The following is a 56,467-nucleotide window of genomic DNA, read 5'->3' on the forward strand; positions in this document are numbered from 1 at the left end:
ACGAAACGACCCGCTCCCGCACCTGCTCCGACACCGCGATCCCGCGCTTGGACAGGATCCGCAGAATGTCCTCGGCACGCCCCTCGGCACGGCCCTCAGCACGGCCCTCGGAACGCCCCTCAGCACGGCCCTCGGAACGGCCCTCGGCACGACCCTCGGAACGCCCCTCGGAACGCAGCCGTTCAGATGTCTCCGAGCGGAAGAAAGAGAGGTCGACAGCCATCAGATCCCTCCAGATCTGTGCGGCCGGAGCGGAGCCCAGGCCGAGTTCCGTGAGTTCGGCGAAGATCATCGCCGTGTCTTCGTCAACGGTCTGCAGTGCGGCGGCCAAGGCCTTCAGTATGGCACCGGCATTCGGATTCTTACCATGCGTGATGGCCGAGAGCGTGGCGAGGGGAATGTCCCTGGCGGCGGCGTCCACATCGGTGAAGACGGGGACGTTGTGCGGCCCGAGCACCAACGGGCGCAGCGACAGCGTCGGCCATGCCGCGGGACCGATGACCACCGTCTCGGCCGCCCACTCGGCCGTCGACCTGTCCTGGCACGTCACCAGGAGCAGCGGAGGAAGCCGGTACTTCGCGTACAGGTGGGCCATGTAATAGGCCCAGCTGCCGGGTTTGCCCCGGTCCTTCTTGCCCTGCGCCTCCACGGCCAGCAGGTAGCTGTCGCCTTCGGCGGCGTCGATCCGCAGAAGGGTGTCCACCCGTCTTTCGAGCGGCTGGATCTCGGTGAGATCGGTGGGCATGAGGGACACCGCGACAGGTTCCGGAAAGGGGAGTCCCAGCGTGCGGAAGGTCCGTGCGAAGACTCCGGGATCCTCCTGGAAGATCCGGTGCATCGCCTCGTGTGATGAGCTGACCATGCGGCCAGGCTAGGGACGCGACGGAGAACGTACGGCCCCTTCGAGGAGCGCTCACCCGGACGGGTGAGCGCCGGCCTCCGGCCCGGCCCTACCGCGCCCGCTGCACTCTCCGCTCGTCCCACACCGGCTCCGTCGTCTCGCGTACGACACCGTCCGAGCCGAACACGAGGTACCGGTCGAAGGACTTCGCGAACCACCGGTCGTGCGTGACGGCCATCACCGTCCCGTCGTACGCCTCCAGCCCGTCCTGCAGGGCCTCCGCCGACTCCAGGTCCAGGTTGTCCGTCGGCTCGTCCAGCAGCAGCGCCGTCGTGCCGGCCAGCTCCAGGAGCAGGATCTGGAACCGCGCCTGCTGCCCGCCGGACAGCTTCTCGAACGGCTGGTCCCCCTGCCGCTCCAGCTCGTACCGTCGCAGCACGGACATCGCCCCGCCGCGGTCCTTGGCGTGCTCGGTCCACAGGATCTCGACCAGCGTGTGGCCCAGCAGCTCCGGATGGGCGTGCGTCTGCGCGAAGTGACCCGGTACGACGCGCGCCCCGAGCTTCCACTCCCCCGTGTGCGCCACCGGCTCGCCCGCGAGCAGCCGCAGGAAGTGCGACTTCCCGGAGCCGTTCGAGCCGAGGACGGCGACCCGCTCCCCGTAGAAGATCTCCAGGTCGAACGGCTTCATGAGCCCGGTCAGCTCCAGCCCCTTGCAGGTCACCGCCCGTACGCCGGTCCGGCCACCGCGCAGCCGCATCTTGATGTCCTGCTCGCGCGGCGGCTCCGGCGGGGGTCCCGCGTCCTCGAACTTCTTGAAGCGGGTCTGCATGGCCCGGTAGCGCGACGCCATGTCGGGGCTGATCGCCGCCTGCTGCCGCAGCCGGTGGACCAGCGCCTTCAGCCGGGCGTGCTCCTCCTCCCAGCGACGCAGCAGCTCCTCGAACCGCGCGAACCGGTCCTTGCGGGCCTGGTGGTACGTATCGAAACCGGCGCCGTGCACCCACACGTCGCTGCCCGCCGGGCTCGGCTCGACGCTGACGATCTTCTCGGCGGCCCTGGACAGCAGCTCCCGGTCGTGAGAGACGAAGAGGACCGTCTTGCGGGTCTCCTTCAGCTTCTCCTCCAGCCACCGCTTTCCGGGGACGTCGAGATAGTTGTCCGGCTCGTCGAGCAGCAGCACCTCGTCCGGCCCGCGCAGCAGCGCCTCCAGCACCAGCCGCTTCTGCTCACCGCCGGACAGCGTGCGCACCTCGCGCCACTGCGCCTTCTCGTACGGGACACCGAGCGCGGCCATGGCGCACATGTCCCACACCGTCTCGGCCTCGTACCCGCGGGCCTCCGCCCAGTCGCTCAGGGCCTGCGCGTACTTCATCTGCGCGGCCTCGTCGTCGACGGTGAGGATCAGTTCCTCGGCCTTGTCGACGGCCAGGGCCGCCTCCCGGATACGGGGCTGCGCTACGGAGACCAGCAGGTCCCGGACCGTGCGCTCGTCCCGCACGGAGCCCACGAACTGCTGCATCACCCCGAGCCCGCCGCTCACCGACACGGAGCCGCCGTGCGGCTGGAGCTCCCCGGCGAGCAGCCTCAGCAGCGTCGTCTTCCCGGCGCCGTTCGCCCCCACGAGGGCGACCACCGCCCCGTCCGCGACCCGGAACGAAGCATCGCCGAGCAGCACCCGCCCGTCCGGTAGGTAGTACTCCAGATGGCCCGCTTCAAGATGTCCCATGCACAGCATTGTCACGGGCCGCGAAGCCCTGGCCCAACTGGATTATGTTCCGTCTAGGATTCGCCGCATGAGCTTTGGGCAAGGGGGGCCCTCCTGGGGGCCCGGAGGCACACAGACTCCGGACTGGGCAGCGCTGGCCGACGAGTCCGCCGCGCGCAACCGCCGCAAGAAGTGGCTGCTGATCGGCGGAGGCGTGCTCGCCACCGCCGCGGTCGGCGCGATCGTGGCCACCGCGGTCATCTCGACCGACAAGAACAACTCCACCAGCTCCGGCAAGCACGCGAGCGAGCTCCCGGCACCGTCCGACCTGCCGAAGGACACCGCCGAGCCCGAGCCGTCCTTCTCCTCGGTCGCACCGCCGCCCCCGCCCGACCCGAAGGACTACATATCCGACGCCAAGAAGGACAAGGCGCCGATCACCGTCGACGCGTTCTTCCCCGGCAAGAAACTGACGGTGGGTGACCGCGTCTACGTCAAGGGCGCGACGCAGCAGACGAAGAGCTGCGCCGCGACCACCAAGGACGCGCTCGGTTCGATCCTCACCAACAACGGCTGCGACCAGGTCATCCGGGCCACGTACAGCAAGGACGGCGTCGCCGTCACCGTCGGGCTCGCGGTCTTCGGGACGGAAGCCCAGGCCAAGAGGGCGGCCCAGCAGTCCAGCGGCAGCATCGCACCCCTGAGCGGCGCGGGCGTCCCGGCCTTCTGCCCCGCCGGATCGTTCTGCCGCCGTACCGCCAACTCCTACGGCCGCTACGCCTACTTCGCCATCACCGGGTACACCGGCGGCAAGAACGTCACCACGGCCGACAAGAACGCCTACGCCACCGGGGACGACCTGACGAACTTCACGTTCCGTCAGATCCGCCACCGCGGCGAGCTCCAGGCCTCGGCCGCGGCCACCGCACCCGCCGGCTGACGGCCCTCTGCCGCGCCGCTGCGCGGCCCGCCCCTGCTCTCGGCAGCACGAGACCAGCGGCAAAGACCGAACCACCGCCACAGCCCGTCGGCGAGACCAAGGCCCGCACAGGCACGGAACCGGTCATTCCTCGGTGTCATCACGCCACCCCGGAACCCCTGCACAGACAGCCCCCTCTTGCCTCAGGCAACACGACTGATCAACTCAGGCAAGAAGGGTTACTCATGAGGTGCATGCGACGAAGACACATGGCGACCACCATCCTGACGGCCGCTGCTCTCGCTCTCGCAGCCTCACCGGCGATCGCACACCCGGACACTGCGCCCACGTCTGCCACTGCCGATCCGATCACAAGTGAGTTGGCACAGCTCACAGAGAACTACCTGCAACAGCGCGCCGACATGCTCACCACCACCGCATCCCTCACACGCTCCGCTCGAATCGCGACAACTCGGCAGATGTCCGCACAGGTGGATGCCGATCTGACAGCGCTGGCGGAGAAAGGGCGACGATACGAACAAGCCGACGGGGGGTACACGAAGGCGACCGTCGATGTCGAGGTCACGAATGCCTCCGTCAGCGAGTCGGCGGCGACCCTCCAGGTCTCCGAGTACACCCGCCTGCACCTCCCCTTCACCCCCCAGGAAGTGGAGGAAGGAGCACCGGAATACGAAGAGATCGCCCTCCCGCACACCGTGCAGTTCGCGCGAACAGCTGAGGGTACCTGGCTCCTCGCCTCTGACGTAGCCGAGACCGACGGTGGCCCCGCACCAAGCACGCAGGTGGAGCGGGCGGACCCGGCGCCCGCAGACGAAGGTGGTTCTCCGGACGAGGACGAGGGCACCAAGACACCTCCGTCCGAGACGACCACTCTTCCGGACACCGGCGTCACCGTCGTCAAACCGGCAAGCTACAGCTACGGGAAGATCGTCGCGTACGCCGACAAATACTGGAAGAACAACAACAAGGCGTATCGCACCTACAGCAACGACTGCACCAACTTCATTTCCCAGGCGATGCTGGCCGGGGGGTGGGGACCCAAAGGCGGCGCACTGATCCAGCGGACCAGCAACAAGTACTGGTTCTACGGGCCCACTACGTTCACCACCAGCTATACATGGGCGGGCGCGGAGAACTGGTACTGGTTCGCAAAGAAGCACTCGAAGCGCACCAAGATCCTCCCGAATGTATGGAATCTGGCTGCTTCAGACGTTCTACAGGCCGACTGGGACAAGAACGGCAATATCGACCACACCATGATTGTCACCAAGAGGTACCAGGGCACTCCGTACCTGACGTACCACTCCGGTGCCACACACAACAAGAGCCTGGCCAAACTTCTGTCCGACCACAAGAAGACATGGTGGTACGCGCACCGCACCTGACGGCCAGAGACACACCGCTTCCCTGATCGGACGAAGGAGCACAATGAATCGTCGACGAACGGCCGGCGTTCTGACAGCGGCGGTGGCCACGGTCACGCTGGCGGCTTCCGGATGCTCGTCAACCGCGGAGTCCCACACCGCGAGCAAGCCCTCGGCATCACCGGACGGGGCCCGCCAAGCGGTGGAATCGTATGTGCGCGCCCTCAACTCCCGTAGCGTTCCCGCTCTGATGCACGTCGGCAACGTCCCGGACGAGGACTGGTCGCGGCGCGAAGCGGCCCGGATTCTGACTGCCGACGGCGGCAAGGACCTGAAGATCACGGACGTGCGCATCGACTACGACATAGGCCCGACCACCGGATCGGCCGAACTCACCGCGAAGGGCCGGGCCGGCGCCACTCTCCACGACACCTTCACCGTGCTCAGGACAGCCGGTGCCTGGCACTTGGTGATCTTCGATGATCGCCCCCTCCCCCCGGGCAAGGAGTCCTCGTCCGCGGAGCGGCCGTCGTCCTGAGGGACGGACCACCGGACGGGCCCGTCACCGCGTCTCAGCAGCAACCCCCGTCGCCGCCGCCCGTTCCGAGGAGGGTGCGCATGTTGCGCGCTTCCTTGGAGCGTGCGGCCAGCAACTCGTCGACGGGATAGGCCACTTCCTCCAGCGTCAGCCCGTGCGGACGCACCACGTGCACGCCGGGATCCCGAACCTGTGCCGCCAGCACCTGCGCGGGCCACTCGGCCGGACGGCGCCCGTCGCCGACGAACAGCGCCGCACCGATCAGCGCCCGCACCATGTTGTGGCAGAACGCATCGGCCTGCACGGTCGCCGTCATGATCCCGGACGCCTCGTCCCGTACCCAGCTCAGCTTCTGCAGCGTACGGATGGTCGTCGCGCCCTCGCGCTTCTTGCAGTACGCGGCGAAGTCGTGCTCCCCGAGCATCCGGGCCGCCGCCTCGTTCATCGCGTCGATGTCCAACGGCCGGTCGTGCCACAGCACATGACCGCGCAACAGCGGATCCACCCCACCGGGACGGTCGGCGACGCGGTACGCGTAACGACGCCACAGCGCCGAGAACCGGGCATTGAACCCGGCCGGAGCCTGGGCAATCCGCCAGATCCGCACATCGGGCGCCATCCGTCCGGCCATCCGCCGCAGCAGCTTGTCCGCGTGCTCGGCCCACACCTCGTCCGGCAGATCCACATGGGCGACCTGGCCCCGGGCATGCACCCCGGCATCGGTGCGCCCGGCGACGGTCAGGTCGTACGTCCGCGAGGACCGCGTCACGGTCCGCAGCGCGTCCTCGATCTCCCCCTGGACGGTCCGCCTGGAGGTCTGCTTGGCCCAGCCGGAGAAGTCCTTGCCGTCGTACGCCAGGTCCAGCCGCAGCCGCACGGAGCCGGGCTCCACTTCGTCACTCACCGAAGGATCCTTTTCTGCCAGTACATACGGAACGGGCCCGCACCGCCCCGAAGGGTGATGCGGGCCCGTCCAGTGGTCTCAGAACGCTCAGGCGTCCTTGGCTTCCACATCAGCCGCTTCCGCGGCGGGCGCGTCGGCCTCGGCCGGCTTGGCGTCCTCGATGACCTCGGCCGGAGCCTCGTCCTTCTTGAGGGCGTCTTCCTTGACCGCACGCTTCGTCGCGGCCTCGGCCTCACCGGTGGCCTGCTGGGCCACGGTCAGCGCCTCGACCAGCTCGATGACCGCCATCGGGGCGTTGTCGCCACGACGGTTGCCGATCTTGGTGATGCGGGTGTAACCACCGGGGCGGTTCTCGTACCGCGGGGCGATCTCGGTGAAGAGCGTGTGCACGATGCCCTTGTCCGTGATCGACTGCAGCACCAGGCGACGGTTGTGGATGTCGCCCTTCTTCGCCTTGGTGATGAAACGCTCGGCGACCGGACGCAGGCGGCGGGCCTTGGCCTCGGTCGTGGTGATGCGGCCGTGCTCGAACAGCGACTTCGCGAGGTTGTTGAGAAGAAGCTTCTCGTGCGCAGCGCTGCCGCCCAGACGGGCACCCTTGGCGGGCTTCGGCATGGTTTTTCTCCTTGTGTGCTGCACCGGCCGTATCAGGTACCGGTGTCAGTTCCCGCGCGGCGGACGCCACACGGAAGATCAAGAGCCGACCGGGCCACCGATCAAAATCGAGCCCGTCCGGCGATTGAGGACAGAAGGCCCTCACCCCGGTCCGGGGCACCCGGCAAACCCGGGCACCCCAGCCGGAGGCGTGCTAGTACTGCTCGGTCTCCACGAAACCGGCGTCCGCGTCGTCGTCGGCGCCGAAGGCGTCGGCCGCGGCCGTCGGGTCGAATCCGGGCGGGCTGTCCTTGAGCGCCAGGCCCATACCGGCCAGCTTCGCCTTGACCTCGTCGATCGACTTCGCACCGAAGTTGCGGATGTCGAGCAGGTCGGCCTCGGAACGAGCCACGAGCTCACCCACGGAGTGGATGCCCTCACGCTTGAGGCAGTTGTACGAACGGACCGTGAGCTCCAGCTCCTCGATCGGCAGCGCCAGATCGGCGGCGAGCGCGGCGTCCGTCGGGGACGGGCCCATGTCGATGCCCTCGGCGTCGATGTTGAGCTCACGCGCCAGACCGAACAGCTCGACCAGGGTCTTACCGGCCGAAGCCATGGCGTCACGCGGACGCATGGCCTGCTTGGTCTCGACGTCGACGATCAGCTTGTCGAAGTCGGTGCGCTGCTCGACACGGGTCGCCTCGACCTTGTACGTGACCTTGAGCACCGGCGAGTAGATGGAGTCGACCGGGATACGGCCGATCTCCTGGCCCACCTGCTTGTTCTGGACGGCGGAGACGTAGCCGCGACCGCGCTCGACGGTCAGCTCCATCTCCAGCTTGCCCTTGCCGTTCAGCGTGGCCAGGACCAGGTCCGGGTTGTGGACCTCGACACCGGCCGGCGGGGCGATGTCAGCAGCGGTGACCAGGCCGGGACCCTGCTTGCGCAGGTACATCACGACCGGCTCGTCGTGCTCCGAGGAGACGACCAGCTGCTTGATGTTGAGGATGAGGTCGGTGACGTCCTCCTTGACGCCCGGCACGGTGGTGAACTCGTGCAGGACACCGTCGATCCGGATGCTGGTGACGGCGGCACCGGGGATCGAGGAGAGGAGCGTGCGGCGGAGAGAGTTGCCGAGGGTGTAGCCGAAGCCCGGCTCCAGCGGCTCGATCACGAACCGGGAGCGGAACTCGTCAACGACCTCTTCGGTCAGCGACGGACGCTGAGCGATAAGCATGTTGCGTTCCTTCAGTCGTGGGCGCCCACTATTTGACGCCCCCAGATACTGACAAGGGTACGGGCGGCACGACCCGAAAGAGCCGTACCGCCCGGACCCACGAGCTACTACTTGGAGTAGAGCTCGACGATCAGCTGCTCCTGCACCTGGGTGTCGATCACCTGGCGCTCGGGCAGGGAGTGCACGAGGATCCGCATCGTCGACGGCACGGCTTCGAGCCACGCCGGTACGGTGCGCTCGCCGGCCTCGGCCTGGGCCACCTGGAAGGGGGTCAAGGCCTTGGACTTCTGACGAACCTCGATCACGTCGTTCACGGCGACGCGGGCCGACGGAATGTCGGTCTTCGTGCCGTTCACCGCGATGTGTCCGTGACGCACCAGCTGACGGGCGTGGTCGCGGGACTTGGCGAAGCCTGCCCGGTAGACCACGTTGTCGAGGCGGGTCTCAAGGATGCGCAGAAGGTTCTCACCGGTCTTGCCGGTCTTCTGGTTCGCTTCCTTGTAGTAGTTCACGAACTGCCGCTCAAGAACACCGTAGATCCGCGAGCACTTCTGCTTCTCACGAAGCTGAAGAAGGTACTCGCTGTCCTTGGTGCGCCCGCGTCCGTGCTCACCCGGGGGGTAAGGACGGATCTCGATCGGGCACTTCGCGCTCTCGCACTTGCTGCCCTTGAGGAACAGCTTCTGCTTCTCCCGACGGCAACGCTTGCAGTCGGCCCCGGTGTATCGCGCCATTTTCCAGTTGTCTCCGTTGCTTCAGACGGAATCAGACGCGACGGCGCTTGGGCGGCCGGCATCCGTTGTGCGGGGTGGGGGTGACGTCCTGGATCGAGCCCACCTCCAGGCCGGTGGCCTGGAGCGAACGGATCGCGGTCTCGCGGCCGGAGCCCGGACCCTTGACGAAGACGTCAACCTTGCGCATGCCGTGCTCCTGCGCGCGGCGGGCGGCCGACTCGGCGGCCATCTGCGCGGCGAAGGGGGTGGACTTGCGCGAGCCCTTGAAGCCGACGTGGCCGGCAGAGGCCCAGGAGATCACGTTGCCCGAGGGGTCCGTGATCGAGACGATCGTGTTGTTGAACGTGCTCTTGATGTGCGCGTGGCCGTGAGCGACGTTCTTCTTTTCCTTGCGACGCACCTTCTTGGCTGCGCCCTGACGACCCTTGGGGGGCATGTCTTGACTCCAGATGGAGAGGGGAGGTGATCGGTCCTACAGCGAAGACCGCTGGTTGCTGCGGCTGACCGGTGGCCCGGACGACCGCAGTGCGTCCGCTGAGGACTACTTCTTGCCCGGCTTCTTCTTACCGGCGATCGCGCGACGCGGGCCCTTGCGGGTACGAGCGTTCGTGCTGGTGCGCTGGCCGTGGACCGGCAGACCGCGACGGTGGCGGATGCCCTGGTAGCAGCCGATCTCGATCTTGCGGCGGATGTCGCCCTGGATCTCGCGGCGAAGGTCACCCTCGGTGCGGAGGTTGGCGTCCACGTACTCGCGGATCTTGACCAGGTCCTCTTCGGCCAGGTCACGAACGCGGGTGTTCGGGTTCACGCCGGTGGTGGCGAGGATCTCCTTGGACCGGGTGCGCCCGATACCGAAGACGTAGGTGAGGGCAACCTCCACGCGCTTTTCGCGCGGGATGTCAACACCTGAAACGCGTGCCATTCAATGGCTCCAGTTGTCATTTCGGGGGTCTTCCGCAGTGCCGCTCCCGATCGCCGACCACTCACGAGGAGAGGTGGTACGCCCAGGTCCCCGGCCCCCGCCGGAGGTGTCGTCAGCCGAAGCTTGGACGGACTCTGCGTATATACGTATTACATGCGTCGCGCGAAGTACTGCGAGATGCAGGGGGTCGTGCGTCAGCCCTGGCGCTGCTTGTGGCGCAGGTTGTCGCAGATGACCATGACCCGACCGTGACGGCGGATCACCTTGCACTTGTCGCAGATCTTCTTGACGCTCGGCTTGACCTTCATGGGATGTCAGGTTCTCCGGGTCAGTGCCATCACCGCGCCGAGGCGGGGTGCGGGCAAGATCTACTTGTAGCGGTAGACGATCCGGCCACGCGTCAGGTCGTACGGAGACAGCTCCACGACGACCCGGTCATCCGGAAGGATTCGGATGTAGTGCATCCGCATCTTGCCGCTGATGTGCGCGAGGACCTTGTGACCGTTCTGGAGCTCCACCTTGAACATGGCGTTCGGGAGGGACTCGATCACGGTGCCCTCAATTTCGATGGCACCTTGCTTCTTGGCCACGCTTCGCCCTTCGAATCGGCTACCTTGATCGACTTTCGGTATCACATGTGGACACACGGATGCACAAGAGCCGACGCGTCAGTCTACGTCAGCGGACCCCAAAAGACGAATCCGTCAAGTTTGCCCACCGCGGGAGATCCTTAGACCTCCACAAGGGGGTCAAATCAACCCTCGGGCCCGGATCAGCCCATGGGGTCTCCGCTGGTCCTCAAGACCTCGGGGAAGGGTCCGGTGCCGCCTCGATTCCGTACTGGGCCAGCTTCGCCCTGCCGCAGTCGGGGGCGGTCAGGACCAGGGGGCCCTGCTCGGTGAGGGCGATCGAGTGCTCCCAGTGGGAGGACCAGGTGCCGTCCGTGGTGATCACGGTCCAGTCGTCCTGGAGCACCTCGGTCTGCGGCGTGCCGAGGGAGACCATCGGCTCGATGGCCAGGCAGACGCCGGGCACGAGCTTGATTCCCTTGCCCCGCTTCCGGGCGACGTAGTTCAGCAGGTGCGGGTCCATGTGCATCTCGGTGCCGATGCCGTGGCCGCCGTAGTCCTCGATGATCCCGTACTTGCCGGTGGCCGGACGCGGCTGGCGGCGGATGTAGGACTCGATCGCCTTCGAGATGTCGACGAGGCGGTTGTTCACCTTCATCGCGGCGATACCGGCCCACATGGACTCCTCGGTCACCCGGGAGAGCTCGACCAGCTCCGGAGCGTGACCGGTGCCGACGAACGCCGTGTACGCGGCGTCGCCGTGCCAGCCGTCGACGATGGCGCCGGCGTCGATGGAGATGATGTCGCCGTCCTTGAGGACGGTCTTGTCGTCCGGGATGCCGTGGACGACGACCTCGTTGACCGAGGTGCAGATAGTGGCGGGGAACCCGCCGTACCCGAGGAAGTTCGACTTCGCACCGTGATCGGCGATCACCTTGCGGGCCACCCGGTCCAGGTCCAGCGTGGTGGCGCCGGGCACCGCCGCCTCACGGGTGGCCGCGTGAATGGCAGCGACCACCAGCCCCGCCTCACGCATCTTCGCGATCTGCTCGGGGGTCTTGATCTGCACCATTGCGCGGCGCCTCTCTGCATCGAACTGCATCGAACGGTGACGGGTGCGGCGTACACAACGATACGGCGCAAACAGTCGGCCGCGACGCCCAAGGACGCCGCGGCCGACTGTACGAGTACTGCGGATTCTGCCCCTCAGCCCTTCTCGGACTTGAGAGCCTCCATCGCCCGCTCGGTCACCTCGGTGACCTTGCCGAGCGCGGAGATGGTGACCACCAGGTTCTGGGCCCTGTAGTAGTCGATGATCGGCTCGGTCTGCGTGTGGTAGACCTCCAGCCGGGTGCGGACCGTCTCCTCGGAGTCGTCGTCGCGCTGGTACAGCTCGCCGCCGCAGGTGTCGCAGACGCCTTCGGCCTTCGGCTGGTTGTACGTCACGTGGAAGACGTGCGCGCTGTCGTTGCGGCAGATCCGGCGACCCGCGATCCGCTTGACGACCTCGTCCTCGGGGACCTCCAGGTCGAGAACCGCGTCCAGCTTCACGCCCTCGTCCTTGAGCATCGCGTCAAGAGCCTCGGCCTGACCCACATTGCGCGGGAAGCCGTCCAGCAGGAAGCCGTTCACGGCGTCCGGCTGGGACATGCGGTCCTTGGCCATCGCGATGGTGACCTCGTCCGGCACCAGCTGCCCCGCGTCCATGTAGGCGCGGGCCTGCTTGCCAAGGTCGGTGCCCTGGCTGATGTTGGCGCGGAAGAGATCGCCCGTGGAGATGTGCGGAATCGACAGGTTCTTGGCAAGGTACGCAGCCTGCGTTCCCTTGCCGGCACCGGGCGGCCCGACGAGGACGATTCGCATCAGCGGAGGAACCCTTCGTAATTGCGCTGCTGGAGCTGACTCTCGATCTGCTTCACGGTCTCCAGACCCACACCCACGATGATGAGGATGCTCGTCCCGCCGAACGGGAAGTTCTGGTTAGCGCCACCGAAGCCTGCCAACGCCATCGTCGGCACCAGAGCGATCAGACCCAGGTACAGCGAGCCCGGCCAAGTGATCCTGTTGAGCACGTAGCTCAGGTACTCGGCAGTAGGTCGACCAGCCCGGATACCCGGGATGAACCCACCATACTTCTTCATGTTGTCGGCGACTTCCTCGGGGTTGAACGAAATCGCCACATAGAAGAAGGCGAAGAAAACGATCAACAGGAAGTACGCCGTGATGTAGTACGGGTGGTCGCCCTTGACGAAGTTGTCCTTGATCCAGGTCGCCCAGCCCGCGGTGGAGTTGGAGAACTGGACGATCAGGGCCGGGATGTAGAGCAGCGAAGAAGCGAAGATGACGGGAATCACACCCGCCTGATTCACCTTCAGCGGAATGTACGTCGAGGTACCGCCGTACGACCTGCGGCCGATCATGCGCTTCGCGTACTGCACCGGGATACGGCGCTGGGCCTGCTCGACGAAGACGACGAGGCCCACCATCACGAAGCCGATCAGGATGACGGTGCCGAACTCGATCCAGCCGTCGGCCAGCTTGCCGGTGGTCTTGATGGCCCACAGGGCGCCGGGGAAGCTGGCGGCGATCGAGATGAACATCAGGATCGACATGCCGTTGCCGATGCCGCGGTCGGTGATGAGCTCACCGAGCCACATGACGGCGGCGGTGCCCGCGGTCATGGTGATCACCATGACGATGGTGGTGAAGATCGACTGGTTCGGCACGATCTGGTCGGCGACCGGGCAGCCGCTGAAGAGCGCGCCACTGGTGGCGGTGGCCACCAGGCCGGTGCCCTGGAGGATGGCGAGCGCCACGGTCAGATAACGCGTGTACTGCGTGATCTTGGCCTGGCCGGACTGCCCCTCCTTCTTGAGCGCCTCAAGTCGGGGAATGACCACGGTCAGCAGCTGGAGAATGATGCTGGCCGTGATGTACGGCATGATGCCGAGCGCGAAGATCGTGATCTGCAGCAGTGCACCACCGCTGAACATGTTCACCAGGCCGAAGAGGCTGTTGTTGCCCTTGCTGGCCTGATCAACACAGGTCTGGACGTTCTCGTAGCTCACTCCCGGTACGGGGATGTGTGCCCCGAGCCGGTAGAGCACGATGATGCCGAGCGTGAAGAGCAGCTTCTTGCGCAGGTCGGGCGTCTTGAACGCCCGGGCGAACGCGGTGAGCACGGTGCCTCCTGCGACCCCCGCGCAAAGCGTAGAGGTGACGGTCTTGAGGATCGACGAATACGTAACGGTCAAAGGTCCCCGGGCAGGCGCCCAGGGGGTTACCACACAACAACGCACGCCACCTTACCGGCGACCATGCCCACCTAGGAACGACCAACCGGGGATGCCCCATATGAGAGGCATCCCCGGTCGGATGTTCAGGCCATCGAGTTGTCTCAGACGAGCTCGGTGACGGTGCCGCCGGCGGCGGCAATCTTCTCCTTGGCGGAGCCGGAGACGGCGTCAACCGAAACCTGCAGCGCCACGGAGATCTCGCCCTGTCCGAGGACCTTGACGAGGTGGTTGTTGCGCACCGCACCCTTGGCGACCAGGTCGGCCACGGTGACCTCTCCACCCTCGGGGTAGAGCGTCGCGAGCTTGTCCAGGTTCACGACCTGGTACTCGGTGCGGAACGGGTTCTTGAAGCCCTTGAGCTTCGGGAGACGCATGTGGAGGGGCATCTGCCCACCCTCGAAGCGCTCCGGAACCTGGTAACGGGCCTTGGTGCCCTTGGTGCCACGACCGGCGGTCTTACCCTTGGACGCCTCACCACGACCCACACGGGTCTTGGCGGTCTTGGCGCCCGGGGCGGGCCGGAGGTCATGGGCCTTCAGCGGCTTGTTCTCCGCCATGTCAGTCGACCTCCTCAACCGTCACGAGGTGGCGGACGGTGTGCACCATTCCGCGGAACTCGGGGCGGTCCTCCTTGACAACCACGTCGTGCAGGCGCTTGAGCCCGAGCGAACGCAGGGTGTCGCGGTGGTTCTGCTTGCTACCGATGTACGACTTCGTCTGCGTGATCTTGAGGCGAGCCATTACGCACCCGCTCCCGCACGCGCACGAAGCAGAGCCGCGGGGGCGACGTCCTCAAGCGGCAGACCGCGGCGGGCCGCGATCTCCTCGGGACGCTGCAGGCCCTTGAGGGCCGCCACGGTCGCGTGCACGATGTTGATCGCGTTGTCGGAGCCGAGCGACTTCGACAGGATGTCGTGAACGCCGGCGCACTCCAGAACGGCGCGCACCGGGCCACCGGCGATCACACCGGTACCGGGGGAAGCAGGCTTCAGCAGGACGACGCCCGCAGCCTTCTCGCCCTGGATCGGGTGAGGAATGGTGCCCTGGATGCGCGGAACCTTGAAGAAGTTCTTCTTGGCTTCTTCCACGCCCTTGGCGATGGCCGCGGGAACTTCCTTGGCCTTGCCGTAGCCGACACCGACGGTGCCGTCACCATCGCCCACCACGACCAGCGCGGTGAAGCTGAAGCGACGACCACCCTTCACAACCTTGGCGACGCGGTTGATCGCGACGACGCGCTCAACGTACGCGGTCTTCTCGGCGGCAGCCGCACCGCCGTCACGGCCCTTCCGGTCCCGCCGCTCGCCGCCACCGGCACCGCTTCCGCGGCGCTGGGGTCCAGCCATTGGATTTACCTCTCTCTGTTACGTCCGCTGTGCGTAGGAACCGGGGCTTAGAACTTCAGCCCGGCTTCACGGGCGGCGTCAGCCAGAGCGGCAATCCGCCCGGCGTACTGGTTACCACCGCGGTCAAACACGACGGCCTCGACGCCTGCGGCCTTGGCACGCTCAGCGACCAGGGCGCCGACCTGCTTGGCCTGGGTGCTCTTGTCGCCCTCGCCACCACGGATGGAGACGTCCAGGGTCGACGCCGACGCGAGCGTGTGGCCCGCGATGTCGTCGATGACCTGAGCCACCATGTGGCGGTTGGACCGCGTCACGACCAAGCGCGGACGCTCCGGCGAACCGGAGATGTGCTTGCGGACGCGGATGTGGCGACGCTTGAGGGCGGCACGCTTGTAGGCGTCGCCCTTGGCGATCTTCACGCCGTATGCCATGGCTACTTACCAGCCTTTCCGACCTTGCGGCGGATGACCTCGCCGGCGTACTTGACGCCCTTGGCCTTGTACGGGTCAGGCTTCCGCAGCTTGCGGATCTTGGCCGCGGTCTCGCCGACCTTCTGCTTGTCGATGCCCTCGACGGAGAACTTCGTGGGGGACTCCACCTTGAAGGTGATGCCCTCCGGGGCCTCGATCAGGATCGGGTGGCTGTAGCCCAGGGCGAACTCCAGGTTGGAGCCCTTCGCCTGGACGCGGTAACCGACACCGCTGATCTCGAGCGCCTTGGTGTATCCCTGGGTCACACCGGTGATCATGTTCGCCACCAGCGTGCGGGACAGGCCGTGCAGGGCCTTGTTCTGACGCTCGTCGTTCGGGCGGGTGACGCTGAGGAAGCCGTCCTCGCCCTTGGTGACCTCGATCGGCGACGCGACGGTGTGCGAGAGGGTGCCCTTGGGCCCCTTCACCGCGACCGTGCGGCCATCGATGGTGACGTCCACACCGGCGGGAACCTGGATGGGGAGCTTGCCGATTCGCGACATGAGCTATTCCTCCGTTCCCGACTACCAGACGTAGGCGAGGACTTCCCCACCTACGCCCTTCTTGCTGGCCTGCTGGCCGGTCAGGAGACCGTGGGACGTGGAGATGATCGCCACGCCCAGGCCGCCGAGGACCTTCGGCAGGTTGGTGGACTTTGCGTATACACGCAGACCCGGCTTCGAGATGCGCTTGATGCCGGCGATCGAGCGCTCGCGGTTCGGGCCGAACTTCAGCTCGAGGACGAGGTTCTTGCCGACCTCGGCGTCCTCGACCTTCCAGCCGGTGATGAAGCCCTCCTGCTGGAGGATCTCCGCGATGTGCGACTTGATCTTGCTGTGCGGCATCACGACGTCGTCGTGGTACGCCGAGTTCGCGTTACGCAGACGCGTGAGCATGTCTGCGATGGGATCAGTCATGGTCATGAATTGGCCTTCGGCCTCTCTCGCCGGGGTTTCCTGTATGCGCCATCCCTCTCCCCACTCAGTGGCGGGACGGGTGCGGTGCGGGGACCTACGGCGTAGTAAGTCGGTCTTGGGCGGCAGGCGCCCAACCCCACAAGCCTACGGCATGTGAGGGCGGGCTCCTGCCGACCAGATGCTTACCGAGAGCTTCCGTCAATTCCCAACGCCCGGAGGGCGAAGGAGAATTACCAGGAGCTCTTGGTCACGCCCGGCAGCTCGCCACGGTGAGCCATCTCACGAAGGCACACGCGGCACAGGCCGAACTTGCGGTAGACGGAGTGGGGCCGGCCGCAGCGCTGGCAGCGGGTGTACCCGCGGACGCCGAACTTCGGCTTGCGGGCGGCCTTAGCGATCAGAGCCTTCTTCGCCACGGTCAGTTCTCCTTGAACGGGAAGCCGAGGTGACGAAGGAGGGCACGACCCTCGTCGTCATTGGTCGCCGTGGTGACCACGGTGATGTCCATGCCCCGGACCCGGTCGATCTTGTCCTGGTCGATCTCGTGGAACATGACCTGCTCCGTGAGACCGAAGGTGTAGTTGCCACGGCCGTCGAACTGCTTCGGCGACAGGCCACGGAAGTCACGGATACGCGGCAGCGCGAGCGACAGCGTACGGTCCAGGAACTCCCACATCCGGTCACCACGGAGGGTGACGTGGCAGCCGATCGGCTGGCCCTCGCGCAGCTTGAACTGCGCGATGGACTTGCGGGCCTTGGTGACGGCCGGCTTCTGGCCGGTGATCGTGGTGAGGTCGCGCACGGCGCCGTCGATCAGCTTGGAGTCGCGGGCGGCGTCGCCCACACCCATGTTGACCACGATCTTGACCAGGCCGGGAATCTGCATGACGTTCTCGAACGAGAACTCCTCACGCAGCTTGCCGGCGATTTCCTCGCGGTACTTCGTCTTCAGACGCGGAGTGGTGGTGGTAGCCATCAGATGTCCTCACCCGTCCGCTTGGCAACGCGGATCTTGTTGCCTTCGTCGTCGAAGCGGTAACCGACGCGCGTGACGACCTTGTTGCCGTCCTTCTCCACGACGAGCTGAACGTTGCTCACGTGGATGGGGGCCTCGGTCGTGACGATGCCACCGGTCTGCGAACCGCGAGCGGTCTGGCCGGCCTTGGTGTGCTTCTTGACCCGGTTGACACCCTCGACGAGGACGCGGTCCTGAGCGGGGTAGGCCACGATGACCTTGCCCTGCTTGCCCTTGTCCTTACCGGTGATGACCTGAACCAGGTCGCCCTTCTTGATCTTCATGCTTACAGCACCTCCGGCGCGAGCGAGATGATCTTCATGAACTTCTTCTCGCGCAGTTCCCGGCCCACCGGGCCGAAGATGCGGGTGCCGCGGGGGTCACCGTCGTTCTTCAGAATGACGGCGGCGTTCTCGTCGAAGCGGATGTACGAGCCATCCTGACGGCGACGCTCCTTGACGGTGCGAACGATGACGGCCTTGACGACGTCACCCTTCTTCACGTTGCCACCGGGGATCGCGTCCTTGACGGTGGCGACGATGACGTCACCGATGCCCGCGTAGCGGCGACCCGAACCACCGAGAACACGGATGGTGAGGATTTCCTTCGCACCCGTGTTGTCGGCGACGCGAAGTCGCGACTCCTGCTGGATCACGTCTATCTCCTGATCGTCTGCCGGTTCCCGGTGGGGGCCACTCCGTCACCGGAGCGGACCCCACCGAGCCTGGCGGAACCTGCCTGAGGGGAATGCCCCTCAGGAATTACTTGGCCTTCTCGAGGATCTCGACGACGCGCCACCGCTTCGTGGCGGACAGCGGCCGGGTCTCCATCAGGAGGACGCGGTCGCCGACGCCGGCGGCGTTCTGCTCGTCGTGTGCCTTGAGCTTGTTCGTACGGCGGATGACCTTGCCGTACAGCGCGTGCTTGACACGGTCCTCGACAGCGACGACGACGGTCTTGTCCATCTTGTCGCTGACGACCAGACCCTCACGGGTCTTGCGGAAACCGCGGTCGGTGTTCGTCTCAGTCACAGTCTTCTCGCTCATCAGGCGCTCTCCACCGTCTCGATGCCCAGCTCGCGCTCGCGCATCAGGGTGTAGATCCGGGCGATGTCCTTACGGACGGACTTGAGCCGACCGTGGTTCTCGAGCTGCCCGGTCGCCGCCTGGAAGCGGAGGTTGAACAGCTCTTCCTTGGCCTCGCGGAGCTTGTTGAGGAGCTCCTCGCCGCCCAGTTCGCGCAGCTCGGACGCCTTGGTACCGGCCGACATCACGACTCACCTGCCTCGCGCCGAACGATCCGGCACTTCATCGGAAGCTTGTGAGCAGCGCGGGTAAGCGCCTCACGAGCAATCTTCTCGTTCGGGTAGGACAGCTCGAACATCACCCGACCCGGCTTGACGTTCGCGATCCACCACTCGGGAGAACCCTTACCGGAACCCATGCGGGTCTCGGCCGGCTTCTTCGTCAGGGGACGGTCCGGGTAGATGTTGATCCAGACCTTGCCGCCACGCTTGATGTGGCGGGTCATCGCGATACGAGCTGCCTCGATCTGGCGGTTCGTCACGTACGCCGGGGTCAGCGCCTGGATGCCGTACTCGCCGAACGCAACCTGCGTGCCACCCTTGGACATACCGCTGCGCTTCGGGTGGTGCTGCTTGCGGTGCTTGACCCTACGGGGGATCAGCATTTCGGTCAGGCCTCCGTTCCGGTGCTCTCAGCCGGAGCAGCGGCGGCGGGAGCCTCGGCCTTGGGGGCCTCGGCTGCCGGCGCGGACTGCTGCGGCTTGCGACCGCGACCGCCACGCTCACCACCGCGGCCACCACGGCCGGCCGGGCGGTCAGCGCCGCCACGGGCCGGGCGGTTGCCGGCGCGGGCAGCAGCGTTCTCGGCGCGGACCTCGGCGATGTTCTTGACGTCGCCCTTGTAGATCCAGACCTTCACACCGATGCGGCCGAAGGTCGTCTTGGCCTCGAAGAAGCCGTAGTCGACGTTCGCACGGAGCGTGTGCAGGGGCACACGGCCCTCGCGGTAGAACTCCGAGCGGGACATCTCGGCGCCGCCGAGGCGGCCACCGCACTGGATCTTGATGCCCTTGGCGCCGGCCTTCATCGAGCTCTGCATGCTCTTGCGCATGGCACGACGGAAGGAGACGCGGGAGGAGAGCTGCTCGGCGACGGCCTGGGCCACCAGCTGAGCGTCCACCTCGGGGTTCTTGACCTCGAGGATGTTCAGCTGGACCTGCTTGCCGGTCAGCTTCTCCAGCTCGCCACGGATGCGGTCGGCCTCGGCGCCGCGGCGGCCGATGACGATGCCCGGGCGGGCGGTGTGGATGTCAACGCGGACGCGGTCGCGGGTGCGCTCGATCTCGACCTTCGAGATGCCGGCCCGCTCCATGCCCTTCGTCATCATGCGACGAATGGCGACGTCTTCCTTGACGTAGTCCTTGTACAGCTTGTCGGCGTACCAACGGGACTTGAAGTCCGTGGTAATGCCGAGCCGGAACCCATGCGGGTTAACCTTCTGGCCCATTACCGGGTTCCTTCCTTGCTGCTGACGACCACGGTGATGTGGCTGGTCCGCTTACGGATCCGGTAGGCACGGCCCTGAGCACGCGGACGGAACCGCTTCAGGGTCGGGCCCTCGTCCACGAACGCCTCGCTGATGACCAGCGAAGAGGCGTCGGGGTGGTCGTAGTTGTGTGCAGCGTTGGCAATGGCGCTGTCCAGCACCTTGCCAACCGGCACGCTCGCGGCCTGCGGGGCGAAACGCAGGACCGCCTGAGCCTCCGTGGCATCCATGCCACGGATGAGGTCCACCACGCGGCGGGCCTTCATGGGCGTGACGCGGATGTACCGCGCCTGGGCCCTGGCTTCCATGGTTGTCCCTTCGGTGTGAGTCATAGTCGTTTCCACCCCGCGCTTAGCGGCGCTTCGACTTCCGGTCGTCCTTGACGTGGCCGCGGAAGGTGCGAGTCGGCGAGAACTCGCCGAGCTTGTGGCCGACCATCGACTCGGTGACGAACACCGGGACGTGGATCTTGCCGTTGTGCACCGCGATGGTGTGACCCAGCATGGCCGGGATGATCATCGAGCGACGGGACCAGGTCTTGATGACGTTCTTGGTGCCTGCCTCGTTCTGTACGTCCACCTTCTTGATGAGGTGGCCGTCGACGAAGGGCCCCTTCTTGAGACTGCGCGGCATCTAAACCCGCTCCTAGCGCTTCTTGTTCGTCTTGCGGCGGCGGACGATGTACTTGCTCGATGCCTTCTTCGGCGAGCGAGTACGACCCTCCTTCTGACCCCACGGCGAGACCGGGTGACGTCCACCGGAGGTCTTGCCCTCACCACCACCGTGCGGGTGGTCGACCGGGTTCATCGCAACACCGCGGACGGACGGGCGAACGCCCTTCCAGCGCATGCGACCGGCCTTGCCCCAGTTGATGTTCGACTGCTCGGCGTTGCCGACCTCGCCGATCGTGGCGCGGCAGCGGGCGTCGACCAGGCGGATCTCACCCGACGGCATACGAAGGTGGGCCATGGTGCCCTCCTTCGCCAGCAGCTGCACGGAGGCACCCGCGGAACGGGCGAACTTCGCGCCGCCGCCGGGCCGCAGCTCGATGGCGTGGATGGTCGTACCGACCGGGATGTTGCGCAGCGCCAGGTTGTTGCCGGGCTTGATGTCGGCGGCCGGGCCGTTCTCGACACGGTCGCCCTGCGTCAGGCCACGCGGCGCGATGATGTAGCGCTTCTCGCCGTCCGCGTAGTGCAGGAGCGCGATGCGCGCGGTGCGGTTGGGGTCGTACTCGATGTGCGCGACCTTGGCCGGCACGCCGTCCTTGTCGTGACGACGGAAGTCGATCACGCGGTAGGCGCGCTTGTGTCCGCCACCCTGGTGGCGAACGGTGATCCGACCGGCGTTGTTACGGCCGCCCTTGCTGTGCAGGGGGCGGACCAGCGACTTCTCCGGCGTGGACCGCGTGATCTCGACAAAGTCGGCGACGCTGGAGCCACGACGGCCCGGGGTCGTCGGCTTGTACTTGCGGATACCCATTTCTCAGTCCTCGTCCGATTCCGGACGATCCAGACCGCCCTTAGGCGGTCGGACCGCCGAAGATGTCGATACGGTCGCCCTCGGCGAGGGTCACGATGGCGCGCTTGGTGTCAGCACGCTTGCCGAAACCGGTCTTGGTGCGCTTGCGCTTACCCTGCCGGTTGATCGTGTTGACCCCGGTGACCTTGACCGAGAAGACCGCTTCCACGGCCTGCTTGATCTGGGTCTTGTTGGAGCCGGGCGCGACGATGAACGTGTACTTGTTCTCGTCGAGCAGCGCGTAGCTCTTCTCGGAAACGACCGGCTTGACGAGAACGTCGCGCGGGTCCGAGTAGGTCTTGCTGGTAACGGTCGCCTCGCTCATCAGGCGTCGCTCCCTTCGGTCTCAGCGGTCTGGGGGCCAGACACGAAGGACTCGAAGGCGGCCTGAGTGAAGACCACGTCGTCAGAGACGATCACGTCGTACGTGTTCAGCTGGCCCGGCTCCAGGATGTGCACCTGGGGCAGGTTGCGGGCGGACAGCCACGCGGCCTCGTCGGCGCGGTCGACGACCAGGAGCAGGTTCTTGCGCTCCGAGATCTTGCCGAACAGCGTCTTCGCGGCCTTCGTGGAGACTGCACCGTCGACCACGCCGGTGACGACGTGGATACGGGAGTGGCGTGCCCGGTCGGAGAGGGCACCGCGCAGGGCGGCGGCCTTCATCTTCTTCGGGGTCCGCTGCGAGTAGTCACGCGGCTGCGGGCCGTGGACGACGCCACCGCCGGCGAACTGCGGCGCACGGGTCGAACCCTGGCGCGCGCGGCCGGTGCCCTTCTGGCGGTACGGCTTGCGGCCACCACCACGGACTTCGCCGCGGGTCTTGGTCTTGTGCGTGCCCTGACGGGCAGCTGCCAGCTGTGCGACAACGACCTGGTGGATCAGCGGAACGCTGGTCTTCGCGTCGAAGATCTCCGAGGGGAGCTCGACGGTACCGGCCTTGTCGCCTGCCGGCGAAAGGATGTCAATGGTGCTCATTACCTCAAGCCCCCTTGGCCGCGGTACGGACCAGGACGAGGCCGCCGTTCGGACCGGGGACTGCGCCCTTGATGAGGAGCAGACCCTTCTCCGCGTCAACCGCGTGGATGGTCAGGTTCTGGGTGGTGACACGCTCGTTGCCCATGCGACCCGCCATGCGCATGCCCTTGAAGACACGGCCGGGGGTGGCACAGCCACCGATGGAGCCGGGCATGCGGTGCACACGGTGGGCACCGTGGGACGCCTTGCCACCCTTGAAGTTGTGACGCTTCATCACACCGGCGAAGCCCTTGCCCTTGCTCTTGCCCGTGACGTCAACCTTGACGCCGGACTCGAACACCTCGGCAGTGACCTCCTGGCCCAGCGTGTACTCGCCGGCGTCAGGGGTGCGGAGCTCCACCAGGTGGCGGCGCGGGGTCACGTCGGCCTTGGCGAAGTGGCCCTTGAGGGGCTTGTTCACCTTGCGCGGGTCGATCTCGCCGAAGGCGATCTGGACTGCCTCGTAGCCGTCGCTGTCGTTGGTGCGGACCTGGGTGACGACGCAGGGCCCGGCCTTGACGACGGTCACCGGGACGACCCGGTTGTTCTCGTCCCAGACCTGGGTCATGCCGAGCTTCTCGCCCAGGACGCCCTTAATGTTCTTAGCCATCTCGCGCGTCACCTCAGAGCTTGATCTCGATGTCGACGCCCGCCGGCAGGTCGAGACGCATCAGCGAGTCAACCGTCTTCGGCGTGGGGTCGAGGATGTCGATGAGGCGCTTGTGCGTGCGCATCTCGAAGTGCTCGCGCGAGTCCTTGTACTTGTGCGGCGACTTGATGACGCAGTACACGTTCTTCTCAGTGGGCAGCGGCACCGGGCCCGCGACCGACGCACCAGTGCGGGTCACCGTCTCGACGATCTTCTTCGCCGAGGAGTCGATGACCTCGTGGTCGTAGGCCTTGAGCCGGATGCGGATCTTCTGTCCCGCCATGGCTACTAGTAGTCCTGTCTCTCGTAACGCTCTGGAACCCGGGGGTTCTAAAGACTCCGTCTCCGACCCACGCGGTCGGGCGTGTCGCATCCCCTCTACGCAGATCTCCCGAAGGATTTCCCAACCAAGGGGGTGCGGGCCCGAGGACCGCGAGACCGGGGGCGGAACACCCACCGGGTGCCTGGCCGGTGCCCCACTGGCGCTTCCCGGAAGATTCCCGTACGTCCGACCCGCAGGGGGTCGACGAGTACTGTGGGACTCGCTTCCGGTCCTCCCGGCGGGAGGCGCGCAGCATTGACACTCAACCGAGCAACCTGAGCAGTGTGCCATACGGGGCGCGAGCCTGGCCAATCGGGCCGAGGATCTTACCCCGCGCGCTCGCTCGGTCAAACGCGGGCGCGCAGTGGGAGCAGCGCCGGGCGGCGCTCATCGTAATTCGGTCGAGTGCCGTACACCCCCGCCCCTACAGTGACCGGCCGGGCACGCCGTCGTCACCAGGGGCATCGATCATGCGTACGCACTATCCACGTACCCCTCATCTGCCCTGGTCCCCGGGGGCCGCCTCGGACGACGTACGGATCGCGGATCTCTCCGGACTGACGGGCCGCGAGGTCGTCGTCACCGAGAAGCTGGACGGCGAGAACACCACCCTCTACACCGACGGCCTGCACGCCCGCTCCCTCGATTCCGCCCACCACCCCTCACGGGGCTGGGTGAAGGCGCTCCAGGGCCGGATCGGCGCCCGGATCCCCGAAGGTCGGCGGGTGTGCGGGGAGAACATGTTCGCGCGCCACTCGATCCCGTACGGAAACCTGGAGGGCTACTTCTACGGCTTCTCGGTCTGGGACGAGGAGCACTGTCTCGACTGGGACCGGACCGTGGCGTTCCTGCGCGAACTGGGGATTCCGGTGCCACCGGTCCTGTGGCGGGGGGTGTTCGACGCGCGTGCCGAGAAGGCGCTGCGTGCGCTGAGGCCGGACACCGGGCGGCAGGAGGGGTACGTCGTCAGGCCCGTGGACGGGTTCGACGCACCGGAGTTCGGGCGCCGGGTGGCGAAGTGGGTGCGGCCGGGCCATGTACGGACCGATACGCACTGGATGCACGCCTCCGTCGTGGAGAACGGGCTCGGTCCGGCCGCCGCCCTGTGGGCCGTACGCTCCGGGGCGCCCGTCGACGCGGCGGCACTGGCCGCCGCCGTGGGCACGGCGCCGGGGGATTCCGGGGCCGCAGCCGCGATGGGGGACGCCCTCGACGCGTCGGGCCGGACGGGCGACGACCGGCTGACCGGCGTACTGGCCGCGCTGCTGCACCGCGGTCGGCGGGCCGAGCTGGCGCCCGCGCTCGCGCGGACGCTGGGGATGCCGCTCGCCCGCCGCGTCGCGGACCTCGTCGGACTGCACCCCGCGCTGCACCGCCCTTACCCGGACGAGGAGCGCCGGGCCGGACTGGCCCGGATGTCGTTCGCCGCCGATCTGCCGCTGCTGCACGCGCTGGCCGCCACGGTGGCGGACACCGACGAGGCGCGTGAACAGGTGGAGTGGTCGTCGCTGCACGCGCAGGAGGTACGGGAGCCGGACGGGCTGCGCGAGGCGTTCGCGGACCTGGACCCGGCCGCCGCCGACCGCTGCCGGGCGCAGGCCCGCGAGGCGTACGCCGCGGGGCGGGTCGGCACCGCCGAGGAAGCCGTCGCGGCGACCTGGCGGTGGCGGGCCGGGGACTTCCCCCGCCTGGTCCATCTCGTCGGCCCCTCCGGCAGCGGCAAGAGCACCTTCGCCCGCGGGCTGCCCGGCGTCGACACGTATCTCTCGCTCGACGACCTGCGGCTGGCCCGGGGATCACGCGCCGACCAGAAGGCCAACGGAGACGTACTGCGCGAGGGCCTGGACCGGCTGGACACCGCGCTCGCCGCGGGTGGCACGGTCGTCTGGGACGCCACCTCGCTCAACGTGCACCAGCGCTCCCTGGTGCACGCCGTCGCGCGGCGCAGGGACGCGCTGCTGACCCACGCCGTGGCCCTGGTCGACGGGGCGGAACTCCTGCGCCGCAACGAACGCCGCACCCACCCGGTGCCCCCGGCGGTGCTGACCTCGCAGCTGCACCGGTTCGTACCCCCGTATCCCGGCCAGGCGCACCGCACCTGGTACATCGGCGCGAGCGGAACCGTGGAGGACAGGACGTAGATGCGTACCAGCGAGGAGATCTACCACCGGGTCCGCTGGGACGCCCGGTTCGACCCGGCGCGCTTCGTGATGGGCGTGGCGCAGCGCGGGGCCGGGCCGGAACGGGTGCCGCTGCACCGGTTCACGCCCGGCGGGGAGATTCCCTGGCACCGGGTGCTGTTCTTCGAGGCGGACGGCGAGGTGGTGTGGGACCGGCCCTCGGGTGTGGACCGGATCGACGCGACGGACGCCGGGCGGGTACGCGCCCCGCGCTGGCTGCCGTCCCCCTACTTCACCTCCCGCACGCCGCACGCGTTCTCCGCGCCGAAGGACGCCTGGGCGCCCGTGCCCGAGGGCGTCCCGACATCCGCGCCGCCCGCTCTCCTGACGCTGCTGACCTGGAACACCCTCTGGGACCGCTACGACAGCGACCGCATCGACACCGCGCGGCGCCGGCCGCTCCTCCTCGACGCCCTGCATGCGGCGGACGCCGACGTCATCGCCCTCCAGGAGGCCGAGCCCGCCCTGGTCGGTCTGCTGCTGTCCGCGCCCTGGGTCCGCGAGAACTACACCTTCTGGGCCGACCCGGCCGGCCGGGATGCCGCCGACTGCGGTCTGCTGCTGCTCAGCAGACTCCCCGTGCGGGAGGCGGGCCTGCACGTTCTCGGCCAGCACAAGGCGGTCGCCGCCGTGGTCGTGGAGAGCGCGGAGGGACCCGTCACGGTCGCGGTCACCCATCTCAGCAGCGACCACTCGGCGAACGGCGCGGCCCGGCGCGACGCCGAACTGGTCGATCTGGCAACGGGGTTGGCCGCCATCGAGGGCGATGTGACGCTGCTCGGCGACTTCAACGACGGCGGCGACACCCCGCAGGAGCGGCTGGGGATGGCGGACGCCTGGAGCCGGGTGCGCGGCGCCGACGACCGGAGGCCGACCTTCGATCCGTCCGTCAACCCGCTGGCGGCCGTCTCCTCCCTGACGGGGCGGGCTTCCCGGCTCGACCGGGTGCTGGTCCGCCCGGGGCGGCTGCGGCCCGTGTCGGCGGCTCTGCTGGGCGAAGCGGCGGCGCCGGACGGGCTGTACATATCGGACCACTTCGGGGTGCGGGTGGAGCTGACCGGTGCGATGGGCGCCGCTGCGGCCGGGAACGACGCGGCGGAGGCCGATGCGGCGGACCTCGTGCGCAGAGTGGCCGCCGCCCTGCCGGAGGCGCGCGTCCACCTGGTCGGTTCACGGCGGATGGGCTGTGCGCTGCCCGGCGCCGACGTGGACCTGGTCGCGGCGCTGCCCGGGGACGGGGACCTCCCGGGGACACGGGAGCGGCTGAACGCCGCCCTGCCGGACGCCGTCGGCCTGCGCGAGGTGACCGGAGCCCGCGTACCCGGACTGCGCTTCGATCTCGCCGGGCTCCGGGTGGACCTGGTGACGGTCGCGACGGGCGGCCTCTCCCCCGCCGAGGCGGTCGCCCGCCGCGGCGAACTGGGCGAGGCGGCGGCGACGGCGCTCGGTGCGGTGAGCGACGCGGACGCGGTGCTCGCGGCGACGGACCCGCACCGGGACGCGTTCACCCGGCTCGCCCGCGAGGTGAAGGGATGGGCGCGGGCGCGCGGTCTGGACTCCGCCCCGTGCGGCGGACTGCCCGGCCTGGCATGGACCGTGCTGGCGGCCCGTACCGCCCACGAGGCCGGGGATCTGCCGCCGCTCCCCCTGCTCCGGCACTTCTTCGTGACCTGGGCCGCGTGGGACTGGAGCCGGCCGGTCGGCTCCGGTCCCCCGCCGCCGGACGCGTCCCCTCTCACCGTGCTGACCCCGACCGCCCCCGTCCGCTCCTGCACCTCGCAGGTCTCCCCAGCGGGCCGCGATCTCGTCGCCGAGGAGCTCTTTGGCGCCTGGGAGATCCTGGAGTCCGCCGCCGACACCGAGCCCGTACCGCACGCCCTGCTCTGCGCCCCGCCGCCGCTGCGTCTGCGGCATGCCGCCTGGGCGATCGTCTCCGTGCAGCCCGGCCTTGACGAGGGACGGCTCCGGGGCCGGTTCCTGGCCCTGCTCGCCGCCCTCGCGGAAGCGGGCTCCCCGGACGCCCACGCCTGGCCCCGCCCGGTCACCGCCGACGCCTCCCTCGTCCAGTACGCCATCGGCCTGGGCCGCACCCCGCCGGACGGGACCCGGCTCGCGGAGATCGGCGCCCGGCTGCTGCGCGGCATCCCGGGAGCGGGGCTGCGCCGGGCCGAGGGGGCGGCCGCACCGGAACCGCGGTGACGGAAACCGACGGCAGCCGGACTGCGAGAATCCCCGCGTGAACACCAGCACCACCGAGGCCTCCTGGGCCCTGCGCCCCGCCGAGCCCGAGGACATCGAGGTCATGGCCGAGCTGCGGGCCACCGTGATGCGCCCCGACCTGGAGCGGCTCAGGCGCTACGACGAACACCGTGTACGGCAGCGGCTGCGGGACGTGTACGCGCCGGAGCACACCTCCGTCATCCTCATGGACGGCGCGTTCGCGGGCTGTGTCACCCTGCGGCCGGTCGAGGGCGGGCTGTGGCTGGAGAACTTCTATCTCTCCCCCGCCCTCCAGGGACGCGGCATCGGCACCGGCGTGCTGCGCTCGCTGCTCGCGCGGGCCGACGAGGAAGGCATGACCGTACGGCTGGACGTACTGCAGGGCAGCGCCGCCCGCGCGCTCTACGAGCGGCACGGGTTCACCGAGGAGCGGCAGGACCCGATCGACGTGTTCATGGTGCGCACCCCCGCGTACTGATCAGGGGGCGCGGCGCCGCCCGGTTCGGCGCCGCCCGGTTCGGCGCCGCCCGGCCCACATCCGCAGAAACCCAGGCAACCCACCCTCCGGATTCTCCGTCTATCCCCTCGCGGCAGCGGCTGGCCCCCTCCGCCGCCCGCATGGAATCGGCACGCAGCGCAGGGCCGTACAGCCGCCCGCTGCGGGGGAAGTGGACGGAGCACGGTGTGACGGATCGACCTGCGTTGCGCGCATCTCGTACGGGGCTGCCGCGGCGCACCCTGCTGACGGCGGCCGGTGCGATGAGCCTGACCGCCCTCAGCGCCTGCACCGCGCCCGCATCGCCGCGCCGCCGCAACCCGACCCCCGACCCGCTGCCCGGCCTGCCCATCAGCACCTCGCACCCGGCCCTGATGATGCAGGTCCTCGCCCACCCGGACGACGACCTGTACTTCATGAACCCGGACACCCAGCAGGCCCTCGACGCCGGTACACCGCTGGTCTGCGTCTATCTGACCGCGGGCGAGGCCACCGGCGTCAACCATGCCCCGGGCCGGCCGCTGCCCGCGCCCGACAAGGCGGCGTACTCCTCCTCACGTCACCAGGGGCTCCGCCAGGCGTACGCGACGCTGCTCGGCCTCGGCAGGTTCGCAAAGTGGCAGAAGTCCGTCATCGATCTCCACGGCAACCACCGCGCCGAGATCAACCGCCTCGGAAACGGCGGCCGCAAGGTCGAGCTGATCTTCATCAACACCGCCATGCACACCTCGTACGGGCGCCTCGGGCTGCCCAGCCTCTGGCAGGACCGGCGGCTCGTCCTGCCCACCGTCGTCGCCGACGACTCGCCGCTCCAGAAGGTGGGTTCGTACACCTACGACGGGCTCGTCGACGTCCTGGGCGGACTGTTCGACCGCTACCGGCCGAGCATCGTGCACACCATGGACCCGGACCCCGACATCCAGCACAGCAGCGAGCTCGTCCGGCGGCGGGACAGTGAGCAGAAGGGCTACTCCGACCACCCCGACCACACCGCGACGGCGTTGTTCACCTGGACGGCGCTGATCCGGTGGGTGGCCCGGACCACGGCCGCGGGCGGCGGGGTGCCGAGCTTCGCCACCACCGCGTTCCGCGGCTACTACAACCGGCACTGGCCCAAGAACCTGCCGCCGGCCGTGCTGGCCGAGAAGGCATCGCACCTGGTGCCGTACGGGGGCTCGGCCGACTGGCGGTGCGGCAACCCCGCGGGCTGCGGGGACTACAACGTGGGCGGCAACCGACCGCTGACCAACCGGAAGGGCTGGGTACGGTCCACCCGCTACCGCTACCCGGGCCCACGGCCCGTCGTCGCCACCGACCCGGACGGCCGGCTCGTCGCGTATGGGGTGCTGGGGCTGCGGGCGGTGCGCTGGCGCGAGAGCGCGCCGGGCAGCGGGACGTGGGACACCCCGGACGACCTCGGCGGCGGCCCGCTCGCGCCGATCCTGGGCGGCGCGACCCTGCCGGACGGGCGGCAGCTGCTCCTCGGGCTGCGGTTCGCCGCGCTCAGCGGACACGGCGGGGACAACGAACGCGAGATCGTCGTGCTGGAACAGCGCTCCCCCGGCGGCGGCTTCCGTGCCTGGCAGGGGCTGGGGAACCCGGTGCGGGATGACGACGGCGGGCGCCGGATCGGCGTCCCGGTCGCGATCGCCGCCCCCGACGGACGGGTCCATCTCTTCGTGCGGAACGCGGAGAAGGGCCTCAGTACGCGGGTACGGGACACGGCCGGGCGGTGGAGCGGCTGGCGGGACACGGGCGGCGGCGAGATCCAGGACGGGCTGAGTGCCGTGGTGAACGACGCGGGGTGTGTCCATGTGTTCGCGGCGGGCCGTTTCGCGGTGCACCACTGGACGCAGGACGCGCCCGGGGACGAGGTCACCGCGCGCACCCAGATCAGCGGGGTGCCGGTGCCCGGCGACGGCCCGGCCGCGCTGCCCGGGGCGGACGGGACCATCGAGCTGTACTACCGCGCGGCGGCGAAGGCGGCTCTGACGACCGTACGGACCGGGGAGACGGCGGCGGAGACCGGCATCGACGGGTACGGGCGGCTGATCGAGGACCGGGTGGGCTTCGACGGGTACGGGCCGGTCACCGCCGGCGGGTCGTCGCAACGCGCGGTACTGCTCGGCCGCTCCGAGAAGGGCCTGATCCAGGTCCGTACCGCCGGAAGGCTCGTCGTACGACAGCGCGGCCCCGTCGCGCTGGACGGCCCCGCGCTGCACGTCGGAACGGCCGGCCGGCCGACGGTGGTGGCACTGGGGGTCGACGCCCACCCCTGGCTCTGGCGCCCCCTGCCGGCCTGACGACGCACGTGAGCGCATGCCGAAGTGTCGCGGCTGACATCCTCTGATCATGATCAAGGTGCTGATCGCCGAGGACATGACGGTCGTACGGGAGGGACTCGTCGCCGTGCTCGGGCGCGAGCACGGCATCGAGGTCGTGGCCCAGGCCGCCCGCGGGGACGAGGTGTTCGCGGCCGCCCTGGCCACCCGCCCCGACGTTGCGGTGCTGGATGTGTCCATGCCTGGCCAGGACGGCATCGCCACAGCCCGTGAGCTCACTGAACGACTGCCGTCATGCCGCACCCTCATCCTGACCGTGCTCGACCGGCCAGGACACCTCCGGGCAGCCCGGAAAGCGGGCGCGGCCGGTTACCTGCTGAAGTCGGCCTCGGCCAGGCAAGTGGTGGCCGCGATCCGCACGGTGGTGGCGGGCGGCACGGTGTACGACCCCGGTCTGCTCGCCGAGGAACGCGACGCCGGCGCCTCCCCACTCACCCCACGCGAAACCGACATCCTGCGCCTGGCCGCCCAGGGCATGGGCGCCGCCGAGACGGCGGCCGAGCTGTTCCTCTCCGTACGCACCGTCCGCAACCATCTCTCCCTCGCCACGGGCAAACTGCACGCACGCACCCTCGTGGACGCGGTACGCATCGGGGAATGGCACGGATGGATTTGACGCCTGTGTCCTGCTGTCGGCCCTGCCGACGATGCCCGGATCTCACTCGACGGCAAGTCACTCCGTACGTCGCTCGAACATTCACGCCACAGCCAGGATCAGTCCGACGGACCCGAGGATGGGGCACCATCGGCCTTGCCGACGAACAACGTATCGACAATTCCGCCGATCAGGTACAGGCAACCCAGCGCGAAGAACACCGCAGAGTTCCGCTGTTGATCAACTTGGTTCAGTAACCCCTTTCGTCGTGATCAAGGCATCTGACGGAGCTCACCGTTCAGCGGTGGCCCTCGCCGACTTTCGCCTTGCGATGAGGGCGCGATGCCGGGACGAAGAACCCCGGCGGCGCATTCCGGTCATGACGGAGAGAACCGCAACCGGTACGACGGTGACTCCGCCGTCCGCGCCGCGGCTCCCGACGACTGCCGGGCAGCGCTGTCGGCACGACCCGGCAGCCGTCAACCACCCTTGGAGGCGCTCACAAATGGGAGTTCGATCAGCTCGCGGCAGACGTTGCGCGCCGGGCGCCCATTTTGTGAGCTCCTCTTAGGGCCCGCAGAGAATTAATGTGTGGGTTTTATGACTTGACATCGCAGGTCAGCGCGTCGCTCGCCCTCATGTTGTTCATCTGCGGACCCTTAGGCGGAAGGAGTCTCATCTACTCGGCACACGCCCTGTCTGTCGATCTCCTCGGCGGACATCGGACCGTCGGTCGTCCAGAACTGACCTTCGGAAAGCTGGGCCGTTGTGACTTCGGAGGGAGCGAAAGCGACTTCCGGTCCACCGGAGGAACCAGCGAGCGTGAACGACACCGCCAGTTCCTCTGGCAGGTTCCGCGGCCGCACACCAGACCCCGGCTTCAGGAACGCCGCGGCATCCCAGAGCATCACCTCACCGCGTCGCCCTGTCTCGGTCCGGGGTGCGGACGCCTGCCACAGCAGCCGTTCGGCTTCGTTGTCGAAAACCTCGACCTTCTCGACCCTCTCGTCCGGACAGACTGGGGCCTTCACCGTGATATGCGCGCCGTCGATCCTGACGCCTACAGGCGGAGGTCCCGGGTCGGACATCATAGAAACACCGACGACCCATACCCCGACGGCCGCCAAGCACGTCAAGCCGACGGCGCCGAGCAGCACGAACAGCCACCAAGGCCGCCTTGAGGACTGCTTCAGCACGAGTAACCCCCATCGGTCCATACGGCACGCCGCTCCCATTTGTTGCGGCATGGATTGGCCCCTGCTCTGAAGTACATGTAGGCGAAACGACGACCACAGCGCTGCAGGCTCAGGTACACGTACCGCTTGGCCCGCGATATCCCGGGTAGCGACGGCAGACGGAATCCTGACCCGCTCTGGTGAGTGACTACTGAGAACTCTCGTCAGGGCCGCGAGGCCTGACATGCCGCCCGTGCGATCTTGCGGTCAACCAGCGAATGAATGCGCCAGTCGGCCAGACCACCGGGGACCATGCGCAGTAGGCGGCGGTCAATACGGCCACAACCAAGCATCCAGGTGTGACGAAAAATTGACCAACGGCTCTGGCCCTGCCGATTATGTCTCCGGCCCCCTGCAGGAGACCGGATCCAAGGACGAAAAGACCAGTTAGTCCCAGAATATAAATTCCAGCTGTAAAGCGGGACCATTTCCCGGTAGGTCTCACGCTCGCGCCCAGCGAGATGAATGCAGGTCCCACCACTGGAGCCAGGGCGGCGTAAAGAAGTGCGACTATCGAAACAATGATGGTCGAGGTGCGTGAAACATACCCCCAAAGATGATCGACGAAGCCTCCTGGCTGTGTCGCCGTCGCGCCGGCAGCCCCGACGAGTAGCAGCCATATGTACGCCAGGCAGAAAGCCAATCGATTTTTCATATTCCTGTCGACGTTGCCCACGCTTTCCTCAAATCCTTCCTTCGCTGCCTGGCACAGAGTTCCGGTGACCGGGTGGCGCATCGGTGTGCCACCCGGTCACCTCTGTCTCCGCTCGGATTGGCGGTTACGGGTGCGGCGGGCTAGCGCCCCTCCCGGCAACGTTTGCCCCGTCGCGCCGCCCAGCACGCACTCCCGCACCCTCGTCGACGCGGTGCGCATCAGGGAGCGGCACGGGTGGATCTGACGGTCCCGACCGCCAGATCCACCGGTTCCCCATCGTTTACTGACGTATAGCTCCCTTTCGGTCGTCGACGGGGTACTCACTCACGGGCCATCTTTGCGCTCCCCCTCCCCGCGTCTGCGCTTCAACCCCTCCCGGATCTCACCGATCGCGCCCACCGAGATCGCGACACCGAGTGCCACTTCCAGCACGCCCCATATCAGCGACCAGCCAGAATCTTTGATTCTGCTGATCCCGCTTCCCAGCATGGAGGGGACGAAAACCAGGAGAAACGTCAACTTGTATCGGTGCATCGGTCCTTCTATTCGCAAGCTGAACGGAGTTCACCGACAGCTGGACTTTCCTGTGTACTTCCTGCAGACCGAGCGACGACCGTCGTTCGTCAATGAGTCATTCCAGTCATTCCGGAATCGGCGATTGGCGTTCCAGTTCCGGAAATCGCTCACCGCGGTCTGCACGCCCCAGCCCGCCCCCGCGCAGGTGACAAACCTGCCGCCAGATTTGAAGCACCGCCGCACCGTCGAGCGAGGGCTCTTCGCAGCGCGCCACACATTACGGGCCGTCTTCACCCGGCCGAAGGGCGCAACGAGCGCCGCCGAGCTGATCGCGAACTTCCCGGACCAGTAAATCGACCGCCAGTTGGGGTTGCGGCCGGTTCGGTGCATCTTGTTGGTGAATCGCTTCCACTGCTTCTTCGCCCAGCTCCATCTTCCGTCGAGGTCGAACTGGTTCACCGGGTCAGCGTGTGTGTATTCGTAGGCGTTCGCATTGCCCCCGTACACAGGGTCGGGCGACAGGAACCGCCCGGTGACCGGGTTGTAGAGGCGCACGCCCATCAACGTCAGCCCGGTGAGCGTCTCCGCCGAGCGCTGCTTGCCGCCAAGCCAGCCGTACCGCACCGGCAGCTGACCGGCCCGCGGATTGCCGTACTCGTCGCTGTCGAACGCGACGATGCCTTCTCCCTCCGCGAGCGGAAGGGCGAGCATCACGTCGCCGTGGACGTTGGTGAGTTGCAGGGCGGTGCTGCCATCCGCCGAACCCGTCGTCGCGGCGAGGTCGCCCGACGCGGACTCGACATTGCGGCTCACCGCGCCGCTCGTCCCCGCGGCCGTGTCCTCCGCCGTCCAGCGTGGGTTGTCCCCGTCGCCGTCGTAGTGGTTGAGCTTGGCCGCCGACCGGGTCCAGGTGCCGTCGATGTCCGTCTCGACGGACCAGGCACGGAAGCGCTGTGCCGCGTCCAGCGTCCAGGTCTGGCGCTGGTCATCCGTGATCTGGGACTGAACCAGATCGTTGGCGTAGTACGCGAAGGACGAGCCCGGCATGGCCGTGGTGCGGCCGAACGCGTCGTACGCGTACCCCGTGTCCACGAGCCGGTCGCCGCTGTCATAGGCGTGCGACGTCGTCGTGACCGCGCCCGTGCTCGTGCAGTCGGCGCCCTCCGGTGCGGCGGACGATGTCAGCCGGGTGCGGTTGGTGCGCTTGTCGAAGGTGTAGGCGCGGCGCGTGCACACATCGCCCACGGTGTCGTCGACCGAGGTCAGCCGGCCCGCCTTGTCGTACGCGTACTCCTGCGCCGACCAGCCGGTGTGCGACGTGACCTGTCCGTGGACGGACTCGGAGGCCATGTCCGAGGCCACCAGCACACCGTCGCTGTCCCGCGTGTAGGTGCGGCCCACCGTGGTGCCGGTGGTGTCCTGGTCGACGGTGAGGGTGTAGCCGCCGGGGAGCCGCTCGGTGGCGACCCCGCCGTCCGCGTCGTACGCGGTCGTGAAGGCGCCCGCCACCGAGTCCACCGTCTTCGTGGCCAGACCGCGCGGCTCGGCAGTGTGGTCGTAGGTGTACGTCACCGTCGACGGGACGGAGTCCGTGACCTTCGTCCGGCGACCGAGCAGGTCGTACTCGGTGGTGGTCACACCCCCGTCCGCGTCCGTGTAGGACACCTCACGGCCCAGCTTGTCGAACGCCCTGGTGATCGTGCCGCCGGTCGTGGAGACCGTGCGGGCCGCCTGGCCGGTGTTCGGGTCGTACTCGGTCGTGGCGTCCGGCACCGCCGCCCCCAGGCCACCCGTCGTCGCCGTTTTCAGGGCGCGGCCGGCGGCGTCGTACGTGCTGGTCGTGGTCCGGGTGATCCCGTTGGCGGTCTCCGCCGCCTTGACCGTCGCCCCGTACCAGTCGTACTCGGTGGTGGTCACCGGCAGGCCGCTCGGATTGCTCCCGCCGCCCGTGACCGCTCCAGCGGGTCCGGTGGAGCAGACAAGGTCCGCCCACTCGGGGCGCCCCGCGCAGGTGCCCGTACCGGTCGCCGACCAGTACGTCGTGACGCGTGTGGCGGCGTCCGTGCCGGTGGCGCCGGGCAGCAGCTCCTTGATGACCCGGCCCTGCGCGTCGTACTCCTTGGTGCTGGTCAGGGCGAGGCCGGACGGATCGGTGATCGTCTTCGTCGGCAGGCCCTTGACCCAGTCGTACGTCGTCTGCGTCACCCGCTGCTCTGCGTGGGTCGCCGGGAAGTCCAGGAGCTGGGCTCCGGTGACGACCTTGGTGATCTGGTTCTCCACCGTCGCCGTTCCGTCGGTGGGACGGCCCTCGTCGTAGGTGTTCTTCGTCCAGGTGCGGGCCACCACCGACTCACCTGCCGGAAGCGTGGTCGAACCGGAGGTGACGGACGTGGTCAGATCGACGCGGCGGGCCGGGCCGAACTCCTCCAGCTCCTTGATGCCCTTGTCGTCGTAGATGGTGCGGGTGGCGAGCAGTTCGGCACGCGCCGCCGAGGACAGTCCGTCGAGGCCGAGGTCGGCCAGGGTCTCCTTCGCCGCCGCCGTCCTGCCCACGGCGATCTCCCGGTTGCGGGCGGTGAGCTCGCGCACCGTGTTGCCGTACTGGTCGTAGTCGGTGGCGGAGATGTGGCCGCCGGGCTGTGCGGTGTTGACCTGACGCCCGGAGGCGTCGGTGTAGGTGACGGTGGCGCGCCTGTAGTCGCCCGCCCCGAGCCCCGAACCCGCGTGGGAGGCGGGGACGACGTCGGCGGGGAATACGGCGGTCGCGTCGGTCGGCGCCGCGCCCTGTCCCCAGGCCGCGGTGTCCGAGGTGCCCAGCGCGTACGGGGCCTTGGTTCCGCTCAGCGGCACGTCGTAGACGAGACTCGTGGTCGCCGTGCCCTCGGGCGTGGCGCTCGTGCCCGGCTTGAGGGCAGCGCGCGACACCTTCAGGAGCATCCCGTCACCCGCGGTCGCCGCGTTGCCCGCCTTGCCGTACGTCATGGTCCACGGCAGCTCGCCCGGCGGCGTCACCTGGGTGATCCGGCCCGCGTCGTCGTACGTGTACTCCGTCTTCAGAGCGGGCGAGATCTGCGGGTGCCAGGCCTGCCGCAGCCGGCCCGCGCTGTCGTAGGTGAATGTCTGCACGGCCTTCGCGGTGGCCGCCGACGCGCCCGGCGCCGTGGCCCAGAGGCGGATCTCGCGCAGCTGGTCCTTGAAGTCGCCCAGCGTGCTCCCCGTGGCCGTCGTGGTTGCCGCGTAGACGAACTCCAGCGAGCGGCAGCCCTTGGTGGACGGCGTCGCCGTGCAGGTGCTCGCGGACGCGGCCGTCGTGGGCGCGATGATGCGCGCCGGTCGGACCAGCTTGTCGGTTCCGACGGTCAGTGTCTCGGAGACGACCGTGGTGGTGGAGTTGGTGAGCCCGTCCATGGTGGAGGAGGCGACCTGCCAGGTGGTGGCGCCCGACGGCTTGGTGAAGACCGTGACCGTGCCTTCGGTGTCCTTCAGTGTGAACGACCCGGTCAGCGAACCGGTCAGGGTGAACTCATCGGCGCCGGGCTCCGGCTTCCAGCCGCCGTTGCTGAGCTTGGTGAAGCCCAACTCCTCGCCGTCGACGTCCACCAGGGCAACCGAGGTCGTGGTGGACTGCTTGAGGTACGACCAGTCGGATTCGGTCAGCTCCGCGACCGTCCCCGCGCTCCACTCCTTGCCGTAGATCGGGAACTGCCCGCTCTGCTTCGCCCCGGCATCGGGCTTCCGCGAGGAGGCGGTGCGCGTGACGGACAGGTCGTAGGCGGAGGCGTCGGTCTCGGAGAGGGTGAGGTCGCCGGTCAGCAGGTTCACCGTGCCGGGACCCACCGACTCGCTGGGCGCGGTCCCCGCGTTGCGGTCGACCGTCACGGTCGCCACCGGGGAGTAGCGGGTCACCGAGCCGTCCGTGAAGGCGGCTCGGACGTCGACCGGGCCGTCCTCGGCGAGGCTGTCGGTGATGTTCCAGGTCAGCTTCGGCGGGCTGCCGGCGATGATGGCCAAGGGCCAGCCGGTCACCTTCGCTCCGTCGGCGTCCTTGGTGACGGCGGCGGAGGGAACGTCGGCCCAGGTGTCCGTCTCTCCCCGTCGGTACTGGTACGTGACACCGGTGTAGGTGGGCTTGCCCTTCGCGCCGAGGCTCAGCCGCCGGGCCGGCCGGTCGCCGTCACGAGGCGTCAGGAGGGCCGCGCCGTCGCCGACGCCGAACTCGTACGCGGTGGTGGCGTTGGACAGATTGCCGCCCGAGTCGATCGTCCGCGCGTACAGCGTGTGCCAGCCGTCGCCCGGCTTGAGGGTGACGGTCAGCGGGTCGCCGCCGCTGCCCTTGACCGTGTCGTCGATCCGCTTCGGGGTGGCCGGGTCGTTCAGACCGTACAGATACCCCTGGCCGTCGGTGGAGGTGGTGGAGAAGGTGCACTGGGCACCGTCGGCGTTCTTCTCCGTCCAGGTGTCCTTGGCGTACGGGACACAACTGACGCCGGGCGCGGCGGGCTTCGCCGTGTTCAGCACGAAGGTGGTGTAGCCGGTCCACGCCCCGTACAACGAGCCGTCGTAGCCCCGCACCCGGTAGCGCAGGTGTGAGCCGGACGGGAAGGCGTTCGCCGCCGGGACCGTGATCTTCGCGGTTCCGCCGGAGGCTACCCCGGCACTCGTGGCGGTGTATGCGTATCCGGCCCCGTCGGTGTACTTGGGGTCCGCGGTGATCTCGAACTGCGCCTTGACCGTGTCGCCGTCCGCGTCGGTCACCTTGGCCGAGAGCTGCGGGGTGAGGGAGGTGACGTACCGCTTGCCGTTGTAGGCGTTCACCTGCGATGGCGTGATGGCCACCGAAGCCGGCTTCGCGGGGTAGGAGTTGTACTTCACCGTCAGGTGCGGTTCCACCGCATTGTCACCGGCGGCGTACTTGGACGAGCGGTACCGACGCCAGGTGCTGGAATCCGTCTCCGTGACGCCCCGCACCTGCACGCCGTGGTTGGCGGCTCCGTCCGCCCAGGCCTGCACGATGCCCGCGACGTTGAAGTTGACGGTGCCCGCCGGGCAGGCCGATGAGAATCCGAGCGCCTTGGTACTGGTGACCGCGCCGGTATCGGTGGTGGACGGCTGGGCTCCCCAGGTCAGTCCGGAGTTCGTCCACGACGAGGTGACCCGGCGTATCTGCGTACCCGAGCCATTGGTGGCGCAGGTCGCGGACCAGTACGAGTACAGCGACAGGTTCGCGGAGAGGATCTTCTGCCCGCCGAACTTGGCGACGTCGAACTTCAGATAGGACCGCGCCTTGGTCGAACCCGCGTCGTACGTACCGGACTTGAGTTCCTTGGACGATGACTGCGAGTCGGGATAGTTGGTCGCGACCCAGGTGTCGGTGGACGCCGCCAGTGTCGAGGTCGGGTCGACGGTCACGGGGTAGGTGAGCCCGGACGTCCGGAAGTACTCCGGGTCGGGCTTGAGCACCAGTGTCTGCGCGCCGTCCTTCGCCGTTTCGATGCTGGTGTCCACCTGGGCGAGGTGCCGGGACTCGCCGGACGCGGGATCGGTGGAGGAGTCCCACATCACCGGTGCAGGCGCTTCGGCGGTCAGCTTCCCCGCCGCGTCCTTGAGCAGGAGCCTTCCGGTCTCCTCGTCCCGGAACAGCACAAGTCCCTTCAGCCGCAACGGAATGCGGTAGACGGGTGGCTGGGCCGGCGCCTTGTCGAGGACGACGTTCTGCTCGAACCCGTCGGCCAGCGCCCGCACCGTCAGGGTCTGACTGCCGCCCAGGTCGTAGGAGGCGAGGTCACCTTCGACCTCGGCCTTGGGGAGCGCCTCCTGCCAGCCCATGCCGAACGACTTCGCTCCGCGCTCGACGGAGGCCAGCAGGCCGGGTTCGGTTCCCCCTCCGCCGGAGACCGTGATGTCGGCGAGTGCCGTCCGCGGCTCGTAGTCCCGGCCGACCCGCTCCAGTTCGGTGTCGAGGTCGACCCACGCGCCCTTGCTCTCGCGCGTGCGTACCGGTGCCTGGAACAACTCGGCCGACAGACTCCCGTCCGGCTCCGCGTACGTGGTCGAGGTCTCGGTCCGCTCGGACAGGACCTCCACGCGGTTGCCCGAGAGCCGGGCCGCGACCCGCGCCGCGTTGACGTCGGCGGCCTCGGTGACCTTCTTCGGGGGCGTGGGGGCGGCGCGGAACGCCGCCGCCTCCTTCCCGGCGGACATGCCGACGGCTTCGCCGGTGGTGGCCACGGTGACCGCCACCTCCGCGACCAGCAGGCCGGCCAGCGTCAGGGCGATCCGGGGCAGGGCCCGTCTCTTCCTGCTCGCGTTGGGGGCTCTTGACGCGTTCCACTCGCTCTTCACAGGAGGTGACTCCCTCGTTCGACGACCGAATCGCCGACGAGTCAAGTCTCCGCACCCTGAGTAGTGAAGTGACCACGTCACGAATACGGATTCGCATCCGGATCACCACAGGCCACGACGGTCCTCGGACCGACCCGGCGTACAACCCTCCGCGCCCCTCTCACGTCCTGGAAGTCGATGCTCCGTTTCCGTCGCCCTTCCCCGCGCCACGCCCTCACCGCCGGCACCACGCTTGTTCTCCTGGTCGGCGGAACCGTCGCGCTGCTCGCTCTGGACCTGGTCACGCTCCCCCTGAGCCGCCGGTCGGCCGTGACCGCGCTGATCCTGCTGATCCTCCTGCCCGCCGTGCTCCTCGGGCAGTACGCGCCCCCGCCGTACCGTCTGCGCTACCGGGCCCGATGGGTTCTCCTGATCCTCCAGGCCGGGCTCACCTACGGACCGGTGCTGCTGCTCAAGCTGCCCTGGCTGAGTCTGCTGGGGTTCTTGGCCGGGGCCGTCCTGCTGACCGTTCCGCGCCCCGCCTCTCTGCTCGTCGCGGTGGCGGTCTGTGCCAGCGGTCCACTTCTGGTCAGCGGACTTGAGTTCGAGAACCGCAGCGGCCTCGGCGTCCTGATCGCCACCCTGACCACGGCGGGCAGCGTCTACGGCATTGCCCAGCTCGCGCTCTTCGTCGCCCGGCTGCACGCCGCGCAGAACCACGCCGCCCACACGGCCGTACAGACCGAACGCGACCGTATCGCCCGCGATCTGCACGACGTCCTCGGCTCCGCGCTCGCCCTGATCGCGATCCGCGCCTCCCAACGCACGGAGGACGACGAGCCCGCCGCCGTCCTCGACGAGATCGCCGCCACCGCCCGGCGCACCCTCGCCGAGGTTCGAGCCGTCTCCCGCGACAACGTCACCCTGTCACTGGCCACGGAACTCGCCCAGGCGGTCCACGTCCTCGCCACCGCCGGGATCACCGTGCGCAGCGACATCGCCCCGATCACCCCCGACGAACTGCCCCGGGCCGTCGACCACTGTCTCGCCGTGGTCGCACGGGAGGCCGTCGCCAATGTCCTGCATCACTCCAGAGCGACCCACTGCTCGATCTCCCTGAGTGTCGCCCGCACGAAACCCACCAACCACGGGTCCGTCGAACTCTCCGTGGGCAACGACGCCACCGACTCGCCCGGTACCACCGCTCCGGGCACCGGCCTCACCAACCTCGCCGCCCGCGCCGCCGCACTCGGCGGAACCGTGACCACCGAGCGGCCGTCGCCGGGACACTTCCGTCTGCTGGTCCGGCTGCCACTGCCGAGCGGCAGCCGGATCACGGGCCGAATCCGACACCCGGACACACCACGGGGCCCCGCACCTCAACGCGACCCCGTGGGCTGACTCGGGACCCGCATGACGTCCGTCAACGCCGAAGGGCCCCGGCCCACCGCTTGCGCGGAGGATCGGGGCCCTTCTTGGTGCTCTGTGCGGAGCAACCAGGTCAGACAGTCAGGTAATTACTTGACGATCTTGGTGACCTGGCCGGCGCCCACGGTCCGGCCACCCTCACGGATGGCGAACTTCAGGCCCTCTTCCATGGCGACCGGCTGGATCAGCGCGACGTTCATGACGGTGTTGTCGCCCGGCATGACCATCTCGGTGCCCTCGGGAAGGGTCACAACGCCCGTCACGTCCGTGGTACGGAAGTAGAACTGCGGGCGGTAGTTGTTGAAGAACGGGGTGTGACGGCCACCCTCGTCCTTCGACAGGATGTAGGCCTGGGCCTCGAACTCGGTGTGCGGCGTGACCGAACCGGGCTTGATGATGACCTGGCCGCGCTCGACGTCCTCGCGCTTGATGCCACGGAGGAGCAGACCGACGTTCTCACCGGCCTGGCCCTCGTCGAGCAGCTTGCGGAACATCTCGATGCCGGTGACCGTGGTGGTGGTCTTCTCGGTCTTGATACCGACGATGTCGACGGTCTCGTTGACCTTCAGGACACCACGCTCGATACGACCGGTGACGACGGTGCCACGACCGGTGATCGTGAAGACGTCCTCGATCGGCATCAGGAACGGCTTGTCGACGTCGCGCTCGGGCTGCGGGATCGACTCGTCGACGGCCTTCATCAGGTCGAGGACGGTCTGGCCCCACTCCTTGTCGCCCTCAAGAGCCTTGAGCGCCGAGACCTTGACGACCGGCAGGTCGTCGCCCGGGAACTCGTACTCGGAGAGGAGCTCACGGACCTCGAGCTCGACGAGCTCCAGGATCTCCTCGTCGTCCACCATGTCGGCCTTGTTCAGGGCGACGACGATGTACGGAACGCCGACCTGGCGGGCCAGGAGCACGTGCTCCTTGGTCTGCGGCATCGGGCCGTCGGTGGCGGCGACCACGAGGATAGCGCCGTCCATCTGCGCAGCACCGGTGATCATGTTCTTGATGTAGTCCGCGTGACCCGGGCAGTCGACGTGCGCGTAGTGACGCGACTCCGTCTGGTACTCGACGTGCGCGATCGAGATCGTGATACCGCGCTGGCGCTCCTCAGGAGCCTTGTCGATCTGGTCGAAGGCCGAGGCCTCGTTCAGGTCCGGGTACGCGTCATGCAGCACCTTGGTAATGGCGGCCGTGAGGGTCGTCTTACCGTGGTCGATGTGACCGATGGTGCCGATGTTGACGTGCGGCTTAGTCCGCTCGAACTTCGCCTTCGCCACTGGGTCCTCCTGTGGAGTGGTTCTGTACGCCTTGCTTCATCGGCGCCAGGTGATCTTTGCTGGGATGCCGGGGCCGGGGGCATTCACCGCATTGCTTGCGCTCTGCGACGAATGCCCCACCAGGCTCCGGTGACAAGCCTAAAGCGTGAGCTCGGGAGAGTTACTCGCCCTTGGCCTTCGCGATGATCTCCTCGGCGACGTTCCGCGGAACCTCGGCGTAGGAGTCGAACTGCATCGAGTAGCTTGCGCGACCCGAGGTCTTGCTGCGGAGGTCTCCGACGTAGCCGAACATCTCCGAAAGGGGCACGAGGCCCTTCACGACGCGAGCGCCGCTGCGCTCCTCCATGGCCTGGATCTGGCCACGGCGGGAGTTGATGTCACCGATGACATCGCCCATGTAGTCCTCGGGCGTGGTCACCTCGATGGCCATCATCGGCTCAAGGAGCACGGGGGACGCCTTGCGGGCACCCTCCTTGAACGCCTGCGAACCGGCGATCTTGAACGCCAGCTCGGAGGAGTCGACCTCGTGGTAGCCACCGTCGAGAAGGATGACGCGGACGCCCACCATCTCGTAGCCGGCCAGGATGCCGAACTGCATGGCTTCCTGAGCACCCGCGTCCACCGAGGGGATGTACTCACGGGGGATGCGGCCACCGGTGACCTTGTTGACGAACTCGTACGAGGTCTCGCCGCTCTCGATGGGCTCGATCGCGATCTGCACCTTGGCGAACTGACCGGTACCACCGGTCTGCTTCTTGTGGGTGTAGTCGATGCGCTCGACGGCCTTGCGGATCGTCTCGCGGTACGCGACCTGGGGCTTGCCGACGTTGGCCTCGACGCGGAACTCGCGCTTCATCCGGTCGACGAGCACCTCGAGGTGAAGCTCGCCCATACCACCGATGATGGTCTGGCCGGTCTCCTCGTCCGAGTGAACCTGGAAGGAGGGGTCCTCCTCCGAGAGGCGCTGGATGGCGACACCCAGCTTCTCCTGGTCACCCTTGGACTTGGGCTCGATGGCGACCTGGATGACCGGCGCCGGGAAGTCCATGGACTCCAGGATCACCGGGTTCTTGTCGTCGCACAGCGTCTCACCGGTGGTGGTCTGCTTCAGGCCCATGACGGCGATGATGTCGCCCGCGCCCACCGACTCGATCTCCTCACGCTTGTTCGCGTGCATGCGGTAGATCTTGCCGATGCGCTCCTTCTTGCCCTTGACGGAGTTCAGCACCGCGGTGCCGGACTCCAGGCGGCCCGAGTAGACCCGGACGAAGGTGAGCTTGCCGAGGTGCGGGTCGCTCATGATCTTGAAAGCGAGGGCCGCGAGCGGCTCGTCCTCGGACGGCTTGCGCTTGACGATCTCCTCCGGGTCCTTGACGCTGTGGCCCTCGATGGCCTCGACGTCCAGGGGGGAGGGGAGGTAGCGCACGACGGCGTCGAGCAGGGGCTGGACGCCCTTGTTCTTGAACGCGGTGCCGCAGAACACGGGGGTGACGGTCGTCTCGCCGTCCTTGCCCGAGTTGATGGTGATGCGACGGATGCCCTCGTAGAGCTGCTCCGCGGAAGGCTCTTCGCCCTCCAGGTAGAGCTCCATGAGCGTCTCGTCGCTCTCCGCGGCGGCCTCGAGGAGCTTGGCGCGCCACTCGTCGGCAGCCTCGACCAGGTTGGCCGGGATGTCGACGATGTCGTACGCCTCGCCCTTGGTCGCCTCGGCGGGGTAGACGAACGCCTTCATCGTCACGAGGTCGACGACACCCGTGAAGTCGGCCTCGGCACCGATGGGGAGCTGCATCACGATCGGGGTCGCGCCGAGGCGGTCCGTGATCATCTGGACGCAGCGGAAGAAGTCGGCACCGGTGCGGTCGAGCTTGTTGACGAAGCAGATACGCGGCACGCCGTAGCGGTCCGCCTGACGCCAGACGGTCTCGGACTGCGGCTCGACGCCCGCCACACCGTCGAACACGGTGACGGCACCGTCGAGGACGCGGAGCGAACGCTCCACCTCGACGGTGAAGTCGACGTGACCCGGGGTGTCGATGATGTTGATGGTGTGGTCAACATCATTGAGCGGCCAGTGACAGGTCGTCGCGGCGGACGTGATCGTGATGCCGCGCTCCTGCTCCTGCTCCATCCAGTCCATCGTGGCAGCGCCGTCGTGGACTTCACCGATCTTGTACGAAACGCCGGTGTAGAAGAGGATCCGCTCGGTGGTGGTCGTCTTGCCCGCGTCGATGTGGGCCATGATCCCGATGTTGCGGACCTTGGCCAGGTCAAGCGAAGTGGTGGCCATAAGGCTCAATCTTCTCTCGGTCTCGATGTGGGTAGCGACTACCAGCGGTAGTGCGCGAAGGCCTTGTTGGACTCGGCCATCTTGTGGGTGTCCTCACGCTTCTTGACGGCAGCGCCAAGACCGTTGGACGCGTCGAGCAGCTCGTTCATGAGGCGCTCGGTCATGGTCTTCTCGCGGCGGGCGCGGGAGTAACCCACGAGCCAGCGCAGCGCGAGGGTGGAGGCGCGACCGGGCTTGACCTCGATCGGCACCTGGTAGGTGGCGCCACCGACACGGCGGGACTTGACCTCGAGCGAGGGCTTGACGTTCTCAAGCGCGCGCTTCAGCGTGATGACCGGGTCGTTGCCGGTCTTCTCGCGGAGGCCTTCCATGGCGCCGTACACGATCCGCTCGGCGGTGGAGCGCTTGCCGTTGAGCAGGATCTTGTTGATCAGCGAGGTGACAAGAGGAGAACCGTAGACCGGGTCGATGATGACCGGGCGCTTCGGGGCGGGGCCCTTACGAGGCATTCTTACTTCTCCTTCTTGGCGCCGTAGCGGCTGCGGGCCTGCTTGCGGTTCTTGACACCCTGGGTGTCAAGGGAACCGCGGATGATCTTGTAACGAACACCCGGCAGGTCCTTCACACGGCCACCACGCACGAGCACGATGGAGTGCTCCTGCAGGTTGTGTCCCTCACCCGGGATGTAGGCCGTGACCTCGATACCGGAGGTCAGACGCACACGCGCGACCTTACGGAGTGCCGAGTTCGGCTTCTTCGGGGTGGTCGTGAACACACGCGTGCAGACGCCGCGGCGCTGGGGCGAACCCTCAAGTGCGGGCGTCTTGTTCTTCTCGACCTTGTCCTGCCGGCCCTTCCGGACCAGCTGCTGGATCGTAGGCACTACTTCTCCGGTTTCTGTGTGCCGTTCGTGAAACTAACCTGGAACGTCACCGACCCACGCGGTCGGGTGTGTCGAATACTGCAGGCTCCTGCCGCAAGGCAGGAGGGGGTGCAGATTGCGGTGGCCGTTGGCGGACTCGTCATGCGGTTGAAGACACGCACACGAGCCCAGGCACACCCCAGGCACAAGGTCTGAGCGTACCTACCTCGTCGACTCCGGTCAAAACAAATGCTGTCCACGGCGACACGCCGGACTTCCGCAGGTCACGGCCGACAGGATTGAGACACCCTGCCGCGGGCGCACGGCAGGAAAACGACCTTGGCAGTCCGGCATTACGCCCTCTCAGTACATTGAACCGCGCGGTCGACGATCGGGGGACGAAATGGCGGCGGCGTATCCACCCGACGGCGACGGACTCGACGACCGGGTGCCCTTCCTCGCCCGCCTGGAGCGGGAGGACCGGGTGTCCCTGCTCGGTCTGGGCCGCGAACTGAGTTTCGCCTCCCGGACCCCTCTGCTCAGACAGGACGAGCCGTCCGCTTACGTTCTGCTGATCGTCAACGGATGGACGAAGGTCACCACGTCCGCCCCCAACGGTTACGAGGCGTTGCACGCCTTGCGTGGCCCCGGCGACATCGTGGGCGAATCGGCCGCGTTGACCGGCCGGCCACGCTCGGCGACGGTGACCGCGCTCTCTCCCGTACGGGCCGTGGTAGTGGCCCACGAGAAGTTCCGCGCGTTCGTGACCGGCTCTGCCAAGGTCTCCCTCACACTCCTGGCGCTGACCGCCGACCGGACGCGCGCCGCAGACCGGCGCAGCCTGGAATTCGCCGCGATGACAGTACGGGAGCGCTTCGCCGTCCTGCTGCTGGATCTGGCGCACACCCATGGTGGCCGTACGGACGAGGGCATCGAACTCGACATACCGCTCAGCAAACAGGAGCTGGCCGGGGCGGTCGGGGCGTCCAGGGAAATGGTCCAGCGGCTTCTGAAGGACCTGCGCGAGCGGGGCATCGTACAGACGGGGCGGCGGGCGATGGTGATCATGAGGCCCGACGCCCTCCGCCGGATCGCCCGGGCACAGGACGCCATCCGTCCGGTCGTCCGCCACGAAGCCCCGCAGACTCCGTAGCGCAGGCCCCGCACGCTCTGTGGAGGGAAGTGCGTGCGCCCGTGCGTGATTCTGTGCACGCGGTCACACTGCGAGTGAGTCATCCGCCCTCACCGGCACAGTCCCATCGGCCCCACGCTCGTCTCTTCGGCCCACGGAGACCCGAGCGAGAGGCACCCCATGAACGATCCCGTGAACAGCACGATCCTGCTGCTCGACATCGAGAAGTACAGCGAGCGTGACGATGTCGAGCAGGCGTATCTGCGCCGCATGCTCTACGACCTCACCGACCGGGCGCTGCTGGCCGCCGGAATCGATGGGACCCGGCGCAGGCGGGCGGACCGCGGTGACTCCGTGATGGAACTGATCGACGCCAACTGCTCGGTGATCGCCCTGCTGCGGGCGCTGCTGACCGAGGTACCGGCGCAGTTGCGCAGCCAGAACCGGCGCGCTTCCACCTCGGCGCAGATGCGGCTCCGCGCGGTGGTCGCCTCGGGGTACGTCGCCGTGGACCGGCTCGACGGATGGGTGGGCAGCGATCTCAACCACGCGTGCAGACTGCTGGACGCGGAGCTGCTGAAGATCGCGCTGCGGGAGCGCCCGGACGACTTCGCGCTGTGTGTGTCGGATGGGGTTCACCGGGGAATCGTGCGGCACGGCCACGCCGGCGTGCCGGCAGAGGAGTTCCACCCCGTCACGGTGGACAGCAAGAACGGCCCGCTCGCCGCGTGGCTGCACGGCCCGGTTCCGCGTGAGCGCCCACGCTCCGCCGACGGACAGGCGCACATCCCGTCGGTCTCCGGCCCCGCCCCCCACACGCCACAGGCGCCGGCCCAGGCCTTCGACTTCGGTGGCGCCACGGTCTCCGGGGGTGTCTTCGGCGGGACCAACCACGGCATCGGCGGCGGCACCTTCTCCAGCGACATCCGCCTGGGTGACAGTGGCCGGGGGGACCACCGATGAGCGCCGAGGAACAAGCGCACGGACCCCAGCCTCCGCCGGGGGGCGACCAGTCCTCCGAAGCGCAGGACGGCCGTCAGGCCGACGGGGAGGCCGCCGAGGAGACCGACCAGCCACAGTCCGCCTGGGCGGCCCGACGCGACCTGGCGAACCACACCCCGCGGACCATGGGCTTCGGGGACAGCACCCGGGTCGACGGGGGCGTCTTCGGCGGGATCAACCACGGCATCGGCGGCGGCACCTTCTACGGCGACATCCTCCTCGACAAGACCGAGATCATCTACCAGTTCGGCGCGTCCTCCGCACTCCACGCCGCGGGCGAGATCGCGCAGTCCACCCTGGAGGAGCTGTCCGCCTGCTTCGTGCCCGGATGCCCCGACTTCGAGGCGTTGGTCGACCGGCTGCGCGAGGAGCACGTCCTGGTGCTCTCGGGCCCCTACTTCGCGGGCCGACGGACCGCCGCGCTCATGCTGCTGCACGGGGTCGGCGCCCATCCGGTCCAAGCGATCGGCCGGGACACCGCTCCCGGACAGCTCACGGCCAGTCTCGGTGGCACCGAGGGGCAGGGCGGCCGAACCGGCCATGTCCTCTGCGATCTGATCACCGAGCCCGGTCGGCCGCTGCGCGAGGCAGACCTGCTGGCCGCCCGCAAGGAGCTGGGCGAGGCCGCATATCTGGTGATCACCGTGGGGCCGACGGCTCTGCTGGAGGATGTCCCGGTGGTCAGCTGGGAGGCTCCCCTGTCGCGTGACATCCTCACCGCGCACCTGGGTGTGCTGGTGGACGGGGAGAGCGTGGCGGAGCTGCTGTCCCTGCCTTCTGTGGCCGCATTCCTCGAACACAGCCACCAGCCGCGCGAGGCCGCCGAGTTCGCCCGGCTCCTGGCGAGGTACGCGGCCGGGGAGGCCGACACCGCAAAGCTGGAGGACTTCTCTCTGGTCGCGCTGGAGAACCAGGTCCAGGAATGGTTCGAGGACGACGGGACCGTGCTGCACCTGCGGGACAAGGCGTTCCTCGTCGCCCTGGCCGCCTTCGACGAGGGACCCTACGCCCTGACGGCGGAACTGAGCGATCTGCTCTACGCCTTCCTCCAGGAGACCGAGAACGGCATGCGGTTCCCCACCGTCCCGGTCTTCGGCACGCACATCGGCAAGCGACTCCAGCTGGCCCGAGCCCGTCGGTTCGAGGCCGAGGAGGCCACCGAGTGGGGCCCGGTCCGCCAGGTGAAGGCCGCCTACCGGGACGGGAGGGCCCCACTCGTCCTGCTGCGCGAGATATGGACCGGACACCCCTCGGCGCGGCCCGCGCTCGTGCGCTGGCTGCAACGGCTGGCAGGGGACGGGCGGCCGTTCGTCCGCACCCGCGCCGCCTCCACCGTCGCCGTCCTCGCCCACACCGACCTGCCGTCCGCCATGGCATTGGTCATCGAGCCGTGGGCTTCCTCCCACCTCTACCGGCACCGCCTCGTCGCCGTCAACGCGCTCACGCTCACGCACTTCCTGGGCACTCCCAACGTGCCACGCATCCTCGACTCCTGGTGCGAGAGCGACAAGCCGCCGCTGCGCTGGGTGGCCATCCGCGCCCATGGGCTGATGGGGCCGGAGCGCCCTTCCGAGACCCTGGCGGCGCTGCGTGCGGCGGCCCGGCTCCAGGCCGGACAGCAGGATCCCGACGAGGATCTGTCGGGACAACTGGCCGAGTCCGTAGAGCTGTTGTTGCTGTCAGCGGCGCGCGACGCGGCGCTCGCGGGGCTGCTCAAGACGCTGCACGACGACCGTCCGGCGACCGAACTCGCGCTCGGCGGCTTCATCAGCGCCTGCCGCCGGACCGAGCAGGACGAACGCCACGCACAGCCGATCGTCCTGTCCTGGTACGCACGGGCCTCGGCCTCGGGGAATCCGTCCGCCATCGGCATCGTCACGCTGTGGCGCGCCGCTCTGGAGAGCCGCGGCCACACCCGGGAAGCCCTCGGCGTACTGCGCCTCTGGGCGCTGTCGGCGGACCACGACACGGGCACGGAGTGGGCGCTCGCCGCGCTGCTGCCCTCGCTCGTCACCACGTCGTCGGAGCACCAGCGGCTCAGCCATCTCCTGCGGACCATGCCCGGCGAGGACGGCACCGATCCCCCACCCGTGGCAGGGCGACTGCTGACAGCCCTGCCGCGTCCCTGACCCGTGCGACTTCATCCACAGCAACAGGAGAGTGCCCCGTGCCCGAGTTCCGCCGAACGCCCGAATGGGACCAACAGGCCGACCGAGGAACGCGGCTGACCGACCCGGTGGTGACGGTCCGACAGCTGTCCCGCTTCGGATTCGCCCGTCGGCCGCTCACCCGCATCGATCACGCCCTGGTCTTCTCGGCTCCCGATGGCTCGTACGACACCTACCTCCCGCCGGTCCGGCCCACCCGCGCCGGGGCCGCCGCGAAGCGGTACACCTCGGTGTACGAGGTCGACATGGGAGTCCATCCCCTACGCGAGGAGATCGGCCTGCCGAGCGACGACGACGCCTTCGAGTTCGGAGTGGTCGTCGAACTGTCGTGGCAGGTCGTCGATCCCGCACGGTTCGTGGTGAGCCGAAACCGTGACGTGCCACGGCTGCTGATCAGCGAGCTGGAACAGGCGGCCCGGCCTGTCACCCGCCGCTACACCGCCTCCCGGAGTGCGGACGCCGAGCAGGCGCTGCTGCGGGAGGTACGCGCGCAGGGTGCGCTCGGCACCGGGGCAGGGCTCGCGGTGACCTGGACCGTACGGCTGCGCGGAGACCAGGGAGCCATCGAGCATGTGCGGCGCATGAGGTCCATCGACCACACGGCCACCGAACAGATCCACACCGAGCGCCGCGGCAGGGAGCACGATGCCGCGATCGACCGGCGCGTCAGGGAGCAGGACGTACTGCAGTGGGGACGCGCGGCCGAGTTCGAGGAGCAGCAGCACGAACTGAGGTTGCAACAGCAGAAGTGGCAGCACGCGGAGGCAGTCGACCGGGCCCGTCGGCAGATGGAGCTCCAACAGGTGAACGCGGAAAAGATCGCCTTCTACGAAAAGCACCTGGAACAGGGCGGGGTCCGTGCGTGGGCGCTCCATCTGGCCGACCATCCCGAAGACACCGAGCTGGTGGTGAACAGCATGCGCCAGGACCAACTGCAGGCGATCAGCGCGAAGTTGGCGCTGGCCGGTGAACTTCTGAACGGTGACAGCGCGGAGAACCATGAGCTGGAGGCACCGAAGAAGATGGCGTTCCAGGCGGTGATCGACGTATTGGACCAATATCTGCCCGGCGTCACGGCACAGAGCACCGCCGCAGGCCGGCTGACGGTCTCGATGCCGCAGGACGCGCCACGTGCGGAACCGGGAGCGGTCCTGCGGGAAACGCTTCGGCCGGACCTCGACCGAACCGACCGCACCGACGGCACCGTCACGAACGGCCGGGACTTGCGCCGGCTCGACGGCACACCGCTCCACAAGGCCGGTCCCGAGGAGGGCGCCCCCTTGAGCACCTTCCCCGGCTGGCGTCCGCCGCCGGGCTACGGCAGCACTCCCCTGAGTCCGGCGGACACAGCCACACCGTCGGCGAGTGCGATGGACGCGGACCAAGCAGGCTACAGGCCCGAAGCGGCGCCGGCCGAGGCGACGACTGCCGCAGCGTCGCCTCTCCCCCGACCGGCCACGCCCGTGGGCCGCGCCCGGGACACAGCGACCGGCGCGGCCGAGCTCGCGGACACGCTGAGGATGGCGAACACGCTCCGGGCCGCGGACGTGGTCGGGGCGCAGGACCAGGAGGGCCGCAGCACATGAACGACATCGCCCCGGCCCCGGTCCTTTCGGCTGCTCCCTCGGCCCGGAACGCCGATGCCGGAACGCAGCTCCTCCTCGATCTGCGGTCCGAGATCGCACGGGCCGACGGCAAAGCGTCCGTGCTGGTAGCCGCGCTCGGCATGACCGCGGGCGTGATCAGCGGCTGGCTGGCGGGCAGCGAGTGGCGCCCGAGCGCGCTCTCCGGCCCCGGCACCGCCCTGTGGTGGACGGGCACCGGAGGGCTGGCGACCGCGCTGCTCTCCATGCTGATGGCTGTGCTCCCGCGCTACCGCGGCAGTACCTGGACCCCCGGAGCCCCGCTGACCTACTTCGCGGACGTTCGGCGCGCCGCCCGCCAGAACCGGTTGGCGGAAGCGCTCGACACCACCGAGAGCGCCCCGGCCGCCGTGCTCGTCGCGGCCCTGACGGAAACCAGCCGGATCGCCGTACGCAAGCACCAGTGGATACGTGTGGGACTGCTCGCCTATTCCGTGGGCGCCGTCCTGCTCCCCGCCTCGCTGCTCCTCGGCTGACGCCCCCACGCAGAAGGACGATCATGACCCGACCAGCACCTCAGCCCCAGACCCCGGGAGACGGGCCGGAGCCGTCGACTGGCTGCCCCGGGCAGTTCCCGCCCGACGATGGGGCCGTACCGCCGCCGGACCCAACCGTCACCGCACAGCCCGCGCCCGATGACTTGATCTACGAGCACGGCCCGGGGCGACGCGTGTACTACACCGCGCATCAGCGGCACATGGACGTCACCGCACTCGGACGGCTGGCGTTGGCGCTGCCCGCCTTCCTGATGAGCACGCTGGTGGTACTGCTTGTGAGCGCGATTCTGGACAGCGGCCTCGGGCTGCCGTTCTGGATACCGGCCCTGCTCTGGTCGGCATCCGGCGCCCTGGTCTTCCACCGGCCCACGGAGGACCTCTTCGCCCGCTACCTCCTCAGGCTCCGGCACCCGATGCCCCAGGAGGCCGCGCGGCTGGAGCCGATCTGGCGGGAAGTGACGGCCATCGCCGGGGTCGACGGAGCGCTGTATCAGCTCTGGGTCGAGGAGAGCGACGCGCTCAACGCCTACGCCGCCGCGGGCCATATCGTGGGGGTCACCCGGTTCGCGCTGGAACAGTTGCCGAGTGGCCAGCTGGCCGCCGTGCTCGCCCATGAACTCGGTCACCACACCGGGGGCCATGCGTGGTCGTCACTACTGAGCCAGTGGTACGGGCTGCCGGGCCGGGCCGCCTGGCGCGCCCTTCGTGCCATGGCCCGCTCCGTCGTCACACCGGCCAGGTGCGCCGTCTACCTCACTGTCGGCGTTCTGCTCCTGGCGATCGGCGGGCTCGCCTCCACTACCGCCGCGGTCCTGTACGGGCTTCCACTGCTTCTCGTATTTCCTTATGTGTCGGCAGCGCTGGGACGCCGTGCCGAACTGCGTGCCGACCGCCACGCCGCCGCGCTCGGATTCGCGCCGATGCTGGCCGAGGTGCTGCAGACGATGCACGCAAACGACATCCGAGGACAGCGGAAGGCGCTCGGCGTCAACGAAAAGCGGATGGAACGGGAATCGACGCCCGCACGGCTGCTCTCCACCCACCCCGACTTCCCGACCCGGCTGCACCATCTGCGGCACTACCTGTAGCCACGACCACCGATGCGATACATCGGCACACGCCGAGGGGCGGCCACCCCGTGCATACGGGATGACCGCCCTCCGGTCGTTCAGGCGACTCGCTTACTGGTTGTACGGACCGTAGTCGTAGTCCTCCAGCGGAACGGCCTGGCCGGAGCCCGTGCCGAACGGCGAGTAGTCGATGTCGTCGTAGCCGACGGCCGAGTACATCGCGGCCTTGGCCTCCTCGGTCGGCTCGACCCGGATGTTGCGGTAGCGGGACAGGCCCGTACCGGCCGGGATGAGCTTACCGATGATGACGTTCTCCTTGAGGCCGATCAGGGAGTCCGACTTGGCGTTGATCGCCGCGTCGGTCAGAACCCTGGTCGTCTCCTGGAAGGACGCCGCCGACAGCCACGACTCGGTGGCGAGCGAGGCCTTGGTGATACCCATCAGCTGCGGACGGCCGGAGGCGGGGTGACCGCCCTCGGTGACCACACGACGGTTCTCGGTCTCGAACTTCGAGCGCTCGACGAGCTCGCCCGGCAGCAGCTCCGCGTCGCCGGACTCGATGATCGTCACACGGCGCAGCATCTGCCGGATGATGATCTCGATGTGCTTGTCGTGGATCGACACACCCTGCGAGTTGTAGACCTTCTGGACCTCGCCGACCAGGTGGACCTGGACCGCGCGCTGGCCGAGGATGCGCAGCACGTCGTGCGGGTTGGTGGCACCCACGGTGAGCTTCTGGCCCACCTCGACGTGGTCGCCCTCGCCCACCAGCAGACGAGCACGCTTCGAGATCGGGAACGCCGTCTCGTCGCTGCCGTCGTCCGGGGTGACGACGAGCTTCTTGGTCTTCTCGGTCTCCTCGATACGGACGCGGCCTGCCGCCTCCGAGATCGGGGCGACACCCTTGGGCGTACGGGCTTCGAAGAGCTCGACGACTCGGGGCAGACCCTGGGTGATGTCGTCACCGGCCACACCACCGGTGTGGAAGGTACGCATCGTCAGCTGGGTACCGGGCTCACCGATGGACTGGGCGGCGATGATGCCGACCGCCTCACCGATGTCGACCAGCTTGCCGGTGGCGAGCGAGCGTCCGTAGCAGAAGGCACAGGTGCCGACCGCGGACTCACAGGTCAGGACCGAACGGGTCTTGACCTCCTCGACGCCGGCACCCACCAGGGCGTCGATCAGGACGTCACCGAGGTCGACGTTGGCAGGCGCGATGACCTTGCCGTCGACGACGACGTCCTCGGCGAGCATGCGGGCGTAGACCGAGGTCTCGACGTCCTCCGTCTTGCGGAGCACGCCGTCCGCGCCCTTGACGGCGATCTTCAGCTTCAGGCCGCGGTCGGTGCCGCAGTCCTCCTCGCGAATGATCACGTCCTGCGAGACGTCCACCAGACGACGGGTCAGGTAACCCGAGTCGGCGGTACGCAGGGCGGTGTCCGCCAGACCCTTACGGGCACCGTGCGTGGAGATGAAGTACTCCAGAACGGTGAGGCCCTCACGGAAGGACGCCTTGATGGGACGCGGGATCGTCTCGTTCTTGGCGTTGGACACCAGACCACGCATACCGGCGATCTGACGCATCTGCATCATGTTTCCTCGGGCACCCGAGTCAACCATCATGAAGATGGGGTTCGTCTTGGGGAAGTTCGCGTTCATCGCCTCGGCGACCTCGTTGGTCGCCTTGGTCCAGATCGCGATGAGTTCCTGCGTGCGCTCGTCCTTGGTGATCAGACCGCGCTCGTACTGCTTCTGGACCTTCTCGTCCTGCGCCTCGTAGCCGGCAACGATCGCCTTCTTGGCCTCGGGGACCACGACGTCGGAGATGGCCACGGTGACACCGGAACGGGTCGCCCAGTAGAAGCCCGCCGCCTTCAGGTTGTCGAGCGTCGCCGCCACGATGACCTTGGGGTAGCGCTCGGCGAGGTCGTTGACGATCTCGGAGAGCTGCTTCTTGCCGACCGAGTAGTCGACGAACGGGTAGTCCTCGGGCAGCAGCTCGTTGAAGAGCGCGCGGCCCAGCGACGTACGCAGCCGGAACGTGTCGCCCTGCTGGTACTCCTGCTCGCCCTCCTCGGCGACCGGCGGCACCCAGCCACGCGGCGGGATGGTACCCACCGGGAAGCGGATGTCGACCTTCGCCTGGAGCGACAGCTCCCGGGCGTCGAAGGCCATGATCGCCTCGGCCGTGGAACCGAAGGAACGGCCCTGTCCGACGACCTTGCGCTCCTCCTCGTCCGTGGTGAGGAAGAACAGGCCCAGCACCATGTCCTGGGTCGGCATGGTGACGGGACGGCCGTCGGCCGGCTTCAGGATGTTGTTCGAGGACAGCATCAGGATGCGGGCCTCGGCCTGCGCCTCCGCGGAGAGCGGCAGGTGCACGGCCATCTGGTCACCGTCGAAGTCCGCGTTGAACGCGGTGCAGACGAGCGGGTGGATCTGGATGGCCTTGCCCTCGACCAGCTGCGGCTCGAAGGCCTGGATGCCGAGGCGGTGCAGGGTCGGTGCACGGTTCAGCAGCACCGGGTGCTCGGCGATGACCTCTTCGAGGACGTCGTACACCACAGTGCGGCCACGCTCGACCATACGCTTGGCCGACTTGATGTTCTGCGCGTGGTTCAGGTCGACCAGGCGCTTCATCACGAACGGCTTGAAGAGCTCCAGCGCCATGGCCTTCGGCAGACCGCACTGGTGCAGCTTGAGCTGCGGGCCGACGACGATCACGGAACGCGCGGAGTAGTCCACACGCTTACCGAGGAGGTTCTGACGGAATCGACCCTGCTTGCCCTTCAGCATGTCGCTGAGGGACTTGAGCGGGCGGTTACCGGGACCGGTGACCGGGCGACCGCGGCGGCCGTTGTCGAACAGCGCGTCGACGGCCTCCTGCAGCATCCGCTTCTCGTTGTTCACGATGATCTCGGGGGCACCGAGGTCGAGAAGACGCTTGAGGCGGTTGTTGCGGTTGATCACACGGCGGTACAGGTCGTTCAGGTCGGAGGTCGCGAAGCGGCCACCGTCCAGCTGCACCATCGGACGCAGGTCCGGCGGGATGACCGGCACG

The 56,467-nt window shown here is 68.1% G+C and carries 57 protein-coding genes (1 of these 57 only partly in view); 15 read left to right on the forward strand and 42 right to left on the reverse strand.

The window, feature by feature from the left end; all coding sequences use genetic code 11:
* Together ACZ68L_RS22875 and ACZ68L_RS22880 are read right to left on the reverse strand one after the other, a co-directional pair.
* A partial coding sequence (locus ACZ68L_RS22875) for a hypothetical protein (RefSeq protein WP_469579678.1) occupies positions 1-862 on the reverse strand: 862 nt, incomplete at its 3' end.
* 88 nt (positions 863-950) lie between these two features.
* Positions 951-2,579 carry an ABC-F family ATP-binding cassette domain-containing protein gene (locus ACZ68L_RS22880; protein ID WP_469579765.1) on the reverse strand — a complete coding sequence of 543 codons (1,629 nt, stop codon included), beginning with the start codon at positions 2,577-2,579 and terminating at the stop codon, positions 951-953.
* Between the two features lie 58 nt (positions 2,580-2,637).
* On the opposite strand from ACZ68L_RS22880, the gene ACZ68L_RS22885 reads away from it, so the two are divergent.
* The 3 genes from ACZ68L_RS22885 to ACZ68L_RS22895 all read left to right on the forward strand — a co-directional run bounded on the left by ACZ68L_RS22885 (position 2,638) and on the right by ACZ68L_RS22895 (position 5,391).
* The gene (locus ACZ68L_RS22885; protein ID WP_469579679.1) at positions 2,638-3,489 is read left to right on the forward strand and encodes a hypothetical protein; all 852 of its coding nucleotides are present in this window, start codon (positions 2,638-2,640) and stop codon (positions 3,487-3,489) included.
* Positions 3,490-3,848: 359 nt separating this feature from the next.
* A complete protein-coding gene (locus tag ACZ68L_RS22890) occupies positions 3,849-4,874 on the forward strand; it encodes an amidase domain-containing protein (protein ID WP_469579681.1) in 1,026 nt (341 codons plus the stop codon).
* A gap of 181 nt (positions 4,875-5,055) precedes the next feature.
* A complete protein-coding gene (locus ACZ68L_RS22895) occupies positions 5,056-5,391 on the forward strand; it encodes a hypothetical protein (protein WP_469579683.1) in 336 nt (111 codons plus the stop codon).
* A 34-nt stretch (positions 5,392-5,425) separates the two neighbouring features.
* Here ACZ68L_RS22895 and truA read toward each other — a convergent pair whose 3' ends face one another.
* From truA to rpsJ, 32 genes are all read right to left on the reverse strand, one after another.
* Entirely contained in the window at positions 5,426-6,295 is an 870-nt protein-coding gene (gene truA / locus ACZ68L_RS22900) for a tRNA pseudouridine(38-40) synthase TruA (protein ID WP_469579685.1), read from the reverse strand.
* A gap of 87 nt (positions 6,296-6,382) precedes the next feature.
* Positions 6,383-6,910: a 50S ribosomal protein L17 gene (rplQ, locus tag ACZ68L_RS22905; protein ID WP_469579687.1), complete on the reverse strand. Its 528-nt coding sequence runs from the start codon at positions 6,908-6,910 to the stop codon at positions 6,383-6,385.
* A 193-nt stretch (positions 6,911-7,103) separates the two neighbouring features.
* Entirely contained in the window at positions 7,104-8,126 is a 1,023-nt protein-coding gene (locus ACZ68L_RS22910; protein WP_003966937.1) for a DNA-directed RNA polymerase subunit alpha, read from the reverse strand.
* Between the two features lie 107 nt (positions 8,127-8,233).
* Complete coding sequence (rpsD, locus tag ACZ68L_RS22915; RefSeq protein WP_093897256.1) at positions 8,234-8,860, reverse strand: 30S ribosomal protein S4; 627 nt, start codon at positions 8,858-8,860, stop codon at positions 8,234-8,236.
* Positions 8,861-8,891: 31 nt separating this feature from the next.
* Complete coding sequence (rpsK, locus tag ACZ68L_RS22920; protein ID WP_003956432.1) at positions 8,892-9,296, reverse strand: 30S ribosomal protein S11; 405 nt, start codon at positions 9,294-9,296, stop codon at positions 8,892-8,894.
* Positions 9,297-9,401: 105 nt separating this feature from the next.
* The gene (rpsM, locus tag ACZ68L_RS22925) at positions 9,402-9,782 is read right to left on the reverse strand and encodes a 30S ribosomal protein S13 (RefSeq protein ID WP_014047799.1); all 381 of its coding nucleotides are present in this window, start codon (positions 9,780-9,782) and stop codon (positions 9,402-9,404) included.
* 194 nt (positions 9,783-9,976) lie between these two features.
* The gene (rpmJ, locus tag ACZ68L_RS22930) at positions 9,977-10,090 is read right to left on the reverse strand and encodes a 50S ribosomal protein L36 (RefSeq protein ID WP_003956441.1); all 114 of its coding nucleotides are present in this window, start codon (positions 10,088-10,090) and stop codon (positions 9,977-9,979) included.
* A gap of 60 nt (positions 10,091-10,150) precedes the next feature.
* On the reverse strand, positions 10,151-10,372 hold the full coding sequence (gene infA / locus ACZ68L_RS22935; protein ID WP_003956442.1) for a translation initiation factor IF-1: 222 nt from the start codon (positions 10,370-10,372) through the stop codon (positions 10,151-10,153).
* Between the two features lie 208 nt (positions 10,373-10,580).
* The gene (gene map, locus ACZ68L_RS22940; RefSeq protein WP_469579689.1) at positions 10,581-11,423 is read right to left on the reverse strand and encodes a type I methionyl aminopeptidase; all 843 of its coding nucleotides are present in this window, start codon (positions 11,421-11,423) and stop codon (positions 10,581-10,583) included.
* A gap of 134 nt (positions 11,424-11,557) precedes the next feature.
* Positions 11,558-12,214 (reverse strand): adenylate kinase, encoded by a 657-nt coding sequence (locus tag ACZ68L_RS22945; protein ID WP_469579691.1) that lies wholly within the window; start codon positions 12,212-12,214, stop codon positions 11,558-11,560.
* Entirely contained in the window at positions 12,214-13,533 is a 1,320-nt protein-coding gene (gene secY / locus ACZ68L_RS22950) for a preprotein translocase subunit SecY (RefSeq protein ID WP_469579692.1), read from the reverse strand. Before secY ends, ACZ68L_RS22945 begins: the two co-directional genes overlap by 1 nt.
* A gap of 215 nt (positions 13,534-13,748) precedes the next feature.
* Positions 13,749-14,204 carry a 50S ribosomal protein L15 gene (gene rplO / locus ACZ68L_RS22955; RefSeq protein ID WP_018550610.1) on the reverse strand — a complete coding sequence of 152 codons (456 nt, stop codon included), beginning with the start codon at positions 14,202-14,204 and terminating at the stop codon, positions 13,749-13,751.
* Position 14,205: 1 nt separating this feature from the next.
* A complete protein-coding gene (gene rpmD, locus ACZ68L_RS22960; protein WP_018550611.1) occupies positions 14,206-14,388 on the reverse strand; it encodes a 50S ribosomal protein L30 in 183 nt (60 codons plus the stop codon).
* On the reverse strand, positions 14,388-14,993 hold the full coding sequence (rpsE, locus tag ACZ68L_RS22965; RefSeq protein WP_030914151.1) for a 30S ribosomal protein S5: 606 nt from the start codon (positions 14,991-14,993) through the stop codon (positions 14,388-14,390). Before rpsE ends, rpmD begins: the two co-directional genes overlap by 1 nt.
* Before the next feature lie 47 nt (positions 14,994-15,040).
* Positions 15,041-15,424: a 50S ribosomal protein L18 gene (rplR, locus tag ACZ68L_RS22970; protein ID WP_093540756.1), complete on the reverse strand. Its 384-nt coding sequence runs from the start codon at positions 15,422-15,424 to the stop codon at positions 15,041-15,043.
* Positions 15,425-15,426: 2 nt separating this feature from the next.
* A complete protein-coding gene (gene rplF / locus ACZ68L_RS22975; protein WP_093540757.1) occupies positions 15,427-15,966 on the reverse strand; it encodes a 50S ribosomal protein L6 in 540 nt (179 codons plus the stop codon).
* A gap of 21 nt (positions 15,967-15,987) precedes the next feature.
* Positions 15,988-16,386: a 30S ribosomal protein S8 gene (gene rpsH, locus ACZ68L_RS22980; protein ID WP_030351444.1), complete on the reverse strand. Its 399-nt coding sequence runs from the start codon at positions 16,384-16,386 to the stop codon at positions 15,988-15,990.
* A gap of 224 nt (positions 16,387-16,610) precedes the next feature.
* Positions 16,611-16,796, reverse strand: coding sequence for a type Z 30S ribosomal protein S14 (locus tag ACZ68L_RS22985; RefSeq protein ID WP_003948630.1), 186 nt, complete (start codon positions 16,794-16,796; stop codon positions 16,611-16,613).
* A gap of 2 nt (positions 16,797-16,798) precedes the next feature.
* Positions 16,799-17,356: a 50S ribosomal protein L5 gene (gene rplE, locus ACZ68L_RS22990; RefSeq protein ID WP_093897251.1), complete on the reverse strand. Its 558-nt coding sequence runs from the start codon at positions 17,354-17,356 to the stop codon at positions 16,799-16,801.
* Positions 17,356-17,679, reverse strand: coding sequence for a 50S ribosomal protein L24 (gene rplX, locus ACZ68L_RS22995; protein ID WP_003966949.1), 324 nt, complete (start codon positions 17,677-17,679; stop codon positions 17,356-17,358). The genes rplE and rplX overlap by 1 nt, the downstream gene beginning before the upstream one ends.
* A 2-nt stretch (positions 17,680-17,681) precedes the next feature.
* Complete coding sequence (rplN, locus tag ACZ68L_RS23000) at positions 17,682-18,050, reverse strand: 50S ribosomal protein L14 (protein WP_003966950.1); 369 nt, start codon at positions 18,048-18,050, stop codon at positions 17,682-17,684.
* 106 nt (positions 18,051-18,156) lie between these two features.
* Complete coding sequence (rpsQ, locus tag ACZ68L_RS23005; protein WP_030977953.1) at positions 18,157-18,441, reverse strand: 30S ribosomal protein S17; 285 nt, start codon at positions 18,439-18,441, stop codon at positions 18,157-18,159.
* Positions 18,441-18,665, reverse strand: a complete 225-nt coding sequence (gene rpmC, locus ACZ68L_RS23010; RefSeq protein ID WP_124716937.1) for a 50S ribosomal protein L29 — start codon at positions 18,663-18,665, stop codon at positions 18,441-18,443. The genes rpsQ and rpmC overlap by 1 nt, the downstream gene beginning before the upstream one ends.
* Entirely contained in the window at positions 18,665-19,084 is a 420-nt protein-coding gene (gene rplP, locus ACZ68L_RS23015) for a 50S ribosomal protein L16 (RefSeq protein WP_014047785.1), read from the reverse strand. The genes rpmC and rplP overlap by 1 nt, the downstream gene beginning before the upstream one ends.
* A gap of 5 nt (positions 19,085-19,089) precedes the next feature.
* Positions 19,090-19,926 (reverse strand): 30S ribosomal protein S3, encoded by an 837-nt coding sequence (gene rpsC / locus ACZ68L_RS23020; RefSeq protein ID WP_030914139.1) that lies wholly within the window; start codon positions 19,924-19,926, stop codon positions 19,090-19,092.
* Positions 19,926-20,273 carry a 50S ribosomal protein L22 gene (gene rplV / locus ACZ68L_RS23025; RefSeq protein ID WP_073733141.1) on the reverse strand — a complete coding sequence of 116 codons (348 nt, stop codon included), beginning with the start codon at positions 20,271-20,273 and terminating at the stop codon, positions 19,926-19,928. The genes rpsC and rplV overlap by 1 nt, the downstream gene beginning before the upstream one ends.
* Before the next feature lie 43 nt (positions 20,274-20,316).
* On the reverse strand, positions 20,317-20,598 hold the full coding sequence (gene rpsS, locus ACZ68L_RS23030) for a 30S ribosomal protein S19 (RefSeq protein WP_023539342.1): 282 nt from the start codon (positions 20,596-20,598) through the stop codon (positions 20,317-20,319).
* Between the two features lie 12 nt (positions 20,599-20,610).
* Positions 20,611-21,447 (reverse strand): 50S ribosomal protein L2, encoded by an 837-nt coding sequence (gene rplB / locus ACZ68L_RS23035; protein WP_327258877.1) that lies wholly within the window; start codon positions 21,445-21,447, stop codon positions 20,611-20,613.
* 40 nt (positions 21,448-21,487) lie between these two features.
* A complete protein-coding gene (rplW, locus tag ACZ68L_RS23040) occupies positions 21,488-21,811 on the reverse strand; it encodes a 50S ribosomal protein L23 (RefSeq protein WP_093897250.1) in 324 nt (107 codons plus the stop codon).
* Entirely contained in the window at positions 21,811-22,461 is a 651-nt protein-coding gene (gene rplD / locus ACZ68L_RS23045) for a 50S ribosomal protein L4 (protein ID WP_093897249.1), read from the reverse strand. Before rplD ends, rplW begins: the two co-directional genes overlap by 1 nt.
* A gap of 4 nt (positions 22,462-22,465) precedes the next feature.
* The gene (gene rplC / locus ACZ68L_RS23050) at positions 22,466-23,110 is read right to left on the reverse strand and encodes a 50S ribosomal protein L3 (RefSeq protein WP_469579697.1); all 645 of its coding nucleotides are present in this window, start codon (positions 23,108-23,110) and stop codon (positions 22,466-22,468) included.
* A 13-nt stretch (positions 23,111-23,123) separates the two neighbouring features.
* Positions 23,124-23,432, reverse strand: a complete 309-nt coding sequence (gene rpsJ, locus ACZ68L_RS23055) for a 30S ribosomal protein S10 (RefSeq protein WP_003948644.1) — start codon at positions 23,430-23,432, stop codon at positions 23,124-23,126.
* 509 nt (positions 23,433-23,941) lie between these two features.
* Here rpsJ and ACZ68L_RS23060 point away from each other — a divergent pair.
* From ACZ68L_RS23060 to ACZ68L_RS23080, 5 genes are all read left to right on the forward strand, one after another.
* Positions 23,942-25,612: an RNA ligase family protein gene (locus ACZ68L_RS23060; protein ID WP_469579699.1), complete on the forward strand. Its 1,671-nt coding sequence runs from the start codon at positions 23,942-23,944 to the stop codon at positions 25,610-25,612.
* Positions 25,613-27,850, forward strand: coding sequence for a poly(A) polymerase (locus ACZ68L_RS23065; RefSeq protein WP_469579701.1), 2,238 nt, complete (start codon positions 25,613-25,615; stop codon positions 27,848-27,850). It abuts the gene before it with no gap.
* A gap of 103 nt (positions 27,851-27,953) precedes the next feature.
* Positions 27,954-28,349: a GNAT family N-acetyltransferase gene (locus ACZ68L_RS23070; protein WP_469579767.1), complete on the forward strand. Its 396-nt coding sequence runs from the start codon at positions 27,954-27,956 to the stop codon at positions 28,347-28,349.
* 281 nt (positions 28,350-28,630) lie between these two features.
* Positions 28,631-30,670, forward strand: a complete 2,040-nt coding sequence (locus ACZ68L_RS23075; protein WP_469579768.1) for a PIG-L family deacetylase — start codon at positions 28,631-28,633, stop codon at positions 30,668-30,670.
* Positions 30,671-30,719: 49 nt separating this feature from the next.
* The gene (locus ACZ68L_RS23080; RefSeq protein WP_469579704.1) at positions 30,720-31,325 is read left to right on the forward strand and encodes a response regulator; all 606 of its coding nucleotides are present in this window, start codon (positions 30,720-30,722) and stop codon (positions 31,323-31,325) included.
* Between the two features lie 638 nt (positions 31,326-31,963).
* On the opposite strand, the gene ACZ68L_RS23085 is transcribed toward ACZ68L_RS23080, so the two are convergent.
* The 3 genes from ACZ68L_RS23085 to ACZ68L_RS23095 all read right to left on the reverse strand — a co-directional run bounded on the left by ACZ68L_RS23085 (position 31,964) and on the right by ACZ68L_RS23095 (position 39,911).
* Positions 31,964-32,500: a hypothetical protein gene (locus tag ACZ68L_RS23085; RefSeq protein ID WP_469579706.1), complete on the reverse strand. Its 537-nt coding sequence runs from the start codon at positions 32,498-32,500 to the stop codon at positions 31,964-31,966.
* Positions 32,501-33,518: 1,018 nt separating this feature from the next.
* Positions 33,519-33,728 (reverse strand): hypothetical protein, encoded by a 210-nt coding sequence (locus ACZ68L_RS23090; RefSeq protein WP_469579708.1) that lies wholly within the window; start codon positions 33,726-33,728, stop codon positions 33,519-33,521.
* A gap of 30 nt (positions 33,729-33,758) precedes the next feature.
* Entirely contained in the window at positions 33,759-39,911 is a 6,153-nt protein-coding gene (locus ACZ68L_RS23095) for a DNRLRE domain-containing protein (RefSeq protein ID WP_469579770.1), read from the reverse strand.
* 318 nt (positions 39,912-40,229) lie between these two features.
* Between ACZ68L_RS23095 and ACZ68L_RS23100 the strand changes: the two genes are divergently transcribed.
* Entirely contained in the window at positions 40,230-41,432 is a 1,203-nt protein-coding gene (locus tag ACZ68L_RS23100) for a sensor histidine kinase (RefSeq protein ID WP_469579710.1), read from the forward strand.
* Between the two features lie 116 nt (positions 41,433-41,548).
* Here ACZ68L_RS23100 and tuf read toward each other — a convergent pair whose 3' ends face one another.
* From tuf to rpsL, 4 genes are all read right to left on the reverse strand, one after another.
* Positions 41,549-42,742 carry an elongation factor Tu gene (tuf, locus tag ACZ68L_RS23105; protein WP_189275014.1) on the reverse strand — a complete coding sequence of 398 codons (1,194 nt, stop codon included), beginning with the start codon at positions 42,740-42,742 and terminating at the stop codon, positions 41,549-41,551.
* Positions 42,743-42,902: 160 nt separating this feature from the next.
* A complete protein-coding gene (gene fusA / locus ACZ68L_RS23110) occupies positions 42,903-45,029 on the reverse strand; it encodes an elongation factor G (protein WP_469579713.1) in 2,127 nt (708 codons plus the stop codon).
* A gap of 38 nt (positions 45,030-45,067) precedes the next feature.
* Positions 45,068-45,538 carry a 30S ribosomal protein S7 gene (gene rpsG, locus ACZ68L_RS23115; protein WP_093897234.1) on the reverse strand — a complete coding sequence of 157 codons (471 nt, stop codon included), beginning with the start codon at positions 45,536-45,538 and terminating at the stop codon, positions 45,068-45,070.
* A 2-nt stretch (positions 45,539-45,540) separates the two neighbouring features.
* On the reverse strand, positions 45,541-45,912 hold the full coding sequence (gene rpsL / locus ACZ68L_RS23120) for a 30S ribosomal protein S12 (protein WP_003948652.1): 372 nt from the start codon (positions 45,910-45,912) through the stop codon (positions 45,541-45,543).
* 382 nt (positions 45,913-46,294) lie between these two features.
* Here rpsL and ACZ68L_RS23125 point away from each other — a divergent pair, with 382 nt between their 5' ends.
* The 6 genes from ACZ68L_RS23125 (at position 46,295) to ACZ68L_RS23150 (ending at position 53,421) form a co-directional block, all read left to right on the forward strand.
* A complete protein-coding gene (locus tag ACZ68L_RS23125; RefSeq protein ID WP_469579715.1) occupies positions 46,295-47,044 on the forward strand; it encodes a Crp/Fnr family transcriptional regulator in 750 nt (249 codons plus the stop codon).
* A gap of 159 nt (positions 47,045-47,203) precedes the next feature.
* The gene (locus tag ACZ68L_RS23130; RefSeq protein ID WP_469579716.1) at positions 47,204-47,986 is read left to right on the forward strand and encodes a hypothetical protein; all 783 of its coding nucleotides are present in this window, start codon (positions 47,204-47,206) and stop codon (positions 47,984-47,986) included.
* Positions 47,983-50,154, forward strand: a complete 2,172-nt coding sequence (locus tag ACZ68L_RS23135; RefSeq protein WP_469579718.1) for a hypothetical protein — start codon at positions 47,983-47,985, stop codon at positions 50,152-50,154. The genes ACZ68L_RS23130 and ACZ68L_RS23135 overlap by 4 nt, the downstream gene beginning before the upstream one ends.
* A gap of 38 nt (positions 50,155-50,192) precedes the next feature.
* Entirely contained in the window at positions 50,193-51,779 is a 1,587-nt protein-coding gene (locus tag ACZ68L_RS23140; RefSeq protein WP_469579720.1) for a hypothetical protein, read from the forward strand.
* The gene (locus ACZ68L_RS23145; RefSeq protein ID WP_469579722.1) at positions 51,776-52,312 is read left to right on the forward strand and encodes a Pycsar system effector family protein; all 537 of its coding nucleotides are present in this window, start codon (positions 51,776-51,778) and stop codon (positions 52,310-52,312) included. Before ACZ68L_RS23140 ends, ACZ68L_RS23145 begins: the two co-directional genes overlap by 4 nt.
* Positions 52,313-52,335: 23 nt before the next feature.
* Positions 52,336-53,421 carry a M48 family metalloprotease gene (locus ACZ68L_RS23150; protein ID WP_469579724.1) on the forward strand — a complete coding sequence of 362 codons (1,086 nt, stop codon included), beginning with the start codon at positions 52,336-52,338 and terminating at the stop codon, positions 53,419-53,421.
* Positions 53,422-53,514: 93 nt separating this feature from the next.
* Here ACZ68L_RS23150 and ACZ68L_RS23155 read toward each other — a convergent pair whose 3' ends face one another.
* Positions 53,515-56,467, reverse strand: partial view of a DNA-directed RNA polymerase subunit beta' gene (locus ACZ68L_RS23155; RefSeq protein ID WP_469579726.1) — the 3' portion only. The gene runs 947 nt beyond the window's last position; the window shows 2,953 of its 3,900 coding nt (coding positions 948-3,900); its start codon lies beyond the right edge, outside the window — the gene reads right to left on this strand; the stop codon is at positions 53,515-53,517.

The sequence above is a fragment of the Streptomyces sp. NPDC104309 genome (genome assembly GCF_055584025.1).

Excerpts from the sequence above, each read along its gene's own strand:
- ACZ68L_RS22880 (WP_469579765.1), bottom strand. The coding sequence starts at position 2,579 with ATGCTGTGCATGGGACATCTTGAAGCGGGCCATCTGGAGTACTACCTA.
- ACZ68L_RS22885 (WP_469579679.1), top strand. The coding sequence starts at position 2,638 with ATGAGCTTTGGGCAAGGGGGGCCCTCCTGGGGGCCCGGAGGCACACAG.
- rplQ (WP_469579687.1), bottom strand. The coding sequence starts at position 6,910 with ATGCCGAAGCCCGCCAAGGGTGCCCGTCTGGGCGGCAGCGCTGCGCAC.
- ACZ68L_RS22910 (WP_003966937.1), bottom strand. The coding sequence starts at position 8,126 with ATGCTTATCGCTCAGCGTCCGTCGCTGACCGAAGAGGTCGTTGACGAG.
- rpsD (WP_093897256.1), bottom strand. The coding sequence starts at position 8,860 with ATGGCGCGATACACCGGGGCCGACTGCAAGCGTTGCCGTCGGGAGAAG.
- rpsK (WP_003956432.1), bottom strand. The coding sequence starts at position 9,296 with ATGCCCCCCAAGGGTCGTCAGGGCGCAGCCAAGAAGGTGCGTCGCAAG.
- rpsM (WP_014047799.1), bottom strand. The coding sequence starts at position 9,782 with ATGGCACGCGTTTCAGGTGTTGACATCCCGCGCGAAAAGCGCGTGGAG.
- rpmJ (WP_003956441.1), bottom strand. The coding sequence starts at position 10,090 with ATGAAGGTCAAGCCGAGCGTCAAGAAGATCTGCGACAAGTGCAAGGTG.
- map (WP_469579689.1), bottom strand. The coding sequence starts at position 11,423 with ATGGTGCAGATCAAGACCCCCGAGCAGATCGCGAAGATGCGTGAGGCG.
- ACZ68L_RS22945 (WP_469579691.1), bottom strand. The coding sequence starts at position 12,214 with ATGCGAATCGTCCTCGTCGGGCCGCCCGGTGCCGGCAAGGGAACGCAG.
- rplO (WP_018550610.1), bottom strand. The coding sequence starts at position 14,204 with ATGGCGGAGAACAAGCCGCTGAAGGCCCATGACCTCCGGCCCGCCCCG.
- rpmD (WP_018550611.1), bottom strand. The coding sequence starts at position 14,388 with ATGGCTCGCCTCAAGATCACGCAGACGAAGTCGTACATCGGTAGCAAG.
- rpsE (WP_030914151.1), bottom strand. The coding sequence starts at position 14,993 with ATGGCTGGACCCCAGCGCCGCGGAAGCGGTGCCGGTGGCGGCGAGCGG.
- rplR (WP_093540756.1), bottom strand. The coding sequence starts at position 15,424 with ATGGCATACGGCGTGAAGATCGCCAAGGGCGACGCCTACAAGCGTGCC.
- rplF (WP_093540757.1), bottom strand. The coding sequence starts at position 15,966 with ATGTCGCGAATCGGCAAGCTCCCCATCCAGGTTCCCGCCGGTGTGGAC.
- rpsH (WP_030351444.1), bottom strand. The coding sequence starts at position 16,386 with ATGACCATGACTGATCCCATCGCAGACATGCTCACGCGTCTGCGTAAC.
- rplE (WP_093897251.1), bottom strand. The coding sequence starts at position 17,356 with ATGGCTACCACCACCACTCCGCGTCTGAAGACGAAGTACCGCGAGGAA.
- rplX (WP_003966949.1), bottom strand. The coding sequence starts at position 17,679 with ATGAAGATCAAGAAGGGCGACCTGGTTCAGGTCATCACCGGTAAGGAC.
- rpsQ (WP_030977953.1), bottom strand. The coding sequence starts at position 18,441 with ATGAGCGAGAAGACTGTGACTGAGACGAACACCGACCGCGGTTTCCGC.
- rpmC (WP_124716937.1), bottom strand. The coding sequence starts at position 18,665 with ATGTCGGCCGGTACCAAGGCGTCCGAGCTGCGCGAACTGGGCGGCGAG.
- rplP (WP_014047785.1), bottom strand. The coding sequence starts at position 19,084 with ATGCTGATCCCCCGTAGGGTCAAGCACCGCAAGCAGCACCACCCGAAG.
- rpsC (WP_030914139.1), bottom strand. The coding sequence starts at position 19,926 with ATGGGCCAGAAGGTTAACCCGCATGGGTTCCGGCTCGGCATTACCACG.
- rplV (WP_073733141.1), bottom strand. The coding sequence starts at position 20,273 with ATGGAAGCCAGGGCCCAGGCGCGGTACATCCGCGTCACGCCCATGAAG.
- rpsS (WP_023539342.1), bottom strand. The coding sequence starts at position 20,598 with ATGCCGCGCAGTCTCAAGAAGGGGCCCTTCGTCGACGGCCACCTCATC.
- rplB (WP_327258877.1), bottom strand. The coding sequence starts at position 21,447 with ATGGGTATCCGCAAGTACAAGCCGACGACCCCGGGCCGTCGTGGCTCC.
- rplW (WP_093897250.1), bottom strand. The coding sequence starts at position 21,811 with ATGAGCGAGGCGACCGTTACCAGCAAGACCTACTCGGACCCGCGCGAC.
- rplD (WP_093897249.1), bottom strand. The coding sequence starts at position 22,461 with ATGAGCACCATTGACATCCTTTCGCCGGCAGGCGACAAGGCCGGTACC.
- rplC (WP_469579697.1), bottom strand. The coding sequence starts at position 23,110 with ATGGCTAAGAACATTAAGGGCGTCCTGGGCGAGAAGCTCGGCATGACC.
- rpsJ (WP_003948644.1), bottom strand. The coding sequence starts at position 23,432 with ATGGCGGGACAGAAGATCCGCATCCGGCTCAAGGCCTACGACCACGAG.
- ACZ68L_RS23060 (WP_469579699.1), top strand. The coding sequence starts at position 23,942 with ATGCGTACGCACTATCCACGTACCCCTCATCTGCCCTGGTCCCCGGGG.
- ACZ68L_RS23065 (WP_469579701.1), top strand. The coding sequence starts at position 25,613 with ATGCGTACCAGCGAGGAGATCTACCACCGGGTCCGCTGGGACGCCCGG.
- ACZ68L_RS23070 (WP_469579767.1), top strand. The coding sequence starts at position 27,954 with ATGGCCGAGCTGCGGGCCACCGTGATGCGCCCCGACCTGGAGCGGCTC.
- ACZ68L_RS23075 (WP_469579768.1), top strand. The coding sequence starts at position 28,631 with ATGAGCCTGACCGCCCTCAGCGCCTGCACCGCGCCCGCATCGCCGCGC.
- ACZ68L_RS23080 (WP_469579704.1), top strand. The coding sequence starts at position 30,720 with ATGATCAAGGTGCTGATCGCCGAGGACATGACGGTCGTACGGGAGGGA.
- ACZ68L_RS23090 (WP_469579708.1), bottom strand. The coding sequence starts at position 33,728 with ATGCACCGATACAAGTTGACGTTTCTCCTGGTTTTCGTCCCCTCCATG.
- ACZ68L_RS23095 (WP_469579770.1), bottom strand. The coding sequence starts at position 39,911 with ATGTCCGCCGGGAAGGAGGCGGCGGCGTTCCGCGCCGCCCCCACGCCC.
- ACZ68L_RS23100 (WP_469579710.1), top strand. The coding sequence starts at position 40,230 with ATGCTCCGTTTCCGTCGCCCTTCCCCGCGCCACGCCCTCACCGCCGGC.
- fusA (WP_469579713.1), bottom strand. The coding sequence starts at position 45,029 with ATGGCCACCACTTCGCTTGACCTGGCCAAGGTCCGCAACATCGGGATC.
- rpsG (WP_093897234.1), bottom strand. The coding sequence starts at position 45,538 with ATGCCTCGTAAGGGCCCCGCCCCGAAGCGCCCGGTCATCATCGACCCG.
- ACZ68L_RS23125 (WP_469579715.1), top strand. The coding sequence starts at position 46,295 with ATGGCGGCGGCGTATCCACCCGACGGCGACGGACTCGACGACCGGGTG.
- ACZ68L_RS23130 (WP_469579716.1), top strand. The coding sequence starts at position 47,204 with ATGAACGATCCCGTGAACAGCACGATCCTGCTGCTCGACATCGAGAAG.
- ACZ68L_RS23135 (WP_469579718.1), top strand. The coding sequence starts at position 47,983 with ATGAGCGCCGAGGAACAAGCGCACGGACCCCAGCCTCCGCCGGGGGGC.
- ACZ68L_RS23145 (WP_469579722.1), top strand. The coding sequence starts at position 51,776 with ATGAACGACATCGCCCCGGCCCCGGTCCTTTCGGCTGCTCCCTCGGCC.
- ACZ68L_RS23150 (WP_469579724.1), top strand. The coding sequence starts at position 52,336 with ATGACCCGACCAGCACCTCAGCCCCAGACCCCGGGAGACGGGCCGGAG.